Genomic DNA, 57,671 nt, shown 5'->3' with positions numbered 1-57,671 from the left:
GGTCTGCTCGAGCGGGGTGTCTCGGAACAGCGACGAGCTGTTGTCGCAGGCGAGCGTCGCCGGCCCATACTCGCCCACCTCGGAGTGAGCCACCTCGCCGCCGAGCGTGACCGCCATGATCTGGTGCCCGTAGCAAAAGCCGAGCACCGGCAGCCCCAGGTTGAAGATCTCAGGGTCGATCGAGGGGGCATCCTCGGCGTATACGCTTGCAGGTCCGCCGGACAGGATAAGCGCCGAAGGCTCCATGGCGCGAACCTCCTCGGCAGAGATGTCGCACGGCACGATTTCGGAATACACGTGCAGGTCGCGCACGCGACGGGCAATGAGCTGCCCGTACTGGGCGCCGAAGTCAAATACCAGGACTTTGCTGCTAGAAGCATTCTGCGACATGAGTCTCCTCTCCTTTGCGCCATACGCGCGAGTGTTAACGCACCTATGATACACGCCGATACCTGCGGCGGGAATGATTTTCAGCCATCGAATGACCCCTGCACGAGAGTTCCAGCGAAGCAGCGGTCCCCGCGATCGGATTCGCTTCACGGCATACAAGCACGCAAAGGCCTCAAGGGCGCTCCGCGGGTCCTGCCTCGCCCTCTCGGGAGACCTGGCGCCGCAAGCTGTGCCACAATAAGGAAAGCAGGCCTCAAACGATCGGACTCCCATGAAGAACATCCTCCTCATAGCCACCGGCGGCACCATCGCCTCCGCCGAAGCCGGCAACGGACTCTCCCCCGCACTCACCGGCGAGGAACTCGCCGCCTGCGTGCCCGAGATCCAGGGGCTCTGCAATCTGGACGTCGTGCAGCCCATGAACATCGACAGCACCAACATGCGTCCTGCCGACTGGCTGCGCATCCGCGACGTCATCGTCGACAACTACGCGGACCACGACGGCTTTGTGATCCTGCACGGCACCGACACCATGGCATACACCGCCGCCGCGCTCTCCTACCTGATCCAGCAAAGCCCCAAGCCGATCGTCCTGACCGGCTCGCAACGCCCCATGGTGAGCTCGTTCACCGACGCCAAGCTGAACCTCTACCAGAGCCTGCTCTACGCCGTTGACGACCACTCACATGACGTTCGCATCGTCTTCGGCGGCATCGTGATCGCCGGCACGCGTGCGCGCAAGCAGCGCACTATGAGCGCCAACGCCTTCAGCAGCGTCAACTTCCCGCCGCTCGCCTACATTCGCAACGATCGCATCGTGCGCAGCGGCGACGAGGGCTTCCTTCGCCAGGGTGCGGCATTCCTTAGGCCGACCTCTTCCACGCCGACAAAGCTGCGCTCGTATCGCGCCATCAACGACCGCGTGGCGGTGCTCAAGCTCACTCCGGGCCTTGACCCGCATATTCTTGATCTTCTGCGCGAAGGATATGACGCCGTGGTGCTGGAGACCTTTGGCCTGGGCGGCATTCCTGACTACGGCGCGTCAGGGCCATCGTATAAGGACGCGATCTTTAGCTGGGTCGAGTCGGGACGCACCGTGGTCATGACCACCCAGGTGCCTGAAGAGGGCCTCGACCTCGGCGTTTACGAGGTCGGGCGCAGCTATGCAGAACATCCGGGCATCCTTCGCGGCGACGACATGACTACCGAGGCCATCGTGGCGAAGACCATGTGGGCGCTCGGACAGACAAGCGACCCCGAAGAGATCCGCAAGCTGTTCTTGCGGCCCGTGAACCACGACCGTACCGCATAGGCGCGCCATGCCCTGTCGCGGCGCCAGCGACATCTCCGCGCATCCGCCGTGCGCACCAGGCATGGCACAGCATGCGTCATCCAACGATGCCAGGGCTAGGACAACTCCCGCAGCAGCTCGAAGGCAGGCGTGTCGAGCGCATTCGCCAGCTTGTCCACCATACGGAGCGAGAGATTGGCCTTTCCCGCCTCGACATGGTCGAGGTACTGACGGCTCACTCCAGCCATCAGGGACAACTCGACCTTCGTGAGGCCCTGCCGCTCGCGCTCGGTTCGCACGTTGCGGCCGACAATCTGTTGAAGACGCTCGCACATAGGCTTGAGTGTGCGGGCGCGCGCCCTTATGGATGTAAAATATAGTTTACGTTGATGCAAACTGCATAGGAGGTTCCACGAACATGGACCCCCGTGCCCCTGAAACGATAGACATGGCAAGCGCGGCATGGTGCGGCACGCCGCCGAGCCCATCGTCCCGTCGGCTCGTCTTCGGATGCCCCGCCCGGGGCGTCCAGGCCCCGGCACGCCACGAGTCCCAGCACGTGGCGCGCCCGCAGCACTCGGCGCGTCCAGACGCCCAGGCCTTCATCCCGGATCTCGCAGTTCTAGATATCGACGACCCCGCCTCTGGCGGCCCGACCTTATCCTTACAAGAAGAAGCGCTGCTCGCCGAGCTGGTGAACTACAATACCCCGCTCGTCCTTGCCACCGCCTATGAGGCAGAAAGGCTCGTTGGGGCCGTGTCGGACCCTCGTCTTCGCGCGGCGCTCGAGCTGGCACCCATCATTTCCCTCGACCCGGCTGCGCCCCCTCTTGCGGACTCGGGCGCCGCGATGCTCGCCCAGACATGTAGCCGGCTCGGAGGGCGCCTCGACAGCATCTTGGTGGTCGCCGCCACGCCGCTCGACGCTCCCCTCGCCCTCGAGGCGGACACGACCTGGGCGCTGCGCGGATCGGGACCGACGTGCGAAGCGGTGGCTCGGCAGACGTTTCCCCCACGCGACCAGGGCGGCCTTACGCAAGCGCTCCGCCAGCTGACGGAGCGCCTTCAGATGCTATAGCGTTGTCGATGCGCGCCCTAGAACGGCAAGAACGCCGTCCCCGTGGCGGCGGAAAACATCATGTATCCATTGAGCACGTTGATGATAACCGATGTCACAAGCCCGTTGCGGATATACCGCCGAAACGTGAGTCCCGCGACCACCTCAGAATCAAGCGACAGCCGCGCCTGCCGAAATGCCGTCAAGCAGGTGGCCCCGCTCAACAACAGGCAAAGCACCGGCACATAGATCAGGTCGGTGCGACTCATCCAGCGCGTGGCATTGCCCGCAGAGTCAAATTGCGTGGCGATGGTGTCAGGCAGTTGGGGCACGATGAAAAGCGCCAGCACTATCGGCAGAATGCCCAGAACGATAAGGGCGATCGCCAGGTACCCGTTTGTCTTGCCATATCGAAACATCGTTTGGTCTCCGTCTGCCGGTCGTCTACACGTTAAAGCGGAAGTGGACCACGTCGCCATCGGCCATCACGTAGTCCTTGCCCTCCATGCGCAGCTTTCCCGCCGCGCGAGCCCCCTGCTCGCCTCCAAGCTCGATGTAATCGTCGTAGGCGATGACCTCGGCCTTGATGAAGCCGCGCTCGAAGTCGGAGTGGATGACGCCCGCCGCCTGGGGGGCGGTGGCACCCTGACGAACCGTCCAGGCCTTGACCTCCATCTCGCCCGCCGTAAAGAACGACTGCAGGCCGAGCAGCCTGTAGGCAGCCTGGGCAAGAACTTCCAGGCCCGGACGCTCAAGCCCCAAAGTCTCGAGATACTCGGCGGCCTCGTCGGGATCGAGCTCGGAGAGCTCCGCCTCCACTTTGGCACAGATAGGGATGGGCGTGACGCCATCGATGGGATCGAGCTCTTTTCCAAGCATGTCCTCATCGACGTTGGCCACATACAGGATGGGCTTCATGGTGAGCAGGAACAGGCTCTTCGCAGCCGCGCGCTCCTCGTCGGTCATCTCCATGCTCGCGGCGCGATTGCCGTCGTTCAGCCACTCGACCAGACGTTTTGCCACGGCGAGCTTCGGCGCAAGCTCATGGTCGCGCTTGGCGTCCTTCTCCAGCTTGGGAAGCTGCTTCTCGAGCGACCCCAAGTCCGCCAGAATCAGCTCGGTCATGATGGTGTCGGCGTCTGCCACGGGATCGACGAACTCGCCCGTGCGCCCCACCTCGCGCATGACATTGGGGTCTGAGAAGTAGCGAACCACCTCACAGATGGCATCGGTCTCACGAATGTTCGCAAGGAACTGGTTGCCCAGGCCCTCGCCCTCGTTGGCGCCCTTGACCAGGCCGGCGATGTCAACAAACTCGACCGTAGCGGGCACAATGCGCCCGGGGTGTACCATGTCGGCAAGCTTCTGCAGGCGGTCGTCGGGCACATCCACCACGCCCACGTTGGGGTCGATGGTCGCAAATGGATAGTTGGCAGCAAGGCCGCCCTTTTTGGTAAGTGCGGTAAAGAGCGTCGACTTGCCCACATTGGGCAGGCCGACGATACCGATGGAAAGCGCCACGAGGTTCACCTCTCTGGTCAGCGTGAAACTGTCTAGCCTATGTATTGTAGGCCAAACGGCGTTCTCGCGGTACGCGGGCGCCGTCCCCCGGTCCGTCGCAAGGCTAATCCGCGAGCTTCTCTACCTTATCGAGCGCGGCGCTGATCTTCTTCTTCGCCTCGGCCTTCGCCTTTTCGGCCTCCGCGTGAGCCTTTGCGGCGTCGGCAGCCTTTTTCTCAGCTTCGGGATCAGGCACCACGAGCTCGCTTCCGTCGTGTTCGACCATGGCGAGAGCGTGCTCCTCGCACACCTCGACGCACAGGCCGCAACCGATGCAGAAGGCGGGCTCCAACGCAAAGCGGCCGGCTCCGATCAGGTCGCAGGCATGGGTGGGGCAGACGCGCACGCATTCGCCACACATGGTGCACTTTGCAAAATCGCACTCCGGCGTGGTCACCCGAATGTTTTCCGCGAGCTCGGGATTCGACTGAAGCGTTGACAGCATGAGCTGACGCCCCTGCGTCAGGATGCGACGGCGCTTTTGGGTCGTGGTGCCCGTCGCGCGCGCAAGCGTCCGCTCAAGCTGCGAGATCTGGCTTGAATGGTCCTTCAGGCGCTGCGCCACGCTTGCGATGGCGGCGGTTGCCGGGTTGAGCTTCGACACCGTAAGGCCTGTGGTCCGCATGATGTTGTCCATGAATTCTTTGCGCTCGAACTCGCGACGCTTTTTACACGTGAGGGCCTTTTGCTCGACTTCGAGCCCCATGCCCGCGCCCGCCCATTCCTCTGCCGTGGCAATGGCATCGCCGAGCATCTCTTCGCCCTGGGAGTTCTTGCATTTGTCGCAGATCCCGAGCGGCAGGTATACGCTCACGTTGGGATAGTCGACCAGGATGGAGAACCACGTCTCGGCGGTAACGTCGCCTACGCAGGCGATGACGACCTCGTTCTCCTTCGGAATGCGGCGCAGGGCGCGCGTACAGGTGACATAGGCGGTCTCATGCGACGCCGCCGCCCGCGCGACCGCGTCGTAGAACTTTTTGGGCTGCAGACGCGGCGAGACGAAGGCCTCGGTGGGACACGCCGCAACGCACAATCCGCACTTTCTGCAGGTATCGCGAATCTCGATGCCGCCGTCCTCGATCTCGATGGCGTCTACCGGGCAGATATCCACGCACTTCTTGCACGAGCTCTTCTCGGACTTGCACGCCAGGCATGGCAGCGAGTTGGCACGGGGGCGCTCCTTGTAATCGGCGGGGTTCCATTCCGGCGCCTTTGGATCGGTGTTGCCCAAAAACGCGTCGGTAAGACCGCCCAGCGGGTCCTTAAGGCTCTCGAATCCCTTGCTGATATCGATGATGTCATCGAACAGGTCGTGCTGCTGCGCCATTGGGCGTCGTCCTCCCCGTGCTACGCGCGGCACCGTGCGACCACGATGCCGACGCGACGATACTGTCCAGGCAATTCGACTATTGTACGGCAACGTCCCGCTCCAAGCACCCGCAGCGCCACCGTGAACACGTAACAAGGACACGGCATGGCGCCTGGACTCGTGCCAAGCGGCCGATTGGACCAAAACCAGAGACAGCTTACTTGAATATGGTCCGCAGCACACGTGAAGCCCCGATCCGCCCTAGAAGCGAGGCGTGCCCTTTGGCAGGCATCTGATCCGCTCGATGGATGACAAATCCCGCGCATGCACGTACGTGCAGAAAGCACGGCAGACCCGCGGGCTTCCGCCGAGAGCCATCCGTCGATGTCGGTGCTGCCGGCGCGCGGATGAACACGCGAGCGAATAACGCAAGAGCCCCGCGGCGCCTCCGCCGCGCGTTCTCCTCAGGCCGAAGGCCGAGGACCACGCGCGGAGAAGCACCGCGGGGCTCAGAAGGAAGCGTTAAGCCGTTACGGCTTAGTACATGCCGCCGCCCTGCTGGCCAGCGGTCGCAGCGGCGATAGCATCCTCAAGCTGGGTGTTCTTCGGCACATCGGTGACGGTGGCCTCGGTGATGAGGATGAGCGACGCGACGGAGGCAGCGTTCTGGAGCGTGGTGCGGGTGACCTTGACCGGGTCGAGCACGCCCATCTCGATCATGTTGCCCCACTCGCCGTTGGCAGAGTTCAGGCCCTGGCCGGCGGGCAGCGAAGCGACCTTGTCCACGACGACGGCGCCCTCATAGCCGGCGTTCTTGGCGATGGTGGCGACAGGAGCGGTCAGCGCCTTCTTGACGATGTCGATGCCGATCTGCTCCTCGGGGTCGGAGACCTCAAGGGAGTCAAGCGCGGGCGCGGCGTCCATGAAGGCCACGCCGCCGCCGGCAACGATGCCCTCCTCGACGGCAGCGCGGGTCGCCTGCAGGGCGTCCTCGACGCGATGCTTGATCTCCTTGAGCTCGGACTCGGTAGCAGCGCCCACCTTGATGACTGCGACGCCGCCGGAGAGCTTGGCCAGACGCTCCTGGAGCTTCTCGCGATCGAACTCGGAGTCGGTGTGCTCGAGCTCGGCCTTGATCTGGGCGACACGGTCCTCGATGGCGTCCTTGGAGCCGGCGCCGCCGACGATGGTGGTGTTGTCCTTGGTGACGGTCACGGTCTTGGCGGTGCCCAGCATGTCGGCGGTGATGTCGGCGATCTTGATGCCAAGCTCGTCGAGGGCGGGCTGGCCACCGGTGAGGATGGCGATGTCCTCGAGCATGCGCTTACGACGGTCGCCGTAGCCAGGGGCCTTCACGGCGCACACGTTGAGGGCGCCGCGGATCTTGTTGAGCACGAGCGTCGGCAGGGCCTCGCCCTCGATGTCCTCAGCGATGATGAGCAGGCTCTTACCGGCGCGAGAGACAGCCTCGAGCACAGGCATGATGTCCTGAACGTTGGAGATCTTCTGGTCGGTGATCAGGATGTAGGGATCCTTGAGCGAGCACTCCATGCGGTCGTTGTCGGTCACGAAGTAGGCAGAGACGTAGCCCTTGTCGAACTGCATGCCCTCGACGGTGTCGATGGTGATGTCGAAGGTCTGGCCATCCTCGACGGTGATGACGCCGTCCTTGCCCACGACATCCATGGCGTCGGAGATCTTGGCGCCGACCTCGGGGTCGCCAGCGGAGATGGTGCCGACAGAGGCGATCTGCTCCTTGGTCTCGACCGGCTGGGCCTGCTTCTTCATCTCGTCGACGGCGGCGCGAACGGCCTTGTCGATGCCGCGGCGAATGGCGAGCGGATTAGCACCGGCAGCGACGTTCTTCAGGCCGTCGTTCACGATAACCTGAGCAAGCAGGGTCGCGGTGGTGGTGCCGTCGCCCACGGTGTCGTTGGTCTTGGTGGCGACCTCCTTCACCAGCTGGGCGCCCATGTTCTCGATCTTGTCCTCGAGCTCGATCTCCTTGGCGACGGAGACGCCGTCATTGGTGATCGTCGGCGCGCCGTAGCTGCGCTCGAGCGCAACGTAGCGGCCCTTGGGGCCCATGGTAACGGTGACCGCGTCGGCCAGCTTGTTCACGCCACGGGCGAGCTTGGTGCGCGCAGCGGTATCAAACGTAATGTCCTTAGCCATTTTGGCATTCCTCCATAACAGATGATGTTGCGATAGATTGGGCTAGAACGCGACGCTACTCGACAATCGCGTAGATGTCGTCGGCACGCATGAGGAGGTAGTCCTCGCCGTCGACCTTGACCTCGTTGCCGCCAAACTTGCCATAGATGACGGTGTCGCCCGGCTTCACATCGATAGGCATGCGCTCGCCCTTGTCGTTGAGCTTGCCGGCGCCCACGGCGACGACCTCGCCGCGCTGCGGCTTCTCCTGAGCGTTGCTAGCAATGTAGAGGCCGGAAGCGGTCTTCTGCTCGGCTGCCTCGGGCTTGATGAGAACGCGATCTCCAAGCGGCTTGAGACTCATTCTTGATTCCTCCTTTGCTGGTGCCCCGGAACAGCGCGCCCGGGCCATCCATGCCTTTACGTACGCTGTGAATAGTACCCATGATTTTGGACTTATACAACGATGAAGCAAAAAATCTTATTTTTAGGCACTTAGATTTTGTGGTACGCAAGGGCGCAGGGAACCTGCGACGCACATGCGCAGGTCAAAGCCCGTCACGCCGAGGGCGACTGCGGGCATGCCTGCGCCACACGGCTCGCAAGCTCTGCGCGCACATGCTCTGCGTTGGGCGCAATGGGTCCCAAAAGGTCCAGATCGAGCAGCGTGCGCGCACCCTCGGCGTCTCCGCGCGCGACGAGATAGCGTGCGATGGCAAGTGCGAACTCGACGCGCTCGCGATGGTTTCTCGCCTCACGCCCGCACGCGAGCAAAAACGCCGCATCCTCCTCGCTCCAGCTCTCGACATCACGCAGCCGGAGTTCTGCGACCCCGATGCTTCGCCGCATCAATTGCTCGATGGCGGTGCCTTTGCGCATGTCGCCGTGCATGCGCCTCATATCCTCAAGCGCCGCCACGGCCTTATCCGTCATCCCCAGCGCTTGATAAGACAGCAGGCGAGTGTTGATGAGCTGAAAGCGCATCGGGCTGCGCTTGCCGAACGATACTCCCCCGAGACGCTCCAGCGCATCCGTCCACCGCGCGTCAAAGATGTCGCACACTGCTAGATAGCAAGCAGCCTGACGCTTGGTGCGACCCAGGATGGCCCGCGACGCCATCTGCTCCAGGAAGCCGCGAAATTTCGCGGTGTCGCAGTCGCGGTTGATGATATCGAGCGTGCGCTCGAACAGCTTGTTGATGAACGGCCGGGCCACCAACGCCGGCGCAAAAATGCCAGCAATCGACACGAAATAGAGCAGCAGCTGGTGGGCGCCGATGCTCCAAAATGCCAGAGCCGCAAATAGCGCGATGTCGAGAAGTCCCAGCGCCCGCGCGCATAGGACGCGCTTTCGATACATTGCCGTAACGGCCTGCGCCGTCATGCCGGAAAACTCAGATGCACCGAGCGAGCGATCCGCCCTAAGACCGTCCAAGATGTCGTCGAGGTCCATAGCGTTTTCTCTCCTTATGTTACAGCCCCGTGCATCAGCCGGACACAGGGCCTATGATGGGAGTGGCGCGGCGCGCGCTGCGACAAGTATACGGCACCAAAAGATTGGCTGGCGACATGGAGCGAACGGAAGAGACGGGACGGGTGAGCTGCAAGCGCAGCGCAGCAGGAGCCGATGCGAAGGTATCTGAGACCATTCGCGACCTCTCCCTGGCATTAGAGCCCTATATCATCGACCGGCGACGCCATTTCCACCAGCACCCTGAGCCCAGCCTCGAGGAGATAGAGACGACCGACGCCATCGCGCGCGAGCTTGACGCCATGGGCATTGCCTACGAGCGGCCGCTCGCCACAGGACTTGTCGCCACCATCCGGGGTACGGCGCCAGACGCCTACGGACCAGACGGGACCGCACGCCGGCGGCTCATGCTCCGCGCCGACATTGACGCCCTGCATGTCGCCGAAAAGACCGGCGAGCCTTTTGCCAGCGTGAACGAAGGCATCATGCACGCCTGCGGCCACGATTGCCATATCGCCATGATGCTCGGCGCCTGCCGCGTACTCTCGCAGATGACCGACGAGCTGCGCGGCGAGATCCGCGTGGTGTTTCAACCCTCGGAAGAAAACGGCAAGGGCTCCCAGATGATGATCGACGCGGGCGTGCTCGACGGCGTCGACGGCGCCTTCGCCCTCCACATCTGGAGCGAAGTGGACGCTGGAACCATTTCATGCGAGCCCGGCCCCCGCATGGCAAACACCGACTGGTTCCGCATCGATGTCACCGGAACCTCCTGTCATGGCGCCATGCCGCAACGCGGCGCGGACGCAATCATCGCCGCGGCAGAGATCGTCAACAACCTCCAGACCATCGTCAGCCGCGACCTGTCGCCATACGAGCCTGCCGTGGTGACCATCGGAGAACTGCACGGCGGAACGGCGCGCAACGTCATCGCTGGGTCGGCATATCTCGCCGGCACGGTACGCACCTATCACGACAGCGCGCATGACGCCATGCCCCGCCTTATCGAACGCATCTGCACCCACACCGCCATGGCCCTCGGTGCCGAGGCAAAGCTCACCGAATACACCGTCGCGCACCCCGCGGTGAAAAACGACGAGACGGCTTCGGCGCGCTGCACCCACGCAATCGAAAAGGTGCTGGGACCCGCCGCCGTCGGACGCTACCGCGGCACGCTCTCCGGCGAGGATTTCGCGATGTACCTGCAGCATGTGCCCGGCGTCCTCGCATTCGTAGGCACACGCAACCCCGCCATCGGGGCCACCTGGGCGCAGCATTCGTGCTACTACAAAGTCGACGAGTCCGTCCTCGTAAAAGGGACCATGCTCACCGCCCAATACGCCGTGGACTACCTCGCCGAATAGCCGGGCGGCGCCTTCCTCGGGCTCGGCGCCGAGATCCCAAGGCTTAACCCGCCTTGGGATAAGCGCAGCTTCTTGTGCAGAATGGACGCTCAGAAAGACTTCTTATGCAGAATGGCCGCTAAGACCCAAAATTCAAGGGCTTAGCGGCCATTCTGCATAAGAAGATTCCTCGAGGCGTCCATTCTGCACAAGAAGTCTGCTGAGGACCGCCGGGCGAGGTCCGCTGGACCTCGCCCGGCGCTGGAGCGTGACTAGAACGCAGCCTGAACAGCGTCGCCAAAGGTCTCCTGCAGGAACGACTTGAATTCATCGGACTGCAGAATGTTCACGAGCGTGGCGATGCGCTCGTCGTCCTCCTTGTCAGACGTGGTCACGATGACGTTGGCGTACTCCTCCTGGATGACGTCGGAGCTTGCGTCCTCCTGGGCAACGGCATCGGCCAGGTCGAGCCCGGCATCGATGGCGTAGTTGCCGTTGATGACGGCGAAGTCGACGTCGGCGACGGTGCGCGGAAGGGCGGCGGCCTCCTGCTCGGAGAACTGGATGTTGTGCGGGTTCTCGGCAATGTTGTTCGGCGTCGCGGTGATGCCGGCGTCCGCGTCAAGGGTGATGAGGCCGAGGTCCTGGAGCAGCAGCAGCGCGCGGCCCTCGTTCGTGGGGTCGTTCGGGACGGCGATGGTGGCGCCGTCAGCAATGTTGTCGATGTCGGAGGACTTGCCGGGGAAGACGCCCATGGGCTCGAAGTGGATCTTGCCCACGTTCACCAGGTCGGTGCCGTTCTCCTCGTTGTAGTTGTTGAGGTAGTTGATGTGCTGGAAGTAATTGGCGTCGACGTCGCCCGACGTGGTGTCCTGGTTGGGAAGGATGTAGTCGGTGTACTCCTTCACCTCAAGCTCGATGCCCTCGTCAGCAAGACGGGAAGCGGCAAAGTCGTTGAGGATCACGGCATGGGGGCTCGGAGAGGCGGCGACCGTGAGGGTGACCGGGGAGTCCACGGCGGCAGCGGAGCCCGAGCCCTCGGAGCCGTTGCTGCATGCTGCCAGAGATCCAGCCGCCACAAGGGCGCCGGCACCGGCGAGGAAGGAGCGACGGGAGACGGAAGCGGTGGTGAGGTTCATGGTAGTTCCTTTCCAATCCGGAATATCCGGACACGATGTACTTCGAACGAATCGGATGTTCAATAATCGGATGTTCAAGAAGACGACAGAAGATGGTGGCAATCGCTAGTGCCGGCCGACGTTGGCGCGCATGGCGCGGGAGCGGTCGCGACGGGAGCGCTTCTCGGATGCGGAGACAGCCGCCTGCGAGCGATGATCGACCTTGCGGGCAACGACATCGCACACGCTCTGAATCACCTGGACGATGACCACAAGAATGACGATGGCGGCGATCATGACCTCGGTCTGGTAGCGATAGTATCCATATCGAATGGCGATGTCGCCAAGACCGCCGGCGCCGACCGCGCCCGCGATGGCAGTGTAGCCAAGCACGGCGATGAGCGTAACCGCGACGCCGCGCACGATCGAAGGCAGCGCCTCGGGCAGAAGCGCCGAGAACACGATGCGCGGGGTGCTGGCGCCGCATGCCTCGACGGCCTCGACGCTGGCTCGCGGAACCTCTGCGAGCGACTGCTCGACCATGCGCGCGATGAACGGCGACGTGGACAGCACGAGCGGAGGAATGGTGCCCATGATGCCTGTCGACGTTCCCATGATGATGCGGGTAACCGGAATGATCGAGATCATGAGGATGATGAACGGGAACGAGCGGCAGATGTTGACCACCCAGCCGAGAACGGCGTTGAGCTTGGGATGGGGCCTGAGCGACCCCGGAGCGGTGAGGTAGAGCACCACGCCGAGGGCAACGCCGATCACATACGAGATGATCGTCGGCACGAGAAGCATGATGACCGTCGCGACCGTGCCCTCAAGCAGCAGCTCGCCATATTCGTTCACGAAGGCAACGAGTTCGTTAGGCATCCCAATCAACCCTCTCCAGCAAAACCTGGGCAGCATTCGAACGGGGGTTGGCGAACACATCCGCCACGCTCCCCTGCTCGACCACGCGGCCATGCTCCAGAACCGCCACGTTGTGGCAGATCTTCTCGACCACGCCCATGGAGTGGGTGATGACGATCACGGTGACGCCCGTCTTGCGGTTGATGTCGCGCAAGAGCTTCAAAATGGTATTGGTGCTCGCCGGGTCCAGCGCCGAGGTGGCCTCGTCGCACAGGATGTACTCAGGGTCGCACGCCAGGGCGCGGGCAATCGCCACGCGCTGCTGCTGGCCTCCGGAAAGCTGTGATGGATAGGACGATGCCTTCTCACGCAGCCCCACCATGTCCAAGAGCTCCAGCGCCCGCTCGCGGTTCTCCGGCGTGACCTTGCCGTTCGCGGCAAGAAACGGGAAGCACACATTGGAAAGAACCGTCTTCTGCGACAGCAGGCCAAAGCTCTGGAAGATCATGGCGACGCGACGCCGATAGCTGCGCAGCGAGGTCCCCGAAAGGCCGGTGACGTCTTGGCCGTCGACGATGATCTCGCCGGATGTCGGACGCTCGAGCAGGTTGATGCAGCGCACGAGCGTGGACTTGCCCGCGCCGCTCATGCCGATGATGCCCATGATGTCCCCGTCGGCGATCTCGAGAGAGACGTCGTCGAGAGCGCGTGGAGCGTCCTCGGCATCGCCATAGGTCTTGGTGAGGTGTTTGATTTCAATCACGAGTGAAACTCCGCTCGATGAGATGGTCCGTAAGAAGGCGGGCCGCCTCCCGCCGGAGACGACCTAACGAAGGCGCCCGGTCTCCCCATGCACGCGATGGTTTCGCGGCATGGCAAAGTGCCCGGGCGAGGGCATCTCCATGACCATCATCATCGTGATATGTGCAGCGGTAGTAATCATGCTGACTAGGTTAGCAGCGCCCGCGATGCGGCGCAAGCGTTGTTTCCACTCGGTAACGCGTGGCGCGGCGGTGGCGCAACGCGACGGGGCCCTCGTGCCGCAGCCGATACAAGGACCCCGTCGATACGTTCGCTCTCTGTTCTCGAGCCGCCTGAGCTCTAGGCGGTCGCAGCCTCTTCTTCGCGCTTCAGGTTGTCGATGAACTTCTTGCGGCTCGCCTCGTACTCCTCAGGCGTCACCACGTCTTCGATGCGAAGGTTGATGCCGGCAACCTCGAGGCCGGTCATCTCGACGAGGCGGCGCGTCACACGCTCCTTCACATCTTCGAAGATGGCCGGGGCATAGCAGCCGTACTCGATGATGACGGAGATGTTCACGATGACGCGATTGTCGTCGGTAACCTCGACCGAGACGCCCTTCGTGAGGTTTTCGGCGCCGAACTGCTCCTGAACGAAATGCATGAGGTTGCCCTTCATGCCCAAGACATGCGGCACCTCGCGCGTGGCGATCGCCACGATCTTCTCGATCACGCCATTCGAATAGGTCAGCGAGTCCTCGGTGTCGTCGTAGTCCTCATCGTCACCGTCGTCCCCGTCGCCATCTGAAGCAGAATCCGCCTCGGAAAGGTCGTCCTCCTGCTGGGCGGCATCGACCTCGGGGGCGTCGTCCGCCGTCGCCGGCTCGGCCTCAAGAAGCTGCTCGTCGACCTTGGCATCGGTTTCGTTGCTCGTCATCCCGCTCTCCTCTCAGGCGCATTCGCGCCGCTCGCTCCGACGTCGGGCGCCGGTGCGTCGTCGTGTCTAATGCCTGCCACCGATAAGGCGGCTAAAGAAGTTGACGATTCCATTATCCCCGTCGCGAATCTGTCCAATCATGGCGCCGACGCATACAAACACCGCGATCACAATCGTGTCCCACAGTCCGATGGTCAAGATGAGCACCGCGAGCACCAGGCCCACGAAGCCATAAAAGACCGTATACGGATGGCTCCCCGCGTACTTCCAGGCGGTGGCGCCAAGGCCCTTTATAAAGCCCACGGCATTCTGCAGGTCCTCCGAGCTTGCAGCCGCTCGCGCAGCATCGCCCGCCGCGGCCCATGCCTTCGATGCCGAATCCTTCGCACGGCTCGCGCCGCTCGCCTCGGCAGCGTCCGCTCGCGCCCCCTCGGCTGAAGAGAACTCATCGAGCGGCTGCTCGATGGACGGCTGGGGAACCTTCTTATCCTTGCTCACGAGAAACCTCCCTGGAGACGACCGTGGTCTTGCTGGGGCAGAACCGCACCCGCACCGTGACGCCCGTGGTGCCGAGCATTTCCTCGCACGCCCTGCGCACCTTGTCCTGAATTCGCTGGGCCAGCGGCTCTAGGCCCGTGTCGGTGAATGCGATGGCCTCGATGACAAAACGTACCTCGGATCGGTCGCGCCCCTGCACCTTGCCGCGCACCGACTCGACCATGATGTCCTCGGTCTCCGCTGCGGTACGGGCGATGGAAGCGAGCGCTGCGAGCGTCACCTCGATGTCGGGGTTGCCGCCTGCCCTCATGCAATCGGGCTCACGACGCGCGACAAAGGTGCGAAGCACCGTGACGAGAACGCCGATCCCCAGCACCGCAAGCGCCACGATGAGCGCGATGCGTGCCGCAGGAATCTCGAGAACTCGCTCGAAACGCCCTGTAAAGGGACCAAAGGTGATGCCCGCGAATCCGCCGATCACCATGACGGCGGCGACGAGGTAGATGGTCGCCAAGATCTTTTTGACGATGCGCACGCGGTCCTCCTCCGCCAACGTCGTGTGAATCCTGCGAGGCGCCTCATGCACACCTCATGCGGCGCGACGTCGACGGGACGCGCGGCCGGCAGTGAACGATTATAAAGGGAGCCGGGCCCGCAAGCGTGCTCGCGGGCCCGGCTTAAGGCATTTGTCATATGTGGAGGCGACGGCGAGCGCCCTGCCGCGTCAGAAGGATGCAGACAAAGGCTTCGCCGGCGTCTGCTGGCGCAGACGTGCTGCTACTCCTCCTCGAGAGCGGCGATGACCTCGTCGGTCATGTCCATGGTGTTGTAGACATCCTGGACGTCGTCGAGCTCCTCGAGACGGTCGATGAGGCGCTGGACCTTCTTGGCATCGGCGCCGGAAACCGCCGTGGGGGTGGTGGGGACCATGGTGAGCTCAGAGCCCTTGACCTCGACGCCCTGCTCCTCGATGCCGCGGGAAACGGCCATGAGGTCGCCCGGAGCGGTCCAGACGATCCACTCCTCGCCGGCATCCTCGTAGTCCTCGCCGCCGGCCTCGGCAACGGCCATCATGAACTCGTCCTCGTCGCCAGCGGCGCCGTTGGGCTTCATGGCCTCCTTCTTGGACTCGGTGTCGAGAATCTCCTTCGAGATGACGATCTGGCCCTTGCGCTCAAACTGGAAGGCAACCGAGCCGGTGGTGCCCAGGCTGCCGCCGGAGTGGCTGAAAGCGGAGCGAACGTCGGCGGCGGTGCGGTTGCGGTTGTCGGTGAGGCACTCGACATAGACGGCAACGCCAGCGGGGCCGTAGCCCTCGTAGGCGATGTTCTCGTACACGGCGGCATCGGCGCCGGCGCCGAACGCCTTGTCGATGGCGGACTTGATCTTGTCCTTGGGCATGGACTGCGCCTTGGCCTTGGCCACAGCGGCGGCAAGCGACGCGTTGTTGTCCGGGTTGGGGTCGTTGCCGAGGCGAGCCGCCACGGTGATGTTGCGGCTCAGCTTGGAGAAGAGCGCCGAGCGCTTGGCGTCCTGCGCGCCCTTACGATGCTTTGTTGTAGCCCATTTTGAATGTCCGGACATGCGACTCTCCTTCGTATCATGCCATGGCCGTCGCTCAATCCCAGGCGGCCAATCACTTGATAAACACACGGTCCAGTATCATATACCGCCTGCCCAGCGCGGTACAGACCTTTTCGGCCACGTCATGCAAAGCGCACGCTGTACGGGCGCCGTTGACAGATTCTTGCCGTTCGTCAGAAAAAGTTGAAAAAAGGTGTTGCACCCCCTGCGGCAGATGGCTATGATGCCATGCCAACCACGAGGGAGCGGCGCGCGAGCCCCTCATGGCCATGTTCCACTTTTTCTCGCCAGGCGGATGAAACAGGCCGTCTGACCGTGGGAAGGAGAGCTTTCATGGAAAGCCGCACGGGCGTGCCGTCGCAGGGGGCGACGGACGCTTCCGCCAAAGCCAACGCGAGCTTGGCGGCGCGGACATCTGCAGCCAAGGGGGCTGCGGGTCCGCTTGATGAAATCCGACGCATGACAACCGACCTCGTCTTTGGCCAGCTGAATGTTGGCAGGGGCGGCCTCACCTCTAAAGAGGCGGCGGCGCGCCAACAGAAGCTGGGCAAGAACCTCATCCAAAGCGGGAAGAAGAAGTCGCCCATCGTGGCGTTCCTCTCAAACTTCACGCACCTCATGGCCGTGCTCCTCTGGGTCGCAGGCATCATCGCGTTCGTCGCGGGCATGCCTGAGCTCGGCTGCGCCGTCTGGCTGGTAAACGTCATCAACGGCGTCTTCAGCTTTTGGCAGGAGTTCCGCGCCAGCCAGGCGACCGAGGCACTCAAGAAGATGCTTCCCGCCTATGCCAACGTCATCCGCGACGGGCAAGAACAGAAGATCCTGGCGGAGGACCTGGTTCCCGGCGACATCATGCTGCTCGCCGAGGGCGACAAGATCTCCGCAGACGCCCGCGTCATCTCGAGCTCCGACCTCCAGGTGAACCAATCCACCCTCAACGGGGAGTCCACGCCTTCGCGCAAGACCGCCGACGCCGTTCTGGAGGAGGGCCTCTCCCCTGCCGAGATTCCCAACCTGGTGTTCGCTGGCACAAGCGTGTCGGAGGGCAACGGGCGCGCCATCGTGCTGCGCATCGGCATGGACACCGAGTTCGGCAAGATCGCGAGCCTCACCCAAAACATGGAGGACGCCGAAAGCCCGCTCCAGCGAGAGCTCGACCGCCTGACCAAGCAGGTGACCATCTTCGCCACGGCCATGGGGCTCGCATTCTTTGCGCTGAACATCTTCGTGGTGCACAACCCCTTCGCCGAGGCGTTCATCTTCTCGCTCGGCATGGTGGTGGCGTTCATCCCCGAAGGCCTGCTGCCCACCGTGACGCTTTCGCTGGCCATGGCGGTCCAGCGTATGAGCAAACGAAACGCCCTCGTTAAAAAGCTCAACTCTGTCGAGGCGCTCGGATCTACGAGCGTCATCTGCACCGACAAGACCGGCACGCTTACCCAAAACGAGATGACCGTCAAGCACCTGTGGACCGCAGCGCGCACCTACGAGGTCACGGGCGTGGGCTATGCGCCCGAAGGGTTCATCGAGTCTGAGGGCAAGCGCTATCGTGCCGTGGACGACGTCGACCTCGAGCTGCTGCTCGAAGGCGGGCTGCTGTGCGGCAACGCGCGCCTGCACGCCCCCGAGGAAGAGGGCGGCCGCTACGAGGTCATGGGCGACCCCACCGAAGCCTGCCTCATCGTGTCCGCCCAGAAGGGCGGCATCGATCCGGCGGAGCTCGATGGCCGCATGCCGCGCGTGAAGGAGCTGCCTTTTGAAAGCCGCCGCAAGCGCATGACCACGGTGCACGCACTTGAAGACCCGCTCGATGGGGCGCGCACCGTCGCCTTTGTAAAGGGCGCTCCCAACGAAGTGGTCAAGCTCTCGGAGCGCATCCGCGTAAACGGCGAGGTGGTGGAGCTCACCGATGAGCTGAGAGCCCGCATCATGGACGCCAACGACCGCTATGCGGCCGACGGCCTGCGCGTGCTCGCCGTCGCCTACCGAGCGATCGACGACACAGCGCGCTCCGAAGGCGTACCCGTCGCCATGAGCGACTACACGCCCGAAAACATCGAGTGCCACCTGGTATTCGTCGGTCTCGAGGTCATGCTCGACCCGCCGCGCCCCGAAGTCGCCGACGCCGTCGCCAAGTGCCGCCGCGCCGGAATCCGGATCGTCATGATCACGGGCGACTACGGCCTGACCGCAGCGAGCATCGCCCGCCGCATCGGCATTGTCGAAGGCGACGACCTCTCGGTCGTCTCGGGCTTCGAGCTCGCCCAGATGTCCGACGACGAGCTCAAGGAGAAGCTGCGCGGGCAGGTGGTCTTTGCGCGCATGGCGCCCGAGCAGAAGCTGCGCGTGGTGACGGCGCTGCAGGAAATGGGAGAGATCGTCGCCGTTACCGGCGACGGCGTGAACGACGCGCCCGCGCTCAAGAAGGCGGACATCGGCGTCGCCATGGGAATCACGGGCACCGACGTCGCCAAGGAAGCGGCCGACATGATCTTGACCGACGACAACTTCGCCTCGATCGTCGCCGCCATCGAAGAGGGCCGCGCCGTGTACAGCAATATCCGCAAGTTCCTGCTGTATATCTTGAACTCCAACGCGCCTGAGGCCGTCCCCTCCGCGGTGTACCTGCTCTCGGGAGGAGCCGTGCCTCTGCCGCTTACCACCATGCAGATCCTGACCATCGACCTGGGCACCGACCTGCTTCCGGCGCTCGGGCTGGGAACCGAGCCTCCCGAGGGGACCGTCATGGACCAGCCCCCGCGCGATCCCAACGAGCGCCTGCTTAACAAGCGCGTCCTGGGCAAGGCGTTCCTGTGGTACGGCATGATGGGCTCTGCCGCCGCCATGGCGGGCTACTTCCTGGTGAACCTGCTCAACGGCTGGCCCGCGCTGCCGCTGGCAGGCCTGGGCAACGACCTCGACCCCGTCTATGTGCAGGCGACGACCATGACCCTCGCGGGCATCGTGTTCGCCCAGATCGGCCAGGTCATGAACTGCCGCACCGAGCGCGCGTCGGTCTTCTCGATCGGCCTGTTCTCGAACCGCAAGATCCTCTTCGGCATCGTGTTCGAAATCGCGCTCATTGTGTTTCTCACCATATTCCCGCCGCTCCAGGGCGTGTTCCACACCGCGCCGCTCGGCTGGCAGGACTACGTCTTCCTCGCATGCATCCCCTTCGTGGTATTTGCCATCGAGGAGGTGCGCAAGCTCGTCGTGCGCCGCATGCATGCGCACGACGCATCCGCCCCGGCAAAGGCTGCCCGCTAGGCGGCCTCGCCCGCCACGGCCCCGGCAGCATCGGGGCCAGACGGCCCGCTCTTTCGAGAGCCGGACGGCATTGTCCAGATAAGGTATGTAGCAAGATGCAATCGATAGCAATCCAGAACGACCCAATAGCTCATTCGAGAGGTGATAGTCAATGAACGTGATCGTGGTGGGAGTCGGCTTCATGGGCGCAGGCCTGGTGGCCCGCCTCAGCCGTCAGGGATTCGATGTCACGGCAGTCGACCGCGACCAAAAGGCACTCGATGCCCTGGACCCCTCATGCACCGGCAAGCGCATTTGCGGCGTAGGCTTCGACCGCGCCGTGCTCGAAGAGGCAGGCATCGACCGTGCAAGCGCCGTAGTTGCCTGCATGCGTTCCGACGAGGCGAACATCGTTGTCGCGCACGTTGCCCGCAGCACGTTCCGCGTGCCACGCGTCATCGCCCGCCTGCATGACCTGTCCAAGGCGGAAACCTATCGGAGGCTGAACATCCAGACCATCTCGCCCAACGCCTGGGGCGTTGCCCGCACCTGCGAGCTGCTCACCTACCAGCAGCTTGACGGCATCTACGACATCGGGTCGGGCGAGGTGCGCCTGGTGCGCGCCGACGTGCCCAAGCTGCTCGACGGGGCCACGGTGCGCGAGCTGACCGCCGTGGGCGAGGTGCAGGTCGTGAGCGTTTCGCGCAACAACGAGACGTTCATCCCCACGCAGGGCACCGTGCTCGCTGAGGGGGACATCATCTATGCAGTCGTCGCCACATCGGCGAGCCGCAAATTCAAGCAGATGCTCGGAATGGGAGAGTAGGCGATCCATATGCAGATCATCGTAGTGGGCGGCGGCAAGATGGGAACGCACCTGGCCGGCCGTCTTCAGGAAGACGGAGAGGCCGTCACCATCATCGAGGCGAGGCAGGGCGATGCAGAGCGCGTCCGCCGCGTCCGCCCCGACTGCACCGTAGTGTGCGGCAACGCGTCGGACCCGCAGGTACTTGAGCGCGCAGGCGTCCGCATGGCCGACGTGGTCGTCGCCGTGACGGGCGAGGACGAGGTCAACCTGGTCATCTCCATGCTCGCAAAGATGGAGTTCGCCGTGCCCAGGGTGGTCGCCCGCGTCAACGACCCTCGCAACGCATGGATGTTCACGCCTGCGAACGGCGTGGACGTCGGCGTAAACCAAGCCGACATCATGGCCCGCTTCGTGCTCGAGGGCATGAACCTGCGCGATGTCTACACCCTCATGCGCCTAGGGCGTGGAGACCATAGCATCGTCCAGGCAAATGTTGGCGCAGGCTCTCAGGTAGACGGATCGGCGCTGCGCGACATCATCTTTCCCGACCAGACGATCGTGATCGCCGTGGACCACAAGGGCGACATAACCGTTCCCAACGGAGACACGGTCCTCCAGGCGGACGATGAAGCCATTCTCTTCACCAACGGGGATGGCCGCGACGCCATCCGGAGACTGTTCGCCTAAGCGGCGACACATGGGCGGGCGCGTGGCAAAGAGCCGTGCGCCCGCCTTTTGCATTTGGCACATCGCGCGGTGCGATGTGCCCCGTCCTCGAAAGGCCTTCCGCCCGCAGGCGGCGTTCCGCTGCGGCCCGTGCGTTTTTTGGTCAATCGATATGATTGCTGGGCACATGCGGTACAGCGCCCCAGCTCGATGGTCAATTAAGTCGAATGCTGGGCAGGGAGACATCAACAGCCCGGACCTTATGGTCACCTAGGACGACATCTGGGCAAAGAAGATGCGAACCCGTTGACGCTCGGGGCAATCTCATCGCTTCGCTGGGCAGAACATCGCTTGCCAACCTCGTGATAACCCCTCTATCGATGCGCCGCCTGCCCAGCGGTCCACTATATTGACCACTCAGTATCGCTGGTCGCGCAGCCCGTGCCCAGAGCCCATCCAATTTGACCGCGCGCACCATCTGCATGCACGTCTTCTGCCCAGGGAACAGGCAATTTGACCATGCGGCGCAGACATCGCTCATCTGACGCCATTCAGCAGGAACGCCGTCGCATCTCCCGACCCCTCACAGCTTGCCTGGCACAATCTCGTCAGCACCACGCCGAGGCCATTCCAGAAGGACGCCAAATCGTACCTTCACAGCATATCGTCGTATCGTCTAAGCGGCGGAAGAGCGAGCGAGCGTAGGACTCGTTGGCGGTACGAGAATTGTTCGTCGCGTATTCGCACGCGCAATCCCAAAACCCGCGAGATGTCATGGACCAGTTGGTCAAAAAGCCATGGGCTTGCCAAATCTTCATACCAAACGTTCAACAGCGTAATCCCGCTGCCGGTAATACTGTTCTCTCTTCGGTCGTCAACGCTTGCACGCCCCTCTGGATGGTACTTCCTCCCCTTGTATTCCAGGCCGGCTCGCAACCATGGCCATCCAAGGTCGACTTTCCTAAGGCCAGAAGAGGTCTGAATCGGCCAGTTGAGCACACCCCGCGGGAAACCCATGCCTCCCAGACGGCGCGGGCCGGTTAGCAACAGCGCCATCGCCGCTTCCCCGGGCGATCGCGCGTTATCCTGCACCGACGATAAAACCTTCCGGGCAAGCGCGATGCCCCGCAAGCGCGTGCAAAGAGCAAGCGTCTGCCGCATTCGTTCAGCGGTGGTCGCAGGGCGCTCGATGGTGCGGAACCCATCTGGATCCATCGCGTCCATCCTATATTCCCCTGCAAGCTCAAAACCTTTTAGAACCAGCTCGATTTCACGCGAAAGGCAGCTCGAACCGACATTCGCGCAGCGAGAATCGGCGAGCTGTAAAAAGCACAGCTCCGGCGTTGGCACCAGCAAATTCGAATCGCAGCGAATGAGCGAACGCGGAGGCAGCTGCTTCGTCAGAACGTGGCAGACGACGTCGGACGAGCGGCGGGAGCATGCATCGTTATCGAGCAATACGTGCAGGGGACGGCCGACAACGCCCAGAGCCTTCAGCTGGGCATCGATCTCTCCAAGCCGTGGCACACCGGTAGCCGAGCGCTTCGCCGTCCGCGGAAGCCCATAAAGGTCAAACGGCAGCGTATCGCTCGCACAAAGCGCCTCGAAAGCAGATATGCCAAACAAACAGGTATCCATCATGTCTCAAACTTAACATGGCATGTCTGCCGAGCAGCGGCCAGAGCAGAAGCCCTGAACCCGGCCTTACAGGCTTCTCTCCCAAATCTAACTCGAACGCTTCAAGCAGGTCATCCTTGGCAAGCAATGTGCCTGCTCAACAATAGAATTCAACTTGCAAACAAATCGGCATATGCTACAAGACCAGTCCTGTATCTCGATAGATAATCTTTGTGGACCGCAACGCCTGCGCCGCCAAGGCATCATTCAGGTGAAGCGCGCCGCAGCCTCTTCGGCATCTCCATCTCCATCGTCAAATTGCATGCATCGGAAATCAAAACCGCAAGCACAGCGGAGGATGGTCGGTTCACACGCATGCTGGGCAGGCCATTCATAACCCCGTCGACGATACGGTCAAATCGGATGCGCCCGACCCATTGCTCGTTCTTATGAAGAGCACCCGGATGGTTGTGTTCCTAGGGAGCGAGGGCATCGCCAACAACCAGGCTTTGTCGTCCACGAACGCAGGCGGCGTTCCTAGCGGCCGCGGACGTCGCTGCGCGCGGGGCGCCACAGCGGTCGAGCCCCGGTAAGGGCCACCGCGACCATACAGGGCAGCGCAAGAATGATGGGATACAGGTAGCGCATGTAGGTCGACCCGTTGCAGGGACCGATGAGGCAGACGGCAAGCACGCCCCACAGGGGGACGAGCGCGGCAAGCGTGCGCCATTGACGTCCGCGCAGCAGGTAGACGCTGATCAGCAACAGCACCCACACATACGACGACGAGCTCAAGGTAAGCGACAGCAGGGGTATGCGCTGGACAGCGGTGCGATACAGGTTTACGGCGCTGTCGCATGCCGCGACGACCGGACTCTCCATACGGTGAAACGTGAAGTAGCGCCGATTGATCTCACGCGACTCCACCTCTGCACTTGAAGAGGTGGTATACATCCAGGCATCCTTGGTGCTGGGATAGAAGTAGCCGAAATAGTTGTTGGCGAACGCAGAGACGTAGCAGGCGGGGTCTTTGAAGAACATCTCGAACCACACGCGGAAGTACGCCGCGAGGTCTTCGGCGGTGGCGTCCTCGTTGAACTCGTTTTTCACGTTATCCGACTTGTCGGGATCATACCGGCTCGCGAGCGTGCTGTAGTCCAGCACCGCGTCGATGGCGGCGCGCTCCTCCTCGGTCACCAAGCCGTCAGAGGAGCCCCCCTCGATGCCGGCGTTGGCTCCGTCGTGCTTCTGAACAAACCGGGCCGTCTGCTGAAAGGGAATGGAGAGTGCTTCGCGGCGGCTGCCCGGGGTGATGTCGCATGCAGGCATGACCACCTTGGAAAACACAAGCTGGGCCCCCGCGGTCACGAGAAGCACGGCCAGCGCGCCCGCGGCTGCGCGACGAAGATGGGTGCCGTGAGCCCGGATATCTGCAGACGATGCGACAGGCCTTCCCGGCAACGCTGAGAAGCCGGCGAGCCTGCGGGCATCGAAAAGGCAGAACGCCGCCACGAGCGCGCATGAGGCAAGCGGAAACACGATGCCACCGTTACGCAGAAAGGTGCAGCCCAACGCGACGGCGGCGAGCAAGAACCAATCGCGCGCAGTAAACGGCACGACGACGCCCGAATACATAAGCGCCGCGAACCCCCTGAAGGAAAGACCGCCCTCAAGCGCCGCATGGCCCTCCTCGCTTGCCGAAGCATCGAGAGCCGCCTCGGCGACAGGAGCGGGCAGGGGCTCGTACACCTTGGGAGCGAAGGGCCCCCTCACCTTGGGAGCGGCCGTTCCCAGCAAGGTGCGCCATGCCATTCCCCCCGGAACCAACAGCTTCACCGTCTGGATGACGAGCACCAAAAAGGCGTCGGCAAACAACACGTCCTTCGTGATCAGCACCGCATAGTTTGAGAAGAGCGGCATGAAGGCGAAAAACCCAAGCGCCATCGCCCGAACCAGCAGGTTCACCCCAAGCCGCCTCAGCGAGCTGACCGCATAGGCAATCGCCATCGCGCTGAGCGCAAACTGGAGCGTGGTGTACATGAGCACGCCCAGGTTTTCGTCGCCAAACAGCGCCATGCCCAGCTGCACGCAGCCGCCGAGCAGGGCGGTGTGCGCTACAGGATGATGCCCGTTGAGCAACACGTCGGGATTTACGAGATTCAGGTAGTCGCTGGTCCCGTTGGGAAGATTGAACCATTGGCGAATCTGCGCGCCGGTGTCCCCCATAAATACGCCCGGGGCCGACCCGATGAACGTGGGCGCCCAGCAAACCAAGATCAACAGGAGCGGAAACACGAAGGGATGACGGTTGAGCAGCGTGTCGAGCACCTGCCAGACACGCCCGTATCTAGACTCGCTAAACGGCACGCGGTGCTCGCCAAGCCAATCAAACCCCTCGAAGACGAGATAGATCGCGGTATGCGCGAGCAGGGCAAACCCGGCACCCGAGATAAGCGACTCGATGACGCGGCTGATGCCTCCTATGGCGAGCTGGGCGCTGTCGGTAAGGTCATAGCTGCGCCCGAACACCATGCATAGCGCAAAGAACACCGAAGGCAGGACCACCGACGGACGCCAGGAATCCCGCTTGCCGAAAAACACGTAGCGCACCGGAAAGGTAAGCAAGATGGCAAGGGCAAGCAGGGGAATCGCGCCGTCATGGCCCGCAAACGAGAGCAGCACCTCATAGCAGATATACAGGGCGCCCGATGCCGTGGGGTCGATATCCATGATGTCCGCATGCGTCACCGCGGTCGCATCCATGGAGAGCGCCGCGGTGCAAAGGATCGCTAGAGCAAAAGATGCCACCGTCTGGGCAAGGGGGTAACGTCGTTTTTCCGCCATCGTCTCGATCCGCCTTATTCCCTGCGGCGCAGCATATTCCGCTCGTCTTTGCGCCCGGCCCCGTCCGAACGCCCTTCTTGGCCCGCCGTCGCCCATGCCCCATCCGATATCGGGCACGTCCGGCGCCGGCGATGTCCTACGTCTCACGACTCGTCAGACGCGGCTACTACCTTAAGGCCAACGCCCGACAACCGTGGCGCACGTTTTCCCATTGCCACGGTTTCTCCCCCGATATGTTAAGGCTCTTGGCGTCACGCGGCGGCATCAAGGTAGTCGCGCTGGGGACGTCGCGCGTGCAGCGACCATGCAAGCAGGGCGATTCCCACAACGATGAGCGGCAGCGAGAGAATCTGCCCCATGGTGATGACGCCGCCCCAGATATATCCCAGCTGTGCATCCGGCACCCGGACAAACTCCACCAAAAAGCGGACGATTCCGTAACCCGTCACGAACACGCCCAGGAAAAAGCCCTGAGGAGGTAGGTTCTTGCGGCGGCTGAGCACCTGAAGAATTGCAAAGAGCACGATGCCTTCGAGAAAGGCCTCGTAGAGCTGGGACGGATGGCGCGCGACATCGCCGCCCGTCTCGAAGACGACGCCCCAAGGCAAATCGGTCGGCTTGCCCCACAGCTCGCCGTTGACAAAGTTGGCGCAGCGTCCCAGGCACAGCGCGAGCGGCGCGCCGATCACCGCAAGGTCGGCAAGGGTCCAAAACGAAAGCCCGAGCATGCGGCACGCGATGGCGCCTCCCGCGATACCCCCCACGAGCCCTCCGTGGAAACTCATGCCGCCGTGGTTGACAGCGATGATCTCGAGCGGATTTGAGAGGTAGTATTCAAGCCCCCTACCATAAAACACGAGGTAAAACAGGCGTGCCCCGATAAGCAGGCCGAAGACGACGCACGTAACGACCGTCCAGAGGTCGTCCATGGAGATGTGGAAACCCCAGCGCTTCTGCGTTCGATACATGACCACGCCGGTAAGGGCGGCGCCCACGATATAGGCGATGCCGTACCAATAGATCGTGATCGGTCCGGCGGAAAACGCCACCGGGTCCAAGCTGTGATACAGGTCGTTGAGCACTATGCCCTCCTTTGGCTGCCTGTGGATGCAACCGATGGCGACGACACGCCTTCGTATCGCCGCCATCCGGTCATGCGCAGCATCTTATGCAGCAGATTGTGGTGTCGCCCGAGGTCCTCGGAGCTAGAGGCCAGCTCCACGAGCGCCCCATCCGATGCTTAGAACGGGGTGTACTCGTCGTAGAGGTCCTCCATGGGGTTCTGCCCGAGCTCGTTCACGGCAACGACGCGGGTAACGCCGGGCACATGCTCCTTAAGAACGCGCTCGATGCCCATGGAGAGCGTCAGCTGGCTCATGGGGCAGCCGGCGCAGTGGCCGAGCAGCTCGAGCGAAACCACGCCCTCGTCGTCGACGCCCACGTAGGACATGTCGCCGCCATCGGCCTGCAGATTGGGACGAATCTCGTCGAGGACCCGCTTCAGAAGCTCTTCGTTGACTGCCACCTGGGCTCCTTTCGATTAAGCGCCTCGTCGCGACGAGCGTGAGAGGCACGCAAGAGTTATATGGGACCATCCGCACATCATACTATATTCGGACCCCTGAGCCATGGTACCCAAACCTCTCGCCGCGCCCTGCCAAAACCAGCGCCTGCGCACAACATGGGCGAAATCGCACACGTGCGCACGCTAGCCCATAAGACCCGCCGCAACCGTAGCAAAGGCGATGACCACGCCGACGATGGATTCGCCTCCCAGCACGCCAGAGGCGACCACTACGCCAGTCTCCTCCGCAGCCTCCCGGTCCATGCCGCGCGAGGCGCAGACGCGATCGTACGCCCAGCGCACAACCGCTCCGAGCACGGTCGAGATAGACATATAAAATGGCAGGTAGACGCCAAGGCCAAGCATCATGGACGGGATGCCCAGGCAGTAGAGGACCGCGCCGGCAACAAGGCCGACGACGAATGCGGGGACGCTCGGAATGCCCGAGACCATGGTCGCCACCACCTGGGCCTGGGCCGCGACGAACATCGCATCCTGCCCACCGAAGGCGCCCGGCCCGTATGCCGAAACGAGCGCGACCATGACCGCGACCGCGACGAACGTGCCCAGAAGCGCGCCGATCGCCTGGCCAAACCACATAGAGCGCGGACTGGTCCCGATGATCTGGCCGGTCTTGAAGTCGCTCATGACGTCTCCGGCAAGCCCGCATGCCACCGCGATGACGCCCGCCACGAAGAAGAGCTGCACCTGGGTCGCCTCGGAAAAGGCGGCGACGAACAGCAGCACGATGAGGCCGAAGATCTCCATGGGATCGATGCCGGACTGGCCGACGGACTGTGCGCTCATGATCGCCGTAACAAAGGCGAGCAGCGTCACGGCGATCGCCACCACGGGCCCCAGCCCGAGGACGAAGCAGACGATGAGCGCGGCGGAGGCGGCCATGAGGGCGAGAACGCCGGCGTCGTAACGGGAGATGAACCGGGAGAGGAAGCCGTCCCGGGCCGTCCGCCCTTCACGCACGCCTTCAGAAGGAGAGGCGGCAAGATCGCGAGAGGCGCTCGCACGGCGAACCATGGGCATCACGATGTCGCGCACGACAACGCCCGCGCCCGAGCCCATCATAAGGCCCATTCCGAGGCTGCTGACGACACCCTGGGCGGTCGAGATATCCCACACGCCGAGCGCATTTCCACCGGCGACGATACCGAACCATCCCAAGACGGCGCCGATGGCCCAGTAGATGATCGAGCGACGGCCGGCGAGAAAGCCTACCGCCCAGCGCATCGGGGAGTTTTGGATGCCGAACGCAACCCCTGGAACGGGGACCTGCGCCACCAGCGAGGGCATGAGCGCCAAGACGTCGCGGGCGATGCACCACAGTCCCGCCAGCACCATGGACCCGAAGAGCTTCTTGCCCATGGAGCCGCCCGCCCGACTCGCCAGAAGCGTCTCGGCAGCCGCGGTTCCGATGGGGTATTCAAGGTCGGATTCCTCCACGAAATGCCGCTGGATGAGCGCCGTGCACACCAGGCCGAGCAACGTGCCGGCGAGCGCCACCGCAAGCATCTCGCCGAAGCTCACCGAATCGGCGAGCCCGAGCATCCATACGCCCGGGATGGTGAAGGCGACGCCTCCCGCAACCATGGAGCCTGCCGACATGATGACTTGGGTGATGTTTGCCTCGTTGAGGCTGGTGCGGCCCGCCGCCCGCAACAGAACGAGGGCGGTGATGGACGTAAAGATGGTGGGCCACGGCAGAGACCCCATCTTGAGGGCGGTGTAGACCGAAGAAGCCGTGATGATGACGCAGCCGACGCAGCCGATAAGGATACCGGCAACCGAAAGCTGCCCGCGCAGCGCCGCGCGGTCGCTAGCCTGATGCATGTTCTATTCTCCTTCGTATATCCGCTCCCCCTTCGCGGGGAGTCGGGTTACGGCAAAGCGCGTACAGTATAATCTACGGCGAGGATTTCGGCGACGACGCCTGCGCATTCTCGCTTTTCCGGCGCATCGTGCCCCGTGATGCCGGCAACATGCAACATTGGAGGCATCTGACGCACTGAGGAGGTCGCGTGGCTACGGTACTTGCCTTGGATATCGGCAACACAACGACTCGATTTGGCCTGCTTGACGCAGCAAGTCCGTCATCCGAGGTGACGCTTCTGGGGTCGTGCGAGGTCACCACGCACACGCCCCTTACGGCCGACGAGGCACGCATCCAGCTGAAGCAGGTGCTCTCGGAGCTGCCCGTCCCTCAGGACGCCCCCCTCGAGGGCGCCATCCTCGCCTGCGTCGTGCCCACGCTGACCGATGTCTGGCAGCGCGCGCTCGCCGCCGTAGCCCCCACGCGGCCCCTCACCGTGGGGCCCGGCCTTCGCTCAGGCATCAAGCTGCGCTTCAACGACCCCTCCGAAGTCGGACCGGACCGCATCGCAGACGTCGTGGCGGCGCGCGCGGCATACGGCGCCCCGGCGGTGGTGGTCGACCTGGGCACCACCACCAACTTTGAGGCGATCGACCAGACGGGATCCTTTTACGGCGGGATCATCGCGCCCGGCGTGGCGCTTGGTGCCCGTTCGCTTGCCGAGGCGGCAGCCCGCCTACCCATCATCGAGCTCCGCGCCCCCGGTCGCGTGCTCGGGCGGTCGACGCGCGAGGCCATGCAATCAGGCGTGGTCCTCGGCGAGGCGGCGCGCATCGACGGCCTCCTCGACGCCGTGCTCGACGAGCTCGCAGGCGCAGGAGATAAGGGCCGCGCCGGCAGGCAGGGCGACGCGCATGCGTCCCGCGACGCCCAGGCGGACGTGCCCGTCATCCTTACCGGCGAGCACGCGGCCGCCATCGCCACGCTGCTGCGCCGCCCCGTCATCGTCGACGACGCCCTGACGCTCCGCGGCCTCGCGCTCCTGTGGCAGTCCAACCAACGCTAGGAAGCGCCGCCCCCACCGAAGGGCGCGGGCCCGCAACTTCCCTGGGTCGTTGCGGGACCTGCGGCACGCCCGACTGGTCCCCATGGTCAATTTCCTCGAACGCTGGGCACCTCCTGTTCGCTTTTGAGGTCTCGGTGGTCAAGAATTGCGCCCGCTGGACACCATGGCGATCGAATTGCCCAGCTCGCCCATCACCGCGCTCCGCTTCACTGCCCAGATGACACCGATATCGACCAGGACGGGGCTTCAGCCGCCTGCTTTCTGCCCAGGGAACATCAAGCTTGACCATGGCAGGGCATGCGATGCACGCCGTTTACCCAGAGCACATCGTTATCGACCACAGGGCCGTCTAGAACGCACCCGCACGGCACGGCTCGCAAACCAAAGGCCCAGTCCGCACACGCGCCCCATGACGAAGCGGCGCGCGTCGAGATGCCCGCTGGGGATGTCTGCGCAACCTGTTCATTTTTCTATATGTACCAGCGGTTTTAGGTTCGATTAAGGCTTCTCTCATACCCTATCCGCATGCTCCGACCCGACCCTCCCCCAGACGCAACGCGTCGGACGGGGCATATATCCGGCGACAGGAGCATCCATTCGCGCTGCCGGATCGAGGCGAGCCGCGGGCGCGGATACATCCTGCTCGACAGGCCCGAAGAGAACGACGCGGAACCTGACGGCGAGGAAGCGCAGGTATGAAGGCGCTTTCTCGTCTGCGGGCTCGATCGAATCGGTCGATGCCGACCACATCGCGTCCGGCGGCCGCGACTCCGCCGAACAGACCGCCCAAGACATCCTCGCCCGCAGCCGCGAGAGCGGGTACTGGGGCCAGTATCGCTATCGCGCCTATAGCGATGACGACGGATCGAAGACCGTCGTCATCGTCGATTGCTTCGTACAGCTGCAGTCCATCCGCAACCTCGCGGTCATCTCGGCGGCCGTGGCGGGCGGCGTCTCCCTCATGCTCACGCGGGCACGACGCGACGCGGAGCTCACCGTTCGCAATCCCTGCGTGGGACTCGATGCATCCGAGACCGACCGCCTCTTCGAGCGGTTCTATCGCCCCGACCCTTCCCGCGAGCGGGGCACGGGCGGCTACGGCATCGACCTGTCCATCGCACGGTCGGTCACCGAGCGGCACGGTGGAAAGATCCGCGCCAAAAAGGTCGGCGACGACCTGGAGATCGTCGTGACGCTGCCCCTCGCGCGATAGGTTGCCACCCAAGCGATCGGGGCCACCCGCATGACGCGGGCGGCCCCGAAACACGCTATAGGCGGGAAGGCGTCCGGCGCTCTCGGCAGGCAGCGGTCTCGAAGCGACGCCCTCAGGCCTCGCTACTCGTCCCCTCCGACCCCTTGGCCGATGCGCTCGGCAACCGCGGCTACGGCCTCGTCGCTCACGGCGCCGCACGCCGCGCACGAGCCCTGCGACGCGGCCGCAAGCGGGTCCGTGCCCTCCTCGTGATGCGGGCGGAACTTGCTGTCGTCCATATCCATGGCAAGCGGCTTCACGCTCTGCATCTTGAAGCCCTTGCCGGCGCGCAGGTTCTCCTTCGCCACCGAGATCATGAGCTTGATGCGGTTGAGCTGATTCACCTCCGAGGCGCCCGGATCGTAGTCCACGGCGACGATATTGCTCTCGGGGTGCTGGCGGCGCAGCTCCTTGATCACCGCCTTGCCCACGACGTGGTTCGGCAGGCATGCAAACGGCTGGGTGCAGATGATGTTCGGCGCGCCGTGATCGATCAGGTCGAGCATCTCTGCCGTCAGCAGCCACCCCTCGCCCATGTTGTTGCAGAGGCTGAGCACCTTCGTGGCCTTCTCCGCCATGGCAGAGATCGGCTCGGGGCGCTCGAAGCGCGCGCTGCGCTCGAGGAGGTCGTCCACCGGCTTGCGCATCCAGTCCACCAAACCGATTACCGCGTCCATCGTGGCGCGCGACGTGGCCGAGCTTCCCAGCTCGTCCTTCTGCACCTTGGCGTTCGACATGGAGTACAGGAAGAAGTCCAGGAGCCCCGGCACCACGGCCTCGCAGCCCTCGTTCTCGATGACTTCGACGACATGGTTGTTCGCCGTCGGATGGAACTTGACGAGGATCTCGCCGACCACGCCTACGCGCGGCTTGGTCCCCTCGCCCACCAGCGGCATGGTGTCGAACGCATGAATCGCCTCGCGCGCGAGCCTGGTGAAGCTGCGGCGCGTGAACTTGGGCGCCAGCTTGCGAGCGCGGTCCATATACTGCTCGAAGAGCGCGTTGGCGGCGCCCGGGGTCGCCTCGTAGGGACGCGTGCGATAGAGCATCTGCATCATCACGTCGCCAAACAGCACGCAATACACGGCAGCCTTGAGCAGCGGCACCGTGAACTTGAAGCCGGGGTTCTGCTCATCGAGCTTCACCGCGGCGAGGCTGATCACCGGCACCTGGGGGTTTCCGCTCTCGCGCAGCGCCTTTCGGATGAGCGCGATGTAGTTGGTGGCGCGGCAGCCGCCGCCCGTCTGCGAGATGATCACGGCCGTGCGGTCGAGGTCATACTTGCCGCTCTCGATGGCCTCCATGATCTGGCCCGTGACAAGGATCGACGGGTAGCAGATGTCGTTGTTCACGTAGCGCAGGCCCGCCTCGACGGCGCCGCGGTCGGTTGAGGGCAGCAGCACAAAGTTGTAGCCCGCCGCCTTCATGACCTCCTTCACCAGATCGAAGTGGATGGGCGCCATCTGCGGGCAAAGGATGGTATAGCCCGCCTCGCGCATCTCCTCGGTGAACTGCACCTTGGGGAAGGCCGCCGAGTTGGCGCGGCGCTGTGCCGAAAGCGCGTACTTGTGCGTGGCAAAGGCGGGAGCGTCCTCGCTGGGCGCCACCGGGGCGGCGTCGCCCTGCTCGAAGGCCTTGCCGGCGCGGGCCGCCTCGGCGGCGCGCTCGGCCTCCTGGTCCTTCAGGGCCGCCATGAGCGAACGGATGCGAATGCGCGCGGCGCCCAGGTTTGAGACCTCGTCGATCTTGAGGACGGTGTAGATCTTGCCAGAGCCCTCGAGGATCTCCTGCACCTGGTCGGTCGTAAGCGCGTCCAGGCCGCAACCGAAGGAGTTCAGCTGGATGAGGTCAAGATCGTTGCGCAGGGTCACCAGCTTGGCGGCACGGTACAGGCGGCTGTGGAACATCCACTGGTCCACCACGCGGATGGGGCGGTCGGGCTTCACGAGATGCGCCACCGAATCCTCGGTCAGAACCGCGAAGCCAAAGCTCGTGATGAGTTCGGGCAGGGCGTGGTTGATCTCGGGGTCGTTATGGTAGGGGCGGCCGGCAAGCACGATGCCATGTCCGCCGTGCTCCTCGAGCCACCGGATGGCCTCCTCGCCCTTGGTCTGGATCTGCTCGTGGAAGCGAGCGTCCTCCTCGTAGGCGGCGTTCACGGCGGCGTCGATCTCTGAGCGCGTGATCTTGGGGCCGCGCACGCGACCGCGCCCCTCCTCAGCGTCGCGCATGCGCTCGACGGCGATCAGCTCGTACAGCCTGCGCTTGAGCTCGACCTTGTCGTGATAGGGCACGAAGGGATACATGAACTCGATCTTCTGCTCGGCGATCTCGTCGATGTTGAGGCCCAGCGCCGTGGGATAGCTCATGACGATCGGGCAGTTGTAGCAGTTGCCCGCCGCGGGATCTTCCTTGCGCTCCCACCGGATGCACGGCATCCAGATGAAATCGACGCCCTTGTCGATGAGGTTCATCACATGGCCGTGGCTGAGCTTGGCCGGATAGCACACAGATTCGGACGGCATGGACTCGATGCCTGCGTCGTAGGTCTTCTTGCTCGAGTCGTCCGAGAGCACCACGGCGAAGCCGAGCTTCGTGAAGAAGGTATGCCAGAACGGATAGTTCTCATACATGTTCAGGGCGCGCGGGATTCCCACCGTGCCGCGCGGCGCATCCTGCTCCGAGAGCGCCGGGCGGTCGAAGAGCAGCTTGTTCTTCTCGGCAAAGAGATTGGGAACCTCCTGCTTCTTCGCATGGTTGCCCGCGCCCTTCTCGCAGCGGTTGCCTGTGATGAAGCGGCGCCCGCCACCGAAGTCGTTGATGGTGAGCTGGCAGTTGTTCGAGCAGCGCCCGCAGCGAGCATGGCGCTGGGTCACCGTGAGCGCGGCGATCTCGTCGGCGGACAATATGGTGGAGACGCCATGGGCGCCGGCGCGGTCGCGCGCGAGGAGGGCCGCGCCGTATGCGCCCATGCAGCCCGCGATATCCGGGCGCACGGCGTTCACGCCGGTGAGCAGCTCAAAGGCGCGCAGCGTCGCATCGCTCATGAAGGTGCCGCCCTGGACGATCACCTGGGTGCCGATCTCCTTGGAGTCGCGCAGCTTGATGACCTTGAAGAGGGCGTTCTTGATGACGGAGTAGGACAGGCCGGCCGCGATGTCGCCCACCGTGGCGCCCTCCTTCTGCGCCTGCTTCACGCGCGAGTTCATGAAGACGGTGCAGCGGCTGCCGAGGTCGACGGGCTGGCGGGCGCCGATGGCCTCGCGCGCGAACTCCTCGACCCCCATGTCCATGGACACGGCAAAGCTTTCGATAAACGAGCCGCAGCCCGACGAGCATGCCTCGTTGAGCATGATGTGCTCGATCACGCCATCGGCGACGCGCAGGCACTTCATGTCCTGGCCGCCGATGTCGAGGATGAACTGAACGCCCGGCAAGAACGCCTTGGCGCCGCGCAGGTGCGCCACGGTCTCGATCTCGCCCGAGTCGGCCTTGAGCGCCTCGATGAGCAACGCCTCGCCGTAGCCCGTGGTGGTCACATGTCCGATGGTGCAACCGGCGGGGATATGCGCGTAGAAATCAGCCATGATGGTCTTGGCCGTGCCGAGGATGTCGCCGTTGTTATTGCCGTACCAGGTATAGAGCAGCTGGCCGTCCTCGCCCACGAGCGCCGCCTTCATGGTGGTGGAGCCGGCATCGAGGCCGATGAACACGCGCCCCCGATAATGTTCGAGGTCGCCGCGCGGCACGACCTCCTGGTCGTGGCGCTGCTTGAACTCCTGATAGTCCTCTTGGGTGGCAAACAGCGGGTCCAAGCGCGCCACCTCGGAGCCCTGGGTGTCGCCGAGCGCATCGATCGCGGCAATGAGCTGCGGGAACGTTGCGAGCTTTGTGGACTCATGCGCCATGGCGGCGCCGGAGGCCACAAACAGGTGCGCGTTCTCGGGCACGATGCGATGCGCCTCGTCGAGCTCGAGCGTGATATAGAAGCGGCGGCGCAGCTCCGAGAGGTACTGGAGCGGGCCTCCCAAGAAGGCGACGTTGCCGCGGATGGGACGCCCGCATGCAAGGCCCGAGATGGTCTGGGTCACCACGGCCTGGAAGATCGAGGCAGCCACGTCCTCCTGGCGCGCGCCCTCGTTCAGAAGCGGCTGCACGTCTGACTTCGCAAACACGCCGCAGCGGCTCGCGATGGGATAGATGGTGGTCGCGCCGCGCGCGAGTTCGTTCAGGCCCGAGGCGTCGGTGTGCAGCAAGGTCGCCATCTGGTCGATGAACGCACCCGTGCCGCCGGCGCACGTGCCGTTCATGCGCTGCTCGATGCCCTGGTCGAAGTAGATGATCTTCGCATCCTCGCCACCCAGCTCGATGGCCACGTCGGTCTCGGGGATCAGGGTCTCGACGGCGCGCTTGCTCGCAATGACCTCCTGAACGAACTCGAGCCCCAGCCACTGGGAGAGCAGAAGGCCACCCGAGCCGGTAATGGCGCAGGTCATGGGCTGGTTCTTGAGAAGACCTACCGCACCGGCGAACAGGTCGCGCGCGCAGGCGCGGACGTCGGTGTGGTGGCGCTGGTACTTGGCGTAGACGATTGCGTTGTCGTCGTTGAGCACGGCGAGCTTCACCGTGGTGGAACCGACGTCGATGCCCAGGTGCAGCGTGCCGTAGTTTGCCTCGGGGTTCCAGATCGCCCCCTCGGGGACCTCTGAGCGGGCGGGCGCGCCTTCCCCGGATGCCGCCGAAGGGGCGTCTTCGCCGCAGGCGCCGCAGACGGGCTGCTCGTCCAAAGCGTCGGTCACAGGAATCTTAACCATCGATATCCTCCCTGGTATCGGTTTGAGCGGTGCGGGGCGCGCGAACGTTGAGCCCCAGGAGTTTCATGCCGTACTCGGGCACGTTGATGTCAATCGGCTTGCCATAGAGATCGCCCGGGCGCACGAAGGCGATCACCGTCATGAGGCGCGCCATGGTCTCGGGGCTCTCTACGAGGCCGGTGGCGAACCAGCGCTGCACAATGCCTATCTCGGCCGAGACCACATACGACAGGTAGTAGTTGAAAAACGTTCCCAGCGCACCGGGGAAAATGCCCGTCTTCATGCGTCCCTCGACCGCCTCGCACGCAATGGCGCAGATGCGCTGCGCAAATGCCAGGTCTCCCCCGGGGCCCAGAAGCGCGCCGATGATGCGGCCGTTCCGCTTGAGGTACGAAAGCAGCTCCACCGACCCGGGAGCAGGCTCGAGCTCGTCGATGTTCTCGTAGAGCGAGGTGAGGTCTGTCGCCACGACGGCATCGATGCGCTCTCGAATGGCAGCGAGAATGTTGCTCTCGACCTGTTCGACAAAATCCGGAATGTCCTTGAAATGGGTGTAGAACGTGCGCCGCGTAAGTCCGGCCTTATCGGTGAGGCCCGCCACGGTGACGCGCGTAAGGTCTTCTCCGTCGTTGAGGGCATCAGCAAGGGCGTCACGCAGCATGAGCTGCGTGCGCAGGCTGCGCCGATCCACCTTGACGGAAGCGGCTGGTTTCGTCACACATCCCTCCTTGATGCGAGATTTCTACACTCAGCGTGCATTATTGCACAGACCGTGCAATATATTCTGTTCTCAGAACGTATCAAGAAAGCTTTACACGAGCCGCATCTCTTCACCACATGCCTTTCCGGGACGCGACCGTTCGACAGCAAGGGCTCGGGAAGCTGCCCGGGTGCAAATCGTTTCGCTTTTCCGACATTTTGCTCGTACCAGCCAAGTAGCCGAAAAATCGGCAAAGCTTCTACCTGGGGTTTTATTTTGAAACAGTGGCTGTCTACTCGGCATGGTGCCAAAAAATGTCGGAAAAGCGAAATGATTTCTCTTGCCGGGCAGGCTGAGGGCCCTCGACTGCCATGAGGGCTCGATTTCGGCGGGTACGGCGAGGCGGCCCCGCTTGATGGCAAGGCCGCCTCGACTCGTTGTCAATCTGTGCAGCGGGGGCAGTCGGCTAGCGCGCCGGGGTCCAGCGGCGCTCGCCGGGGTGATTGTTGTCGCGGTGCTTGCCCGTCATGCCCTCGACCTTGAGACGCCAGACCGTCGTCATCGGAATGGGCTTCTCGCTGTAGGGAAAGTCTTCGGCATGGTAGTGGCGCATGAGTATGTCAAGCCCGCGCTTCTTCTCCTCCTCGGGGAGAATCTCGATGGAACCATGCCCGATGACGCTGCGATATTCCATGGTGCAGCTCATGCGCTCATCGTAGAAGATGAGCTCGTGGTCGCAATCCACCTCGAAGGTGGCGCGAGCATCCTGCTTGATGAGGTCGAGCTTCTTGCCGCGCCTCGCGCTGTGGAAGTAGAGATACACCTGGCCATCTTCGACATCGACCCCGAAGTTGAGCGGGATGATGTAGGGATATCCGTCGTCGCCGTTGAGAGCCACCCGACACACATCGCAGGCATCGATGATGGCAAGCTGCTCGGAACGGTCGGTGATTTCGCGGTCGGATCGAATCATGTGCGTGTCTCCTTCATGTTCGAACAAGTTGTAACACGATGATAGCACGGCTCGAGCCCTCGGCAGAGGACGACACGGCCTTTCGCAAGCGCGGGAGAACGACTTAGGCGATCACTGTGCGGGAACGCTGGTCGCGCACGGTACGGAGCATGTGTTTTGGAACGGCGTGGAACACGTTGCTGCCGATGACGGTGCCCGCGGCGCGCTTTGCGGCGTCGCTCGCGTTTTTGGGCGCATAGGCGTGCTCGAAACGCTCAAGCATGCGGATATCGTTGCCGCCGTCGCCGTAGACAGCCACCTCATCCTCAGAGATGCCCAGGTATTGGGCGAGCCACGCCACGCCCGCGCCCTTGTTCACGTCGCACGCGGAAATCTCGAACATCGTCGGGGCAAACGGCGCGTCGACGAGCTTGTCGGTATTCTCCGCCAGATAGGACGCGAGCTCGCGGTTGAGGACGGGATCGAGCACGTGACAGTTGATCTTGCATATCTCGTGCTCGAGCACCTGGTCAGCCGTCTGGTTGAACCACATGTACTCCTGCTCCGAGCTCGTACCCCTCATGCCGCGCATGATGATGCGGCGCATGAGGCTGCGGTTGCGAAAGCCCTCCTCGCGCTGCTCCTGCGAACCCGTGACGAAGGTGCCGTCAGGTGCGACGCATTCAAAGCACACCGTTGGAAACGCGCGCAACAAGTCTTCAAGCACGTCATGGTCGATGGGAAACGTCTTGAGCACATGCCCGTCGCGGTCGCGCACGATAGAGCCGTTGGAACCCAGGAGCTCGATGGGGGCGCCCTGGAAGCCGCTGTCATAGGCGGTGCGCATGGTGCGCCCCGTCGCGATGGCGATATGCGCCCCGGCATCGGTGATTTCACGCACCGCGTCCAGAATCACCTTGTCTGTGGCGTGAAGCCAGTTGAGCAGCGTTCCGTCCAAATCGCACGCGAAGAGCTTGATCAACGCGATCCTCCCGTTTCATCCCAATATGCCCGCGGATCCCCCGTGCCCCATGCTCGAGCAGCCGGAAACACCGGAAGACCCATGAGCCTGCGCCGCGAAGATCGCGGGACGACGTCGATGGGCGCTATCCCAAGGCGACGTCGAGCACCATCATGATCACAAATCCGGCGATGACCCCGAGCGTCCCTACGTTGGAATGCTCTCCCAGATGCGCCTCAGGGATGAGCTCCTCCACCACTACGTAGATCATGGCGCCCGCGGCAAACGCCAGCAGCCACGGCATGAACGGCGAAATCCAGCCGCTTGCCAGCACTACGAGCATACCAAAGATGGGCTCGACGATGCCCGAAAGGCTTCCTGCTGCAAAAGCCTTTACACGTCCCATACCTTCCCTTCGCAGGGGAAGGGAAATCGCGGCACCCTCGGGAAAGTTCTGCAGCCCGATGCCGATGGCGAGCGCAAAAGCCATGCCCAGGTATGCCTCTCCCGCAGCGCCCGCCGTCTGCGAGGCCATGGCAAACAGCAGCCCCACGCTCATGCCCTCGGGGATGTTGTGCAGCGTGACCGCAGAAACCAGCAGCGTGGTGCGCTTCCAGCTGCTCGGAAGCCCCTCGGGCTCGGACTCTTCGGCATGGAGATGAGGCAGCAGAGAATCCAAGGCGATCAGAAACGCCACGCCCAGCAGAAAACCCCCGGCTGCGGGGATCCATCCAATCTGGCCGAGCTCCTCGGCCTGCTCAATGGCAGGGTTCAGGAGCGACCACACCGAGGCGGCGATCATCACGCCCGCGGCAAACCCCAAGAAGATATGATGGGTAAGCTTGCCCTTCTCGGGGTCCTTTCCCGTGAAGAGTACCACTGCCGAACCCGCCGTGGTCATAAGCCAGGTAAAACCGCATCCCATACCGGCCCAGGCAAGCGCCTGGAGCGTCGAAGCATCTAACATGTACATCTCCCAACTCTCGGCACGCCGAGCCGCGAAGTATCTGACCGAACATAAAGCAAAGCATTCGATTCTCTGCAGCCAGCAGGTCGTTTCTGCGACCCCGGCTCATTCTCACCCATAATACCCGCCAAAAACAGGTGGCGACCACATGCATAAACGCCAAGAGCATAGGCGAGGCATTCTCGCCCTGAAAGGCTCGCAGGCGCGCTACCGGCTGCAACGAACCACCACGAATCGCCTTATAGTGACATTATTCATCATTTAGTAAATATCTGGCTTCTATATGCACGTTAAACTATCTCCACCCGTTGCTTTTCTTTAGATGTCTCCCCATTCTGTGCAAAAAGTCAAATTGTCGGTCGATGATGCATCCCGCGTGGCCTTATGCATACGGCTTGTTGGCGTATTGACGCCTACATAGGGGGTTTCTTAATCAAGTAGAGCATGAATACTCGCTCTCAATGACCGACAATTTGACTTTTTGCACAGTTTTGCCCCGTCGACGAAGAAAACCTTGAAGTAAGGGGGCTATCCCGCGGCAAAACTATGCAGTGCCAGCCGTAAAGCATTCATTGCTGGGCAGCGCGCCGACTCGCTTGCGCCACATTTTGGCATGCGGCCCATTGCTGCCCCATCTAGCGCAACTCGACGCCCCGGCAGAGCCGTGCCTCGCCTCGGCAGGGCCACCGCTCGAAACAGGCCGCCGCAAATCAGGCCCCTCGCGGTTCCCAGGCACGGTATAGGGGCAACCTTGCCACATAACGTTGAGCACTGCCGTGCCATAAAGCACCAACCCAGATGCGCCAGTCAGAACCGGGGAACCCTGTCCGCAGTCGAGCCAAGACCCCGCATGCCGGCGGCTCTAGGCGAGCACCTCGCACAAGCGCGGATACACCTCGTTGAGCGTGTCGAACATGCGGCCCATGGAAGCGATGCCAAACAGTCCGGCCACCTCTGGCACCAGGTAGACGTCGCTCGTGCACGCAATCGTGCCGTCCTCGTCAAGATGGAACGTGACCCACCGATACTCCACGTTGAGGGCATTGACCAGCTCGAGCGCCTCCTGGCGCCGCCCGGCGCACATTGTGCCGAGCGTTGCCTCCAGATGCGCCCCACGATCATTTATGCGAAACAGCACTACGGTGCGCGGAAGGGCAGAACCTTCCCAGCCGACTCGGATGGTATCGATCAGGTTGTCGTCCTCAAGCGGCGTGTCGCTGCGGTACTCGATACCCGCAGCCCGCATCTCTTGCATGAGCGCGACCGAGTTGTCATACATATCCAACGAACCCCTTCCCCGCCGCGCATCGAGCCAGCTCGCCCGATGCCACGCCGAACAGTCGACCATCAAGATATAGCTTATCGCGCAAGAAATACAATCGCCTCGATCGCGATGCGTACCATGGCGCGCAAAGGGCGACGATGCGCTCGCCTCGAGGGGTGTGCCACAATGGGGGTGTCCGCCTGTCGCGGCGCGCACGTTTATGTTGGACCGCAGCCACCTGAAAGGACCGCCCGTGGACGCACGAAAGCTGAGCCGATTCGAACATGCAGAGACACTGCTTGCCTGCCCGGTGTGCCATGAGCCGCTCGAGCTTTCCGGAGCGGCGCTCTCGTGCGCCAACAGGCACAGCTTCGATGTCGCGCGTCAAGGCTATGTGAACCTTCTGCGCGGCGGCAAGCAGCCCCAAGGGTATGACCGCTCCTCGTTCGAGCAGCGCCGCCGGGTATTTGAGAGCGGCCTTTACGACAATATCGCCCAGGCGCTGTGCGACGCCGTCGAGGCCCTCTCGCCGTCGCTGCCTGTCGTTGATGCCGGATGCGGCGAGGGATTTTTCGCGCACGCGGTCCGGCGAGCAACCGGAGCAGGCATCTGCGCCTTTGACATCTCGCGCGATTCGGTACAGCTGGCAGCAGCGCAAGACCCAGAGGATGGAATCGCCTGGCTTGTCGCAGACCTCGCCTCCATTCCGCTGCAGGACGGGCGAGCAGGATGCGTGCTAGACGTGTTCTCCCCCGCCAACTACCATGAATTCAAGCGAATCCTCGCGCCGCGGGGACGCGTCGTCAAAGTGGTTCCGACTGCCCGCCACCTCCTTGAGCTGCGCGAGCGCGCCGCAGCAAGCCTACGGCACCAGGAATACTCCAACCAGCGTGTGATCGATCACTTCTCCGCCTCGTGCGTCCTCGATTCGCGCAAAACCGTAAGCCGCACGCTCAAGCTGGACGCCCACGCGATCGAAGCCCTCATAGCCATGACGCCGCTGCTCTTCCATGTCGACACCGGCGCCATCGATTGGAGCGGCATCGAGAGCGTCACCGTAGAGGCCGACGTCCTGGTTGGCCACTTCTAGCGAACGGAAGGTCACGACGCCACATCGATGGAGGCCGCCATCAGCCCGCAGGCACGATGGAGAATCGTGAACCATGCGAGGTCGCGACGGACCAGTTCTTCAAGGGGATCGCTCACCAAGGCATCGTTGCCATCGACGCCGTACAGCACCACGCAGTGGAAGTTTCGATACCACGGATAGCCCTCGACCTCGGTGCGAAGCGACGTGTAGACCGGCGTTTCGGCGTCGATGGTAGACCAGACCATCACGGGAAGACCGCGCTTGACCATGCCTTTGATTTTGGTGAACGACGTTCCCGTAAGGTCGGTCGCCACAAGCTTTGAAGACCGTTCCGAGAGATAGCGCTCAGCCGCAGCAACCACCGCGGGAGGCATGGCGCTGCCGGAACCGGCGATGCCGAGGCAGCCCTGGGCGAACGCCTCTTGTATGCCGACGAGAGCTGCCGTGGATAATACGGCGGCGCCCATTGCAAGAGCGCCCCGACGCGCATACTGCAGCCGCGGACGCCCCGGGAATGCCTGCGCAAAGGTCGATGCCCGCAAGAAACGTGGCGCTATACTTGAGCCGCCACATCCTGTCGCGAACCATGGAGGTGCCATGTCCTGCGCCCGCGTGCTCGTCGTCGAGGACGACGCCGACATCAACCAGATCGTCACCACCCGACTCACACGGGCTGGCTACAGCTGCACACAGGCATTTTCAGGCAGCGAGGCGAAGCTGCTGCTCGGCACGGGAGAGGCGCTTCCATTTGACCTGATCATCTGCGACCTCATGCTGCCGGGGCTGTCCGGTGAAGAACTCATCTCGCTCATACGCGAACGCGACAGGCGGCTGCCCGTCATCGTCACCTCGGCGCGCACGGCGACCTCCGACAAGATCGATCTGCTCACGCTGGGCGCAGACGACTATCTCACCAAGCCCTTCGACCTCGATGAGCTTGCGGCGCGGGTCGCGGTGCAGCTCCGTCACGCCGGACAGGTCGATACCAACATGAAAGAACCCTCCCCCGCCACGGACGTGCTGAGCTTTCGCGCATGGTCGCTCGACCCAGACGCCCGCACGTTCACTGCAAACGGGCAGGCCGTCCCCCTCACCCGCATCGAGTTCAACATCCTAGAGATCCTCATGCGCCAGCCCCGGCGCGTGTTCAGCAAGCAGGAGCTCTTTGAGCAGGCATGGGGAGAGCCCTATGCCGCCGACGACAACACGCTGAACGTCCACGTCTCAAATATCCGCGCAAAGCTGCGCCCAACCGGCACCGACAGCTATATCAAAACCGTGTGGGGCATGGGCTTCAAGCTTGTCGAAGGGTGAGGCGCAAGGCGGAGGCGCGGCAGCCAGAGGCTGACAGCCGGTGTCCGCACGCCGCGCGGCCGCTGCGACCTTTGCGAACAACCGGAGCGTCCCGTTTGCGATAGGCGCCATCCCCAACCGGCAAAATGCCACTACAAGCGCTCCTTTAGGGTTTCTTTAGCCTTGGCTAAGCATTGCCAAAACTCTGCTCCGCATACTGATCATCAACGGGCGGAGGAGACGCCGCCGGACACGCCACCAACCGAGAGGAGCACCGGTGAACATTCTGGAAACCAACGCGCTCACGAAGATATACGGAAGCATGCGCGCCGTCGACGAGCTGGACATGCGCGTCGCCGAGGGCGACATCTACGGATTCGTCGGTAAGAACGGAGCCGGCAAATCCACCACCATGAACATGGTCGCCGGCCTCGCCACGCCCACGTCGGGAGAGATCCGCCTCTTCGGATCGACGGGACCCGACGCCGTCCGCCGCGCATCGTCGTTCTCGAGCGAGCCGTCTCGCATCGGCGTGCTCATCGAGGAGCCCGGCGTCATCCCCAACCTCTCCGCCTACGAGAACCTGATGGCCAAGGCCCTCTCGCTCGGCGTCGTGCGCGCACGCGAGCACTGCCTCGACCTGCTTTCCCTCGTCGGACTCGCCGAGTCGGGCGCACGCAAGGTGAAGAAGTTCTCCATGGGCATGAAGCAGCGCCTGGGCGTCGCGCTCGCCCTCGTGGGCTCGCCCGACCTGCTGCTCCTTGACGAGCCGTTCAACGGTATGGATCCCGAGGCCACGCGCGAGCTGCGCGGGGCGCTCGTCACGCTCAATCAGGAGCGCGGCGTGACCATGATCATCTCGAGCCATGTGCTCGACCAGCTCATGCGCGTCGCCAACCGCTTCGGCGTCATCGCACGCGGGCACATGGCGCGCGAGTTTACCGAAGAGGAGCTGCACGCCGCCTGCGGCAACGCCATTCGCCTGAAAACCACCGACCCGTCCCGCACGCTCGCGATCCTGGAAGAACGCCTGTCGGGAGCGCGCCTCAGGGTCGAGCCCGACCAGTCCATCGTCGTGGCAGGCGTTGGAGGCGCCCAAGCCGGGGCTCGCTTCGGCGGCGCCGCGGCCGGGCAGCCCGGAGCGCCCGAGGTCGAGCAGGTCTCGCGCATCCTGCATGACGCCGACCAGGTGGTGCTCGAGCTTTCGGTCATCGAGCGCGACATCGAGGACTACTTCGTCGAGCTCATGGGAGGCGCGGGCAGCGACGCGGCATCGCAGGCGCAGGGACTGCCCCGGGACCCCAAGGCGAAAGGAGGGGCCCGATGATCGACATCGTGATCAACGTAGCCGTCATCGGTGCCCTTGTATATCTTCTTTCCTCGGGTAGAAAAGGCAGGTAACAGACATGCTGAACCTTCTGAAATCAGACCTCTATCGCATCTCGCGCCCCCTTGGGCTGCGCGGCAGCCTCTGGCAATACGGCATCGCGATTGTCGTCGTCTATGTACTCATTTTCCTCGCGCTCTTTATGCTGGGGCAATCGGCCCTGAGCAGTGCCTTCACGACAAGCACCGACCTGCTCAAGGAATTCACCACCTTTGCCTCGCCCACCCAGGCACTCGCCAGCCTCACGGGCGGCATCGTGCCCCTGTGCGCGGCCTTTATGAGCGTCGAGCTTGCGCTCGCAGACTTCAAGCAGGGGTTCATCCGCACCCTGACCTCGGCGCGGCGCGGCCGTCAATCCTACTTCGCCGCCAAGGTGATCTCGGCCGGCGTGGTCTCGTTTGTGCTCATCGCCTTCTCAAGCGCACTCGTGCTGGCGCTCATCGCCCTTGTGGGCGGAACCTACACCCAGGGAGACTCTTTGGCGAGCGCCGCCGTGTGGGCGCTGGGCTATTGGCTCAACACATGGGCGCTTTCCGCGCTGTCGCTCATCCTGGTCTATGCCACCCGCATCAATCCGGTGAGCTACATCGGCGCATGGTGCTTCTGCGTAAGCGTCGTGCCCCAGACCCTCAACGGCCTCGCGCACTCCTCGGGCGGCCTGCTTCGCTTCCTCGAACCGATAGCGCCCCTGCTGGAGACGCTCGCCGCCTGGATTCCCTCGAGCGCCATCAGCAACCTTGCAGAAGGCGGAAGCAGGCTGCTCGGCTCATCGATCGACATCTGGGATACCACGAGCCGCGCCCTCACCATCGACCCCGCCGCGCAGACGCTGCTCACCGGTATCATATGGATTGCGCTTGCCGCAGCAGCCGTGCTCGCGATCGCCCGGCACAGGGACGTCTAGCGACCCGCCCAGGGCTTCCTGGCAGCCCGACAACACAGGGCAGCCCGCGCGTCAAGCGACCGGGCTGCCCTTTGCGCTCCGCAAAGCCCCGACCGGCCCATTTGAACGTCTGCAACCAACGTGAGACAGGAGGAAGGCATGCTTGGAGACCTGTTGCCCGCAGCGCTCTTGCTGCTGGGGATCGCCATGGGCTTCATGCTCGCCATGGCGATGTATGTCGGTGAGCTCAAACGCATGGCGCACTTCCTCCGCAGCCGCGACACCCGCAGCAATGCGCGGGTCACCACAAGCGCCACCGCCCCGGGCATTCGCGAGCTCGCCGACGCGATCAACGGCGAGCTCGACCGCGCTACCCAAGTCCACGTGGAAGCGCTTCGCCACCAGCAAGAGTTCCAGCGCGACCTCTCAGCCCTCTCCCATGACATCCGCACGCCGCTCACCGGCGCCAAAGGATATCTGCAGCTCGCCGGGGACGGCCCGAGCGGGCAGGAGCTCCGCCACAACCTTGAGGCCGCCTCGGCACGCATCGACGCGACGACGGAGCTTTTGGACCAGCTCTTCGCCTATACGAAGTCGACCGACCCCGACCTTGCGCTCGCTTCGGAGCCCGTGGCGCTCGCCCCTTTGGTCGAGCGCGTGCTGCTGGGGCACTACCCCGATTTCGAACGCCTCGGATGGGAGCCCGAGCTTCTGTGCGACGACGCGGCCGCCGGCGTCATGGGAGACCCCGAGGCGGTCTCGCGCATCGTGGAGAACCTTGTGGTCAACGCCATCCGCCACGGCGCAGGCGCCCCGCGCGTCGAGATTCGCCCTGCCGGCTGCAAAGGCGCGTTAATCGACACCGCCGCCATGCCCGACGCCAAGTCGGATGCGTGGGCAGGGGCATACGTGGAGCTGCGCGTCTCCAACCCGGTCCAGGACCCCGCCTCGATCGACGCGGCCCGGCTGTTTGAACGCTTCTATCAGGCAGACGCGGCACGCGGGGCCGGCGGAAGCGGACTGGGCCTCTCGGTTGCGGCGAATCTCGCCCAGGCCATGGGCATGACGATTCACGCCGAGCTTGAGGGCGATGCGCTTGCAATCATATTGACAGCGCAGGCCGCCTAGCATCCACCCGCAACGGCCGGCGCCATCAATCCCCCTTCCCCGGGTACCATGGGTATCGAGACCGTGCTCGACATGAAGCACCGCCAAAAGCCGTTTAGGGGAGGAAGCATGGAGGTATTGCTCGTCAACGGAAGCCCGCACAAGCAGGGTTGCACCAATCGCGCGCTCGAAGAGGTCGCGTCGGCGCTGGACGCGGAGGGCATCGAAACCCAGATTTTCTGGATCGGCGCCAAGCCGGTGGGAGGATGCGTCGCCTGCGGCGGATGCGCCGCCCGCGGCGCCTGCGTCTTCAACGACTCCGTCAACGAATGCCGCGCGCTCGCCGCAGACGCCGACGGCTTTGTCTTTGGCGGACCTGTCCACTATGCGCACGCGGCCGGGTCGCTTCTCGGCTTCATGGACCGCCTGTTTATTCCAACGGCCGCGCAGGCCAGCCGAACGCCTTTCGCCTGAAGCCCGCAGCAGCCGTGGTAAGCGCGCGCCGCGGAGGAACCACGGCCGCTCTCGACGACATCCAGAAGTTCTTTACCATCTCCGAGATGCCCATCGTTGCCTCTCGTTACTGGAACCAAGTCCATGGCAACATGCCGTCCGAGGTCGAACAGGACGCCGAAGGCCTGTGGACCATGCGCCAGCTGGGCCGCAACATGGCATGGATGCTCAAGTGCCTGCAGGCGGGCAAAGATGCCGGCGTGGTCCCGCCCGAGGCCGAGATGGGGCAGCGAACCAACTTCATTCGCTAGATAGCGCCCCAAAAGTTGGCAAAACGCCGGCTAGAGGGGGTGAATGTGCTCGCAGCCCCGGGCGCACAGGACTACAATGTCTACGTTCGCGATGCCACGCGCACCCGACACCTCCCCTGTTATGCGTTTGAAAAGAGGTCCATCATGCCAAGAATCGGTCTGCTTACCAGCGGCGGCGACTGCCAGGCTCTCAACGCCACCATGCGCGGCATCGTCAAGACGATCTATAACAAGTGCCACGAGCCCGTCGAGTTCTACGGATTCGAAGATGGATACCAGGGCCTCATCTATGGACGCTATCGCCAGATGACCGCGAAGGACTTCAGCGGCATCCTGACGCGCGGCGGAACCATCCTGGGCACGAGCCGCACGCCCTTCAAGTACCTCGACCAGCCTGAGGCGGACGGCGTGGAGAAGGTCCCCGCCATGATCAAGACCTATAAGAAGCTGAAGCTCGACTGCCTGTTCGTGCTGGGCGGCAACGGCTCGCTCAAGACCGCCAACCGCCTCTCTCAGGAAGGCCTGCACGTCATCGGCCTGCCCAAGACCATCGACAACGACACCTGGGGCACCGACATGACCTTCGGCTTCACGAGCGCCGTCGAGGTGGCGACCCAGTGCATCGACGACATCCACACCACGGCGAGCTCGCACGGCCGCGTCTTCGTCATCGAGATCATGGGCCACAAGGTGGGCTGGATCCCGCTGTATGCAGGCATTGCCGGCGGCGCCGACGTGATCCTCATCCCCGAGATCCCCTATGACATGAAGAACATCATCAAGACGATCGATCGCCGCATGGAGACCGGCAGCCGCTTCACCATCCTGGCGGTCGCCGAGGGCGCCATCTCCAAGGAGGACGCAAAGCTCTCCAAGAAGGAGTACAAGAAGAAGGTCGCGGCGCGCACCAGCCCCTCCATCGTGTACGACATCGCCAAGGAGATCGAGGCCAAGACCGGACGCGAGACCCGCGTCGCCATCCCCGGGCACACCCAGCGCGGTGGAGCCCCCGACGCCCAGGACCGTATTTTTGCCACCCAGTGCGGCGTCGAGGCGGCGCTCGGCTGCCTGAAGGGCGAATATGGCTACATGATCGCCCAGATCGACGACAAGATGACGCGCGTGCCGCTGGCGGACATCGCCGGCAAGCTGAAGTATGTAGACCCCGAGAGCGACCTGGTGCGCGAGGCCCGCGCGCTCGGCATCAGCTTCGGTGACGAGTAGACACCTCCGCTTGAAAGGACGAGCGCTCCGCTCGGTTTAATGTCTGTAAAGATATTGAGCTGGAGCAGGGTCCAGGGTACATAGTGAGCATGCCGCTGTCGGGCGCCGCGAGGCGCCCGACGCATATAATCGAGGTGGAGGTAGCCCATGCGCATCGCAGAAGTGGTGGAGAAATACGGCGTCAGCGCGGATACGCTTCGCTATTACGAACGCATCGGCCTGCTGCCGCACGTGACGCGCACGGCAAGCGGCATTCGCGACTACAGCGAGGTCGATTGCTCGCGCATTTCGTTCATCAAGTGCATGCGCCAGGCAAATGTCTCCATCGAGGCGCTCACCACCTACATGCAGCTGCTCGACCAAGGCGACGACACCATCGCCGAGCGGAAGGCCCTGCTTGAAGAGCAACGCTCCCTCGTGCGCCAGCGCATCTCGGAGATGCAGGCAGGCCTCAAGCGGCTCGACTACAAGATCGAGCATTATGAGGACCTCATCGTCCAGGCCGAACGGGACATGCGAGGCCACCAGGACGGCTGATAGGCAACTACGCCCGTGTGAAAGGGGCCACGATGTCTGAATCTCCCTACCTCTCCGACCGCTACCGCGAGACCTCCCGCACGACCCTCCATGCGATCGTCACCGCCCTCTCGGGCGCGCTCGCAACGAACCGCCAGGTGGTAAGCCTTGCGGTCATGACCCTTGCCGCAGGCGGCCACCTGCTGCTCGAAGACGTTCCGGGCATTGGCAAGACCACCCTTGCCCGGGCGCTCGCAAGAACCATCTCGGCCCAGGTGAGCCGCATCCAATTCACCTCGGACATGCTGCCTTCGGACATCACGGGCGTCACGGTATTTGACCAGGGCGCGCGGGAGTTCACCTTCTTTCGCGGCCCCGTGTTCGCCGAGATCGTGCTCGCCGACGAGATCAACCGCGCGAACCCCAAGGCGCAGGCGGCGCTGCTCGAAGCCATGGAGGAGCGCCGCGTCACCGTCGACGGCACCACCTATGAGCTGCCGCGCCCCTTTATCGTCATCGCCACGCAGAACCCCGTCGAGATGGAGGGCACCTATCCTTTGCCCGAGGCACAGCTCGACCGCTTCATGACGCGCACGAGCCTGGGGTATCCGACGCCGCAGGCGGAGGCGCGCATGCTCATAAGTCCAAGCGGGCGCGACCCGGTGGGCGCGCTCAAGCCGGTCTGCACCGCCGGCGACATGCGCGCGATCATTCAGACGGCCGCCCACATCCATGTGAGCCAGACGGTCGCCGCCTATGCCGTGTCCCTCCTTTCCGCCACGCGAAACAGCCCCCAATACCGCCTGGGCGCCTCCCCGCGCGCGGGCCTCGCCCTGCTCGCCATGAGCCGGGTGCGTGCGCTCATGCAAGGTCAGGACAGCGTCTTTCCCGGAGATGTCCGCGCTATGGCGATACCGGTGCTCTCGCACCGGTTGGTGCTCGCCGACAGCGCCTATGGCGCCACCGCCAGCGAGCGCGACCAGGCACTCGATTCCCTGCTGGCACGAGTTCCTGCCCCGCGCGGCGCCTGATGCACCGTGGCAGGCAGGCATCCGCATAGAACTCGGCGCCGTCGGGGCACGCTCCCCGTCCCCACCTTGCGGGGAACGCTGAACCTGGCCGTCGCCTGCTGCCTCATCGTGCTGGGCGGAGAGATTGCCCTGGACGCCCTGATCGTCTGGGGCGTCGCGCTCATCGCCGCGATGGCGCTGGGGCTCGCGCAGGCGTTGATGCCCCTTGCACGGCCGGGCCGCAGAGCCCGGCTCTATGCGCTTTTCGCCCCGCGGGTCTACCTGCTTGACACCTGCTGGGAAAAGCTCGACCAGCACGGGCGCGTCATCGAGACGCTTCCTGCCCGCGAGATGCCTCAGGATCGCGGATGGTACCGCATGCCCGCCGCAACGCTGCGCGTACGCGACGCCCTGGGCATGTGGAGACGCGACCGTCGGATGGAGCATGGGGCAGAGACGTTCATCACGCCCCAGGGCACCGGCGCGGACGCGCTCTCAACGCTGCTCCGCCGCCTGGGAAGCTCTGCGCGCGACGCTCAGCGAACGCTCGACTCGTCTCAGGTCAGGCAATATGAAAAGGGCGACCCCATGCGTGCCATCTCCTGGAGGCAGACCGCGCACCATGGCACCCTCATGTCTTTTGAGCCCGTACGCGACGAGCCTCCCGCCCCGATCGTGGTCGCTGACACCCTTGGCTGCTCCCGCCCCGATGACCTCGCACTCGCATGCGCGCGCGTGTATTCCGAGCTTCTTCGGCGTCCCGGCGCCACGCCCGCTCCAGTAACCGACGGCACCGACGTCTACCGGGCACCCGTCGCCGTCGATCGCTTCCTGGCAGCGCTGCAGCCTGACTCCCCTCCATTCGACGGCAGCGTGCCGCCGGCAGGCGTCCTGCGCGACGCCGCCAAGTCGCGCGCCCTCGAGGTCCGCCGCCTGCTGGGACGTCAGACGGACAAGCACGATGCCGTCGTTTTGGTAACCGAACAGGCAGGGGGCGTGCTCGAGCGCGAGCTGCGCGCGATCCTGCCTGCAACGGCGCTCATCCGCGTCGATGCGCGGACGGGAAGGCTGGGACTCGTGAGGCGCGCAGAGGACCCCGAGGAGAAGCGGCGGCCTGGCGAGCCGGCTGCGCCCGAAAGCTCCCAGCTCGACTGGATGGACAAGGCCGCCGCACGGCGCCCGAGGCACACGCCGCTTGCAGTCGACCTCGCCGCCGCCGTCTGCTGCGTCGGCGGCCTCTTGCTGGCGCTCGCCCTCTCGCGAGCGCTCGCCGAACCCGCCTATTGGTACACCGCATCGTGCCTCACGTTTTCGATCGTGGCGCTCGAGGGCACGCTTGGCAAAAGGCTGCCGGGTTGCCAGCGACCTCTGGTGCGGGCAATTCTCAAGCTCGTCTGCGTCGTCGCTGTGACCGCCCTCGCCATAGCGGGCGCCGACCATGTCATCCAAGCAGACGTAGGACTCGACCTGCTCGGAGAGCCCCGCGCATACCTGGGCCTGGGAACCTGGGCGCGCGAGGCACCGGGACCCATCTCCGCCGCGGTGATGCAGGGCGTGGCGGACCTCTACTTTGGACAATGGGTTCCGCTCGTCGTCGAAGGCACCGCCGACGCCGCGCTGACCCTCTTGGTCGCGGGGTGCGCGGCGCTGCTGTTTCTCCCGGTGACCTCATGCGCCGTCCTTCGCCCCCTGTGCGGCGCCTTCCCCCTTGTCGTCATGGCGGCCTGCCAGCTGTTGCTGGGGACCCCTCCCGAGCCGGCCGCCGTGGCTGCCGGCGTTGCCATCTTCCTCGTTCTCGGCGGCCTCGATGCCTGGCTGTACGACGACGAGCCTCCGCTCCCGCCTGCCGCCGTCGCCTCGCTGGCGGAGGGCGCCGTCGATGTGCGCGACCGCGAGGCCTCGCCCCGCGCCGACGGCGCCGCGTCCTCCAGACCGGCCCTCCCCCGGCGCGTCGCGCGCGCCGCCTACGCGGCACTCGCATCTTTGCTGCCGGTCGCGCTAGGCGCAGCCATCGCCGCCGGCGCCGGCTGCGCCCTCGGCGAGCAGGCACTTTCCTGGGAGCAGTCCCTGCCCATCGATACGGGCCTCACATCCACCATGTTTTCGAGCAACGCCGTAAGCCCGGTCGTCGACCTGAGGCGCGAGCTCACCCGCGGCGCCGAGACCCAGGCCCTGCACTACGCAACCGATGCGGGCCATCCGCTCTACCTGCGGCTCAGCGTACTGAGCAACTTCACGGGAGACACCTGGCTCATCGACTCGTCGCTTGGAGGCGACGCCTCGACAGGCATCCCCCTCATAGACCAGCTCTTTGCCGGCGACTCCGGGGCATCCAACGGCGCACCGGCGCTCCCCGGCGACGGCAGCGATGGCTCCGCCTACATCGAGGCCGTAGCGGCGACGGGGGCAGGCATCGGGGCCGTCGAGAGCGTCACCGCCGAGATCACCATCGACGGCGTGGTCTCCCGCCTCGTCCCGACGCCGCTCGGCACCTACCAGACCGCTGCCGACGACCCCGAACAGGGCGACTGGACATGGGGCGCTGACGGCGTGATCTTCGGCACGTCCTCCACGACCTGGACGGGACAGGCCTACCAGACCTCGAGCGCCTATCTGTCACCGGTCACCTCGACGGCTGACATCGAGGAGCTCTCGACGCTTGCCGATGCGCTCACGCGAAGCTTTGTCTTTTCCGGCAGCCCCTCCCTCCCCAGCGATATCGGCGCACGCTATCTCAACCTCCCCGGAGACCTTCCCCAGGCCATGGTCGAGGTGATAGGCGGCGCCGCCTCCGCCGGGGTGCCCGGCGAACTTGAAGACGCATCGGACGAGCTGGCGGCGCTGCGGTATCTGGTGGGCTTCTTTACCGGAGGAGATTTCACCTATTCCACGAGCGCGCCCGACGGCGATGGCCACGACGCGCTCGAGGTGATGGGCGATTTCCTGGAGCGGCGCGAGGGATACTGCGTGCACTATGCCTCGACGTTTGCCCTCTTGGCGCGCGCCTTGGGGGTGCCCTCGCGCGTGGCCATAGGCTACGGGCCCAGCGTCGAGGAACTGGGCGGGGGCACCTATGCGGCAACCAACCATGACCTCCATGCGTGGACGGAAGTCTATCTGGTGGACGTGGGCTGGGTTGCCGTGGACGTCACCCCCGGCACCGGAACCTCCGCTGCCGCAGGAGATGACGAGGGCACGTCCGCCGAACCCCCTGCGGCCACGGACCCCGACACCCCGGCCGCCCAGCCGGAAACCCCGGCGGCCGCCGAGACGAATCCCCAGACCCCCGGCGACACCTCCTCGGACTCCGCGGCCGATCCCGCCTTCGAGCTGCTGGCATCCGCAAGCCGCGTCGCCGCCGCGGCATGGGACGTGCTGAGGAGGGCGCTTCCGGTGCTCGGCGCCGCGGGCATTGCAGGCTTGGCCCTCGCCACGCCGCTGATCATTCGCCACCGGCGCAGGGCACGGCGGCTTCGCATCGTCGACAGCAAGACAGAGGGCCCGTCGCAGATCGCCAAGGCGGCATGGGACGAGCTCGTCGACAGCGCATATGACCGCGGCATCGCGCCGTCGCCCGCCGCGACCGAGGAGGAGCTCGCCCGCGCCATCGGGTCCGCGCTCGCCCAGGGCGCGGCCGAGAGCACCCGTCGCCCCGCCGCCTTGCGCACGGGCAGCGCCAAGCGGCACGAAGACGCCCAAGACGCGAGGCGGGCGCTGGAGCTCGTCATGCGCGCGGCGTGCATCGCGCGATATGGAACGCCGCAGAGCCCGCAGGGCGAGCCGGCAGAGCTGCGCCGCGCCTTCCATGGTGCGGACGCCGCCATCGCACAGCTCAGGGCAGCCTCTCAAGAACCCGCCGCGAACCGCGGCCTTGCCCGCGTGCGCCGCGCGCTTGCGATGCTCTCGCTTCGGCTCCTCCCGCGCTCCGTGTTCGTGCGCCCGCCGGACATCGTGGCTCGAAGCACCCAGCGCCTGGCACGGGCGCGGGCGAAAAAGAGCCGTTCTGACGGCAGCGCTTAGGCTCGGCGCGACAACGCCCGGCACCAAAACGGCGCACGGCGTGCATCCCTGAGGGACGGCGCCTCGGCGTCAAGAGGCGTGCCGCGCGCCCCTCAGCCCTTCCGATACCCCGGCCTCCGCGTGGGAGCGCCCGATCAATGCGGTTCCCACGATGAGTTCGATCAGGCGTTCGATGGGAATGCGATCGGGCGCCAGCATCCACGTGTTGATGGCGCCCAAGATGCCCGAGAGGTAGAACTCTCGCAAGATGCCCTGCTCCATGGGATCGGTCACGTTGTCGGGAAGGATGAAGCGGTCGAGCAGCGGCGCGATGATCTCCTTCATGCGGTCGCTGAAGGTGGGGTCTCCCGACATGAGTCGGGGCATAAAGCCGTCGAAGCGCTGCGCGAGGCCCACCACCAGGCCCATGTGCTGAGAAAAGTCCAGCATGTCGCCCTGCAGCAGCCTGTCTTGGACAAGGCCGCGCACCTGCGCCAGGATCTCGTCCTCGAGCTGCTCGAAGAGGTCGTACACGTCTCGATAATACAGGTAGAACGTCGCACGGTTGTATCCAGCGCGCTCGGCTATCTCGCGCACCGTGATCTTCTCGATCGGCTTTTCCTCGTAGAGGCTCCAAAACGCACTGGTCAGGTTCGCCTTGGTCTGCTCGGTCACTTGCGGCTGCTTCCTTGCCATTGCTACCCCCTGCCCGCGGCGACGACATGTGGAAACGGTGGCGGGCCCGCCGCGCGGCGCAGGGCAGCGCCTCCCGCGATGCGGCATGGGCCCAACCGTCGCTATCCCGAGGCGGCCAAGCCGCCCCCATAGCCCATTGCTCGACAATCGCCCGCGCGATGTCGAGTGGAACTCGAAACGCCCGTCCTCCCCTACTATACTTCAAATAGACAACACGCTGTCGAGTGATCGGATCGACGATGTCCTATATAGAATTCAGCAACGTCGTAAAGGCATACGGTTCGGGCGAGACCCTCATCCATGCACTCGATGGGGCCTCGTTTCAGGTAGAGCGCGGCGAGCTTGCGGTCATCTTGGGCGCTTCCGGCGCCGGCAAGACCACTGCCCTCAACATCCTGGGAGGCATGGATACCGCGACCTCCGGCCAGGTGATGGTGGACGGACGCGACATCACCCATGCAAGCGAGGCGGACCTTGTTGAATACCGCCGCACCGACGTCGGCTTCGTCTTCCAGTTCTACAACTTGGTGCCCAACCTCACCGCCCTTGAAAACGTCGAGCTTGCGGCGCAGGTGTGCCCGGACGCGCTCGATGCCGCCGAGTCGCTCGCCAAGGTCGGCCTCAAGAACCGCATGGCAAACTTCCCCGCCCAGCTTTCGGGCGGAGAGCAGCAACGCGTCTCCATCGCTCGCGCCGTGGCTAAAAACCCCAAGCTGCTGCTCTGCGACGAGCCCACCGGCGCCCTCGACTACCAGACGGGCAAGCAAATCCTGCAGCTGCTGCAGGACACCTGCCGCCACGACGGCATCACGGTCATCATCATCACCCATAACTCCGCGCTTGCCCCCATGGCTGACCGCCTGATCCGTTTCAAGAGCGGCAAGGTCACAGACATGACGCTCAACGCGTCGCCCACGCCGATTGCCCAGATCGAGTGGTAGCGAGACGATCATGAAGGCGTTTACCAAAGACATCCTGCGCACCATCGGACAGAGCAAGAAGCGCTTCGTGTCCATCGCCATCATCTGCGCGCTCGGCGTCACCATGCTGACCGGACTCGTCGTCGCCTGCATGGACCTGCGCTCGAGCGCCGACGAGCTGTTCGACACGCAGAAGCTTTTTGACATCAGCGTTCAGTCTACGCTCGGCTTGACCTCGGACGATGTCGACGAGCTTGCGAGCGTGGAGGGCGTGTCCGAAATCGAGGGCACCTGGCAGGAGAGCGCCTATACGCGCATCGACGGCAAGCGCGCGAGCGTAGACGTCAAGGCGCTCACCGAGTCGGGCATCAACGAGCCCTATGTGCTGGAAGGCGAGCTTCCCGATAAGGCCGACGAGGTCGCGGTGACCGCCCAGTATCTCAAGGACTCGGGAAAGTCAATCGGCGACACGCTGACCTTCGAGGGGGCGGATGAGACCGCCTCGAGCGACGCCTCCGATAGCAGCTCCGATACCACCTCAGACTCATCGAGCAGCGAGGTCTTCACGCGCCGAACCTACACCATCACCGCCTCGGTCATCGACCCCAGCAACATCACCGCGCCCGACGGCCCCGTCGCCTTCCGCGCCTCGACCTCTGCCGACTACAGCTTCTACGTGACCGAAGGCGCCGTGGCGGACACGGACGTCTACACCGCCATCTACCTTATGGTCGACGGCACCGCCGAGCTCTCTTCCTACTCCGACGACTACACCGCCGCCGTCGACGCCGTCAAGGACCGCATCGATGAGCTCACCCCGCAACGCGAGCGCGCCCGTGCCGAGCAGGTACGCGACGACGCCCTCGAAACGATCGCCCAGGAAGAGGCGGACGCCCTGGCGGAGCTGTCCCGTGCCCAGGCAGAGCTAGACGACGCCCAGGCAACGCTTGATGAAAGCCTCGCCGAGGCGCTCGACGGGCAGCGGCAGATCGACGACGCGCGCGCCACGCTGCGCCAGAGCCTTGCCGACGCGCTTGCCGGACAGCACGAACTCGACACGCAGCGCGCCCAGGCGCTCGCCCAGCTTGACGACGCCCAGGCGACCATCGATGAGAACCGCAGCCAGATCCCCGACCTCTCGACCCTTGAGGCGGCGATAGCGAACCTCGATACCCAAGCGGCAGAACTCAACGAGCAGCTGGGCGGAGGCGCCGTCTCCGAAGCATGGAGCGCCCTTGGCGAGGCAACCGACGAAGCATCCTCCGCCACGGCGCAAGAGGCCTACCTCACGGCGGCACAGGAAGCCATCGACGCGCTCGTGGCCCAGATCGACGCCGGCATCGCGCAGATCGACGCCTCCGTCCCAGACCTCGACGCCACGCTTGAGCAGCTCACCTCGGCTTGCGATGCGCTCTCAGAGCAGCTGTCGCAAGTAAACGCCGCCATCAGCGAGCTCACCCAAACCATTGACAACGACGCGGCCGAGCTTGAGGACGCCCGGTCTCAGGCGGCGTCGCTGCGCGAGGAAATCGCCGCGCTCGACCCGACGTCGCCCGACTATGCCGAGCGCCTGCGGGAGCTCGACTCCCAGCTCTCAGCCGCAGAGTCCACGGCCGCCCAGCTTGAGCAGACCCTCGCAGGGCTTCGCTCGCAGCGCGACGCCCTCACCCAGCAAAACGAGGCCATCGTCTCCCAGCTGAACCCCCTTCAGGAGCAGCGCGGCCAGCTTGAGGCGGTGGCGGCCCAGCGCAGCCAGCTCGTCGAGCAACGCGCGCAGCTCACGTCCCTCATCGAAGGCGACGAGAGCCCGCTGGCGCAGCTCGCCAGCGGCAAAGGCCAGGCAACGGTGGGCCTTGCGCAGGCGCGCTCGGCGCTCGCCCTTCTCGAGCAGGCGCAGGCGGAGTTGGACGCGCAGCGTGCA

General features: G+C 64.1%; 48 protein-coding genes and 1 pseudogene (1 of these 49 running past the window's edge). 21 read left to right on the top strand and 28 right to left on the bottom strand.

From position 1 onward, the window contains the following. Positions 1–390, bottom strand: partial view of a glutamine-hydrolyzing GMP synthase gene (guaA, locus tag H6A15_RS06425; protein WP_204672927.1) — the 5' end (the start) only. It extends 1,212 nt beyond the left edge of the window; the window shows 390 of its 1,602 coding nt (coding positions 1–390); it begins with the start codon at positions 388–390; its stop codon lies beyond the left edge, outside the window. Between the two features lie 271 nt (positions 391–661). Here guaA and H6A15_RS06420 point away from each other — a divergent pair, with 271 nt between their 5' ends. Next, the gene (locus H6A15_RS06420; protein WP_204672926.1) at positions 662–1,702 is read left to right on the top strand and encodes an asparaginase; all 1,041 of its coding nucleotides are present in this window, start codon (positions 662–664) and stop codon (positions 1,700–1,702) included. A 95-nt stretch (positions 1,703–1,797) separates the two neighbouring features. On the opposite strand, the gene H6A15_RS06415 is transcribed toward H6A15_RS06420, so the two are convergent. Next, the gene (locus H6A15_RS06415; protein WP_204672925.1) at positions 1,798–2,016 is read right to left on the bottom strand and encodes a helix-turn-helix domain-containing protein; all 219 of its coding nucleotides are present in this window, start codon (positions 2,014–2,016) and stop codon (positions 1,798–1,800) included. A 113-nt stretch (positions 2,017–2,129) separates the two neighbouring features. Here H6A15_RS06415 and H6A15_RS06410 point away from each other — a divergent pair, with 113 nt between their 5' ends. Then, on the top strand, positions 2,130–2,759 hold the full coding sequence (locus H6A15_RS06410) for a hypothetical protein (RefSeq protein ID WP_204672924.1): 630 nt from the start codon (positions 2,130–2,132) through the stop codon (positions 2,757–2,759). A 17-nt stretch (positions 2,760–2,776) separates the two neighbouring features. Here H6A15_RS06410 and H6A15_RS06405 read toward each other — a convergent pair whose 3' ends face one another. The 6 genes from H6A15_RS06405 to H6A15_RS06380 form a co-directional block, all read right to left on the bottom strand. Continuing rightward, positions 2,777–3,157 carry a DUF1648 domain-containing protein gene (locus H6A15_RS06405; RefSeq protein WP_204672923.1) on the bottom strand — a complete coding sequence of 127 codons (381 nt, stop codon included), beginning with the start codon at positions 3,155–3,157 and terminating at the stop codon, positions 2,777–2,779. 25 nt (positions 3,158–3,182) lie between these two features. Then, the gene (ychF, locus tag H6A15_RS06400) at positions 3,183–4,259 is read right to left on the bottom strand and encodes a redox-regulated ATPase YchF (protein WP_204672922.1); all 1,077 of its coding nucleotides are present in this window, start codon (positions 4,257–4,259) and stop codon (positions 3,183–3,185) included. 103 nt (positions 4,260–4,362) lie between these two features. Then, positions 4,363–5,628, bottom strand: coding sequence for a 4Fe-4S dicluster domain-containing protein (locus H6A15_RS06395; protein ID WP_204672921.1), 1,266 nt, complete (start codon positions 5,626–5,628; stop codon positions 4,363–4,365). A gap of 519 nt (positions 5,629–6,147) precedes the next feature. Beyond that, entirely contained in the window at positions 6,148–7,785 is a 1,638-nt protein-coding gene (gene groL / locus H6A15_RS06390) for a chaperonin GroEL (protein ID WP_204672920.1), read from the bottom strand. Between the two features lie 55 nt (positions 7,786–7,840). Beyond that, positions 7,841–8,128, bottom strand: a complete 288-nt coding sequence (groES, locus tag H6A15_RS06385; RefSeq protein ID WP_204672919.1) for a co-chaperone GroES — start codon at positions 8,126–8,128, stop codon at positions 7,841–7,843. 194 nt (positions 8,129–8,322) lie between these two features. Continuing rightward, positions 8,323–9,216 carry a hypothetical protein gene (locus H6A15_RS06380; RefSeq protein WP_204672918.1) on the bottom strand — a complete coding sequence of 298 codons (894 nt, stop codon included), beginning with the start codon at positions 9,214–9,216 and terminating at the stop codon, positions 8,323–8,325. Between the two features lie 116 nt (positions 9,217–9,332). Here H6A15_RS06380 and H6A15_RS06375 point away from each other — a divergent pair, with 116 nt between their 5' ends. Next, positions 9,333–10,598 carry an amidohydrolase gene (locus H6A15_RS06375; RefSeq protein WP_204672917.1) on the top strand — a complete coding sequence of 422 codons (1,266 nt, stop codon included), beginning with the start codon at positions 9,333–9,335 and terminating at the stop codon, positions 10,596–10,598. A 251-nt stretch (positions 10,599–10,849) separates the two neighbouring features. Here the strand turns inward: H6A15_RS06375 and H6A15_RS06370 are convergent, their stop codons facing one another. The 7 genes from H6A15_RS06370 to H6A15_RS06340 form a co-directional block, all read right to left on the bottom strand. After that, positions 10,850–11,716 (bottom strand): MetQ/NlpA family ABC transporter substrate-binding protein, encoded by an 867-nt coding sequence (locus H6A15_RS06370; RefSeq protein WP_204672916.1) that lies wholly within the window; start codon positions 11,714–11,716, stop codon positions 10,850–10,852. A gap of 105 nt (positions 11,717–11,821) precedes the next feature. Further along, on the bottom strand, positions 11,822–12,577 hold the full coding sequence (locus H6A15_RS06365) for a methionine ABC transporter permease (protein ID WP_204672915.1): 756 nt from the start codon (positions 12,575–12,577) through the stop codon (positions 11,822–11,824). Further along, positions 12,570–13,319, bottom strand: coding sequence for a methionine ABC transporter ATP-binding protein (locus H6A15_RS06360; protein WP_204672914.1), 750 nt, complete (start codon positions 13,317–13,319; stop codon positions 12,570–12,572). The genes H6A15_RS06365 and H6A15_RS06360 overlap by 8 nt, the downstream gene beginning before the upstream one ends. Before the next feature lie 338 nt (positions 13,320–13,657). Further along, complete coding sequence (locus H6A15_RS06355) at positions 13,658–14,233, bottom strand: Asp23/Gls24 family envelope stress response protein (RefSeq protein WP_204672913.1); 576 nt, start codon at positions 14,231–14,233, stop codon at positions 13,658–13,660. 66 nt (positions 14,234–14,299) lie between these two features. Beyond that, a complete protein-coding gene (locus H6A15_RS10670; RefSeq protein WP_342635827.1) occupies positions 14,300–14,731 on the bottom strand; it encodes a DUF2273 domain-containing protein in 432 nt (143 codons plus the stop codon). After that, a complete protein-coding gene (gene amaP, locus H6A15_RS06345; protein ID WP_204672912.1) occupies positions 14,718–15,266 on the bottom strand; it encodes an alkaline shock response membrane anchor protein AmaP in 549 nt (182 codons plus the stop codon). Before amaP ends, H6A15_RS10670 begins: the two co-directional genes overlap by 14 nt. A gap of 242 nt (positions 15,267–15,508) precedes the next feature. Beyond that, positions 15,509–16,315 (bottom strand): YebC/PmpR family DNA-binding transcriptional regulator, encoded by an 807-nt coding sequence (locus tag H6A15_RS06340; RefSeq protein ID WP_204672911.1) that lies wholly within the window; start codon positions 16,313–16,315, stop codon positions 15,509–15,511. 333 nt (positions 16,316–16,648) lie between these two features. On the opposite strand from H6A15_RS06340, the gene H6A15_RS06335 reads away from it, so the two are divergent. From H6A15_RS06335 to H6A15_RS06325, 3 genes are all read left to right on the top strand, one after another. Then, positions 16,649–19,582: a cation-translocating P-type ATPase gene (locus tag H6A15_RS06335; RefSeq protein WP_204672910.1), complete on the top strand. Its 2,934-nt coding sequence runs from the start codon at positions 16,649–16,651 to the stop codon at positions 19,580–19,582. Between the two features lie 151 nt (positions 19,583–19,733). After that, entirely contained in the window at positions 19,734–20,387 is a 654-nt protein-coding gene (locus H6A15_RS06330) for a potassium channel family protein (protein WP_204672909.1), read from the top strand. 9 nt (positions 20,388–20,396) lie between these two features. Next, the gene (locus H6A15_RS06325) at positions 20,397–21,056 is read left to right on the top strand and encodes a potassium channel family protein (protein ID WP_204672908.1); all 660 of its coding nucleotides are present in this window, start codon (positions 20,397–20,399) and stop codon (positions 21,054–21,056) included. Positions 21,057–21,689: 633 nt separating this feature from the next. Here H6A15_RS06325 and H6A15_RS06320 read toward each other — a convergent pair. From H6A15_RS06320 to H6A15_RS06300, 5 genes are all read right to left on the bottom strand, one after another. Next, positions 21,690–22,676: a hypothetical protein gene (locus H6A15_RS06320; protein ID WP_204672907.1), complete on the bottom strand. Its 987-nt coding sequence runs from the start codon at positions 22,674–22,676 to the stop codon at positions 21,690–21,692. Between the two features lie 513 nt (positions 22,677–23,189). Next, the gene (locus H6A15_RS06315; protein ID WP_204672906.1) at positions 23,190–25,496 is read right to left on the bottom strand and encodes a DUF6020 family protein; all 2,307 of its coding nucleotides are present in this window, start codon (positions 25,494–25,496) and stop codon (positions 23,190–23,192) included. Positions 25,497–25,747: 251 nt separating this feature from the next. Next, positions 25,748–26,578 carry a prolipoprotein diacylglyceryl transferase gene (gene lgt / locus H6A15_RS06310; protein WP_204672905.1) on the bottom strand — a complete coding sequence of 277 codons (831 nt, stop codon included), beginning with the start codon at positions 26,576–26,578 and terminating at the stop codon, positions 25,748–25,750. A 158-nt stretch (positions 26,579–26,736) separates the two neighbouring features. Beyond that, positions 26,737–27,021, bottom strand: coding sequence for a NifU family protein (locus H6A15_RS06305; RefSeq protein ID WP_204672904.1), 285 nt, complete (start codon positions 27,019–27,021; stop codon positions 26,737–26,739). Between the two features lie 183 nt (positions 27,022–27,204). Next, the gene (locus tag H6A15_RS06300; protein WP_204672903.1) at positions 27,205–28,905 is read right to left on the bottom strand and encodes an OPT/YSL family transporter; all 1,701 of its coding nucleotides are present in this window, start codon (positions 28,903–28,905) and stop codon (positions 27,205–27,207) included. 188 nt (positions 28,906–29,093) lie between these two features. Between H6A15_RS06300 and H6A15_RS06295 the strand changes: the two genes are divergently transcribed. Both H6A15_RS06295 and H6A15_RS06290 read left to right on the top strand, forming a co-directional pair. Then, positions 29,094–29,951 carry a type III pantothenate kinase gene (locus H6A15_RS06295; protein WP_204672902.1) on the top strand — a complete coding sequence of 286 codons (858 nt, stop codon included), beginning with the start codon at positions 29,094–29,096 and terminating at the stop codon, positions 29,949–29,951. A 940-nt stretch (positions 29,952–30,891) separates the two neighbouring features. Beyond that, positions 30,892–31,164, top strand: coding sequence for an ATP-binding protein (locus H6A15_RS06290; RefSeq protein ID WP_204672901.1), 273 nt, complete (start codon positions 30,892–30,894; stop codon positions 31,162–31,164). A gap of 122 nt (positions 31,165–31,286) precedes the next feature. Here H6A15_RS06290 and H6A15_RS06285 read toward each other — a convergent pair whose 3' ends face one another. The 6 genes from H6A15_RS06285 to H6A15_RS06260 all read right to left on the bottom strand — a co-directional run bounded on the left by H6A15_RS06285 (position 31,287) and on the right by H6A15_RS06260 (position 40,876). Next, positions 31,287–36,017, bottom strand: coding sequence for a 2-hydroxyacyl-CoA dehydratase (locus tag H6A15_RS06285; protein ID WP_239462412.1), 4,731 nt, complete (start codon positions 36,015–36,017; stop codon positions 31,287–31,289). Further along, positions 36,010–36,735: a TetR-like C-terminal domain-containing protein gene (locus tag H6A15_RS06280; protein ID WP_342635826.1), complete on the bottom strand. Its 726-nt coding sequence runs from the start codon at positions 36,733–36,735 to the stop codon at positions 36,010–36,012. Before H6A15_RS06280 ends, H6A15_RS06285 begins: the two co-directional genes overlap by 8 nt. Positions 36,736–37,183: 448 nt before the next feature. Continuing rightward, a complete protein-coding gene (locus tag H6A15_RS06275) occupies positions 37,184–37,690 on the bottom strand; it encodes a pyridoxamine 5'-phosphate oxidase family protein (RefSeq protein WP_204672900.1) in 507 nt (168 codons plus the stop codon). 103 nt (positions 37,691–37,793) lie between these two features. After that, on the bottom strand, positions 37,794–38,651 hold the full coding sequence (locus H6A15_RS06270; RefSeq protein WP_204672899.1) for an HAD-IIB family hydrolase: 858 nt from the start codon (positions 38,649–38,651) through the stop codon (positions 37,794–37,796). 124 nt (positions 38,652–38,775) lie between these two features. Further along, positions 38,776–39,597, bottom strand: a complete 822-nt coding sequence (locus tag H6A15_RS06265) for a ZIP family metal transporter (RefSeq protein ID WP_204672898.1) — start codon at positions 39,595–39,597, stop codon at positions 38,776–38,778. Positions 39,598–40,459: 862 nt separating this feature from the next. After that, positions 40,460–40,876: a YbjN domain-containing protein gene (locus H6A15_RS06260; protein WP_204672897.1), complete on the bottom strand. Its 417-nt coding sequence runs from the start codon at positions 40,874–40,876 to the stop codon at positions 40,460–40,462. 238 nt (positions 40,877–41,114) lie between these two features. Here H6A15_RS06260 and H6A15_RS06255 point away from each other — a divergent pair, with 238 nt between their 5' ends. After that, the gene (locus H6A15_RS06255; protein WP_204672896.1) at positions 41,115–41,951 is read left to right on the top strand and encodes a putative RNA methyltransferase; all 837 of its coding nucleotides are present in this window, start codon (positions 41,115–41,117) and stop codon (positions 41,949–41,951) included. Between the two features lie 11 nt (positions 41,952–41,962). Here H6A15_RS06255 and H6A15_RS06250 read toward each other — a convergent pair whose 3' ends face one another. Then, positions 41,963–42,418, bottom strand: a complete 456-nt coding sequence (locus H6A15_RS06250; RefSeq protein ID WP_204672895.1) for a C39 family peptidase — start codon at positions 42,416–42,418, stop codon at positions 41,963–41,965. A gap of 130 nt (positions 42,419–42,548) precedes the next feature. On the opposite strand from H6A15_RS06250, the gene H6A15_RS06245 reads away from it, so the two are divergent. From H6A15_RS06245 to H6A15_RS06205, 10 genes are all read left to right on the top strand, one after another. Next, positions 42,549–43,265, top strand: coding sequence for a response regulator transcription factor (locus H6A15_RS06245; RefSeq protein ID WP_204672894.1), 717 nt, complete (start codon positions 42,549–42,551; stop codon positions 43,263–43,265). Between the two features lie 256 nt (positions 43,266–43,521). Further along, positions 43,522–44,571, top strand: coding sequence for an ATP-binding cassette domain-containing protein (locus H6A15_RS06240; protein WP_204672893.1), 1,050 nt, complete (start codon positions 43,522–43,524; stop codon positions 44,569–44,571). Between the two features lie 79 nt (positions 44,572–44,650). Continuing rightward, entirely contained in the window at positions 44,651–45,535 is an 885-nt protein-coding gene (locus tag H6A15_RS06235; protein ID WP_204672892.1) for a hypothetical protein, read from the top strand. A 120-nt stretch (positions 45,536–45,655) separates the two neighbouring features. Then, the gene (locus tag H6A15_RS06230; protein ID WP_342635825.1) at positions 45,656–46,642 is read left to right on the top strand and encodes a HAMP domain-containing sensor histidine kinase; all 987 of its coding nucleotides are present in this window, start codon (positions 45,656–45,658) and stop codon (positions 46,640–46,642) included. A 48-nt stretch (positions 46,643–46,690) separates the two neighbouring features. Further along, complete coding sequence (locus tag H6A15_RS10425) at positions 46,691–47,095, top strand: flavodoxin family protein (protein ID WP_239462411.1); 405 nt, start codon at positions 46,691–46,693, stop codon at positions 47,093–47,095. A 14-nt stretch (positions 47,096–47,109) separates the two neighbouring features. Further along, complete coding sequence (locus H6A15_RS10420) at positions 47,110–47,385, top strand: hypothetical protein (protein WP_239462410.1); 276 nt, start codon at positions 47,110–47,112, stop codon at positions 47,383–47,385. A 144-nt stretch (positions 47,386–47,529) separates the two neighbouring features. Further along, positions 47,530–48,609, top strand: coding sequence for a 6-phosphofructokinase (locus H6A15_RS06220; protein ID WP_204672891.1), 1,080 nt, complete (start codon positions 47,530–47,532; stop codon positions 48,607–48,609). A gap of 147 nt (positions 48,610–48,756) precedes the next feature. Beyond that, positions 48,757–49,146, top strand: a complete 390-nt coding sequence (locus H6A15_RS06215; protein ID WP_204672890.1) for a MerR family transcriptional regulator — start codon at positions 48,757–48,759, stop codon at positions 49,144–49,146. Between the two features lie 32 nt (positions 49,147–49,178). After that, positions 49,179–50,156 carry an AAA family ATPase gene (locus H6A15_RS06210; RefSeq protein WP_204672889.1) on the top strand — a complete coding sequence of 326 codons (978 nt, stop codon included), beginning with the start codon at positions 49,179–49,181 and terminating at the stop codon, positions 50,154–50,156. Positions 50,157–50,222: 66 nt separating this feature from the next. Next, positions 50,223–54,155: a transglutaminaseTgpA domain-containing protein gene (locus H6A15_RS06205; protein ID WP_204672888.1), complete on the top strand. Its 3,933-nt coding sequence runs from the start codon at positions 50,223–50,225 to the stop codon at positions 54,153–54,155. A gap of 69 nt (positions 54,156–54,224) precedes the next feature. Here the strand turns inward: H6A15_RS06205 and H6A15_RS06200 are convergent, their stop codons facing one another. Next, entirely contained in the window at positions 54,225–54,830 is a 606-nt protein-coding gene (locus H6A15_RS06200; protein WP_204672887.1) for a TetR/AcrR family transcriptional regulator, read from the bottom strand. Between the two features lie 239 nt (positions 54,831–55,069). On the opposite strand from H6A15_RS06200, the gene H6A15_RS06195 reads away from it, so the two are divergent. Then, a complete protein-coding gene (locus H6A15_RS06195) occupies positions 55,070–55,771 on the top strand; it encodes an ABC transporter ATP-binding protein (protein ID WP_204672886.1) in 702 nt (233 codons plus the stop codon). Between the two features lie 10 nt (positions 55,772–55,781). Further along, positions 55,782–57,671, top strand: a pseudogene (locus tag H6A15_RS06190) (FtsX-like permease family protein); the annotation flags it as partial.

This window comes from Enorma phocaeensis, assembly GCF_016901575.1.
In the GTDB taxonomy this organism is placed as follows: Bacteria; Actinomycetota; Coriobacteriia; order Coriobacteriales; family Coriobacteriaceae; genus Limicola; species Limicola phocaeensis_A.
The sequence above is the reverse complement of the archived record's forward strand: the minus strand, read 5'-3'. Positions and strand labels throughout refer to the sequence as shown.

Bases quoted from the DNA above. Each gene is read 5' to 3' on its own strand.
- H6A15_RS06420 (WP_204672926.1), top strand. From the start codon at position 662: ATGAAGAACATCCTCCTCATAGCCACCGGCGGCACCATCGCCTCCGCC.
- H6A15_RS06415 (WP_204672925.1), bottom strand. From the start codon at position 2,016: ATGTGCGAGCGTCTTCAACAGATTGTCGGCCGCAACGTGCGAACCGAG.
- H6A15_RS06410 (WP_204672924.1), top strand. From the start codon at position 2,130: ATGGCAAGCGCGGCATGGTGCGGCACGCCGCCGAGCCCATCGTCCCGT.
- H6A15_RS06405 (WP_204672923.1), bottom strand. From the start codon at position 3,157: ATGTTTCGATATGGCAAGACAAACGGGTACCTGGCGATCGCCCTTATC.
- H6A15_RS06395 (WP_204672921.1), bottom strand. From the start codon at position 5,628: ATGGCGCAGCAGCACGACCTGTTCGATGACATCATCGATATCAGCAAG.
- groL (WP_204672920.1), bottom strand. From the start codon at position 7,785: ATGGCTAAGGACATTACGTTTGATACCGCTGCGCGCACCAAGCTCGCC.
- groES (WP_204672919.1), bottom strand. From the start codon at position 8,128: ATGAGTCTCAAGCCGCTTGGAGATCGCGTTCTCATCAAGCCCGAGGCA.
- H6A15_RS06380 (WP_204672918.1), bottom strand. From the start codon at position 9,216: ATGGACCTCGACGACATCTTGGACGGTCTTAGGGCGGATCGCTCGCTC.
- H6A15_RS06375 (WP_204672917.1), top strand. From the start codon at position 9,333: ATGGAGCGAACGGAAGAGACGGGACGGGTGAGCTGCAAGCGCAGCGCA.
- H6A15_RS06370 (WP_204672916.1), bottom strand. From the start codon at position 11,716: ATGAACCTCACCACCGCTTCCGTCTCCCGTCGCTCCTTCCTCGCCGGT.
- H6A15_RS06365 (WP_204672915.1), bottom strand. From the start codon at position 12,577: ATGCCTAACGAACTCGTTGCCTTCGTGAACGAATATGGCGAGCTGCTG.
- H6A15_RS06355 (WP_204672913.1), bottom strand. From the start codon at position 14,233: ATGACGAGCAACGAAACCGATGCCAAGGTCGACGAGCAGCTTCTTGAG.
- H6A15_RS06340 (WP_204672911.1), bottom strand. From the start codon at position 16,315: ATGTCCGGACATTCAAAATGGGCTACAACAAAGCATCGTAAGGGCGCG.
- H6A15_RS06335 (WP_204672910.1), top strand. From the start codon at position 16,649: ATGGAAAGCCGCACGGGCGTGCCGTCGCAGGGGGCGACGGACGCTTCC.
- H6A15_RS06330 (WP_204672909.1), top strand. From the start codon at position 19,734: ATGAACGTGATCGTGGTGGGAGTCGGCTTCATGGGCGCAGGCCTGGTG.
- H6A15_RS06325 (WP_204672908.1), top strand. From the start codon at position 20,397: ATGCAGATCATCGTAGTGGGCGGCGGCAAGATGGGAACGCACCTGGCC.
- H6A15_RS06320 (WP_204672907.1), bottom strand. From the start codon at position 22,676: ATGATGGATACCTGTTTGTTTGGCATATCTGCTTTCGAGGCGCTTTGT.
- H6A15_RS06315 (WP_204672906.1), bottom strand. From the start codon at position 25,496: ATGGCGGAAAAACGACGTTACCCCCTTGCCCAGACGGTGGCATCTTTT.
- H6A15_RS06300 (WP_204672903.1), bottom strand. From the start codon at position 28,905: ATGCATCAGGCTAGCGACCGCGCGGCGCTGCGCGGGCAGCTTTCGGTT.
- H6A15_RS06285 (WP_239462412.1), bottom strand. From the start codon at position 36,017: ATGGTTAAGATTCCTGTGACCGACGCTTTGGACGAGCAGCCCGTCTGC.
- H6A15_RS06275 (WP_204672900.1), bottom strand. From the start codon at position 37,690: ATGATTCGATCCGACCGCGAAATCACCGACCGTTCCGAGCAGCTTGCC.
- H6A15_RS06265 (WP_204672898.1), bottom strand. From the start codon at position 39,597: ATGTTAGATGCTTCGACGCTCCAGGCGCTTGCCTGGGCCGGTATGGGA.
- H6A15_RS06260 (WP_204672897.1), bottom strand. From the start codon at position 40,876: ATGTATGACAACTCGGTCGCGCTCATGCAAGAGATGCGGGCTGCGGGT.
- H6A15_RS06250 (WP_204672895.1), bottom strand. From the start codon at position 42,418: ATGGGCGCCGCCGTATTATCCACGGCAGCTCTCGTCGGCATACAAGAG.
- H6A15_RS06245 (WP_204672894.1), top strand. From the start codon at position 42,549: ATGTCCTGCGCCCGCGTGCTCGTCGTCGAGGACGACGCCGACATCAAC.
- H6A15_RS06235 (WP_204672892.1), top strand. From the start codon at position 44,651: ATGCTGAACCTTCTGAAATCAGACCTCTATCGCATCTCGCGCCCCCTT.
- H6A15_RS10425 (WP_239462411.1), top strand. From the start codon at position 46,691: ATGGGTATCGAGACCGTGCTCGACATGAAGCACCGCCAAAAGCCGTTT.
- H6A15_RS06220 (WP_204672891.1), top strand. From the start codon at position 47,530: ATGCCAAGAATCGGTCTGCTTACCAGCGGCGGCGACTGCCAGGCTCTC.
- H6A15_RS06215 (WP_204672890.1), top strand. From the start codon at position 48,757: ATGCGCATCGCAGAAGTGGTGGAGAAATACGGCGTCAGCGCGGATACG.
- H6A15_RS06210 (WP_204672889.1), top strand. From the start codon at position 49,179: ATGTCTGAATCTCCCTACCTCTCCGACCGCTACCGCGAGACCTCCCGC.
- H6A15_RS06200 (WP_204672887.1), bottom strand. From the start codon at position 54,830: ATGGCAAGGAAGCAGCCGCAAGTGACCGAGCAGACCAAGGCGAACCTG.
- H6A15_RS06195 (WP_204672886.1), top strand. From the start codon at position 55,070: ATGTCCTATATAGAATTCAGCAACGTCGTAAAGGCATACGGTTCGGGC.